Below are 55,505 nucleotides of genomic sequence, written 5' to 3' on the forward strand. Positions count from 1 at the left end.
CCAGCGCGCCGCCACGCATGCGACGCAGCCGGACACGTTCGGACTCCGTCAGCGGGTAGATCTCGCTGATGGGCGGCAGGCCGCCCCGACGCTCGGTGACGCCGGGCCGCTTGCCGACCTCCGGCGGAGCGTCGTAGGCACGGATGCGGGCGGCACGGTTGGAGCGCGACACCTCCGCGAAGCGGTAGTCGACGTCCTCGACCATCACGTTGGGCAGGTAGGCCTGGAGCTCGTTCTCGCCGAACTCCAGCTCACGGATGGTGGCGGTCAGGACATCGAGGGGGACCAGGTTGGTGACGAGGTTCACGGCGGATCAGCTCCTGTTGGCAGGGGGGTTGGTGGTTGGGGTTCCGCCGGGTCAGCGGTAGAGGACCTCGGACAGCTGCCGCTTGGCGGCGGCGTCCAGGCCGTGCCCGTCGGGCAGACGGGCCTCGTGGACGACGTAGGGGCCACGGATGACGACCGCGGGGATGTGCTTGCCGGCGGTCAGCCCGATGACGGTGGTCAGCAGGTGCCCGCGGGCGAGGTTGGTGTCGTCGTCGACGTCGGTGCCGCCGTCGGTGACCGCGGCGAGGACGGTGCCGCCGGTGGCGTCGGTGTCGTCGATGACCAGGTCGGGCGCGTCGACGCCGGCGTAGGGGCCGGCAACGAAGGTGACGGTGAACGGGCCGCCGGCGTCTCCGGTGACGGTGACGTCGCCGGCGTCGACGTTGGACAGCGCCTCCAGGGCAGCCAGGACCTGTGCGGCGGTGGTGGCGGCCACGATCGACACGCCGGCGTTGGTCTCGCCGTCCAGGGTGATGTCGACGGTCCCACCGGTGGCGGTGCGGGTGATCACCACCACCTCGTTGGGGTTGCCGGCGTAGGGGCCACCGAGCTCACCGACTGCGGCACCGATGACAACCCCGGAGGGGACGTGGCCGTCGGTGAAGTCGGTGAACAGGTCACCGTCGAGGGTGATGGTCTCCCTGGCGCCGTACATCAGCAGCTGGGACGACGCCCAGCTGCGGTCTTCGTCGGCGTAGGTCGTCTCGGAGACGGCGAAGTCGTTGGGGTCGGTGGTGGTCATGACGATGCTCCCTTGCAGGTGGATCGGGTTCGGGTGAGCGGGTCGGGGCGCGGGTCAGCGCAGCCCGGTGGTCTGTTCGATGAGCGCCAGGCCTTCCTTGACCTGCTCGCCGATGGGTGTGCGACGGGTCCGTCGGGCGCCACGGTTGGGCTGGCCACGCCGCTCGCGTTCACGTCCACGACGGCGACCGCGGTCGTCCCCGTCGTCGTCGTTGTTGCCACCACCGGCGGAGTCGATGAACTCGGGCACGTCCTCTATGGCGTCCTCGATGGCCTCGGCAAGGGCGTCCTCGTCGATGTCGCCGTCGGCATCCATCAGGTCCTCGTCGTCGAGGTCGACGTGGCGAAGGAACTGCTCGACGCGATCACGACGCACATCCGACTCGAGGGCCAGCGCCTTGGCCTCCGCCCGCAGGGCCCGCCGGTTGGCTCGGGCGATCCTGGTCCGCGACGTGCGGCGCTCCTGCCGGCGGCGTTCGTCGCCGTCGTCCTCGTCGTCGTCGTCCTCGTCGTCGTCGTTGTCGCCCTCCTGGGCGCGACGTCGGGCCTTGCGGGCCTTGCGTTCGGCCCGGCGACGACGGGTGCGTTCCCTGGCGAGGTCGGCCTCGAGCTCGGCGACACGGTTGTCCTCGTCGTCCCCGTCCTCCTCGTCGTCGTCCTCGTCGTCCTCGTCGTCGTCCTCGTCGTCGGTGTCGCCGCCGTCGGTGTCGAACAGGGCGAGGGTGAGCAGCGGCAGCACCGCGGCGGCTGGGCCGAGCAGGCGGGCGAGCAGCGTGAGCAGCAGACGGGTCATCGGGTCTCCGTGGGGTCATGCGGCCGGCGGCGGCGCCGGTACCGGGGTGGTCGGGCCGCGGCGTGGCGGCGTGGGAAGGTCCAGCCCGTCCTGGCGGTCGTCGCCGGCGAGGAGGTGGGCGTTGAGCTCGACGGCGTGGCGGATGGCCCGCTCGCCGAATCCGGCGCGGCGCATGGCCTCGTCCAGGGGGACGCCGGCGGTGTGGAACTTGCTGAAGGCGTCGGCGTCCTGGGAGTCCGCGCGGGTCTCGGTGTCTGCCCACGCGGTCCGCAGCGGTGCCCTGGCCAGGTCGGGGGACTCGATGGTGAGGGCCAGCTGCTGGAGGCGGGCCCACTGTGGCCCGAGGGCGCGTTCCTCGGCGGCCATGGCACGGACCAACGGGCCCTCCAGCGCCTTGAGCATCTCCGCGCCGACACCGGAGGTGCCACCGAGGTCGAAGTAGTGGATGGGCACCCTGGACAGGCCGCGGACGCCGGTGAGGATCTCCGCGCGGGTCTTGATGATCTCACCGAGGTTGCCGGGCTGGAGAGTCCCGAACTTGGTGTCCTTGTCCGGCGACACCCAGTTGCGGTCCCCACGCTTGTCGAAGGGGCGTGTGGGGTTGCCGTCCTCGTCGACGGGGTTGCCGTCCTTGTCGACGCGGATGATGGCGCCAGCGATGGTGTGGATCGGGATCGCGGAGAAGTTGCCGGCGATGACCAACTGGGCCATCGTGACGTCGTAGGCGTCGTGCAGGGGGGCGATGTCGTACAGGTCGGACTGCGGGTCCTTCAGCAGTCGTGCCCGGGTGGTGAGCTCCACCACGGGCACCAGGCCACCGAAGGGGTTGCGGCCGTCACGGCCGTTGACGTCGGTGCCGGGGGCGGGCCGCCAGCCCGACGCGATGCGGACGCTGGAGGGAACCCACAGCTCGCCGGCGAGCCGCTTGCCCCCGACGAACCGGTGGATCCCGTCGGGCAGATACAGCTCGCAGAAGCGTGTGCCGTCCCAGTCGTCCTCCCACACCTTCATGGCGGCGACGACGTCGTAGGGCGGCCAGGGGCGCCGCTCGACGACCATCTGGGTGGCGTCCTCGATCGACACGGTGGCACGGTCGTCGTCGTCGGGCCACACGACACCGAAGCTGACCGCCTTGATGGCTCGCTCGAGGTGGGCGATGCCGGCCATTTCGTCGAGCTGGTTGCGACGCCAGATGGCTGCGGCGGTGCGGGCCACCCTGTTGGCGTCCACGGCGTCGGCACCGTCGTCGTCGTCGACGGCGAACCCGTCGATGGCGAGTCGTTCCACCCGGGCGTCGACGACGATGCGGGACAGGTTGACCCGGACGCTGTCGAGCAGGCCGTTGAAGATGTCCCGGAAGTCGCGTTCGACCAGCAGGAGCCGCCGGTCGCCGGAGTAGAAGCTGTCGTGCAGCTCGGCGTGCTCGGCCTGGTCCCTCAGTCGTGGTTCGAGCTTGCGGATCCAGTCCGTGGGGGAGCGGGCCAGCAGGTCGTCGTCGTCCACCTGCGGGCCTCCTGCTCGTCGGTCGGTCAGTACGTGATCAGCACCGGGGCGTCGGCGCGGTTGCGGCCCCACGACTTCGGCGGCTTGGTGAGCGCCACCGCGCGGGCGGCGCGGGCGATGGCGGTGGACACCGCGGCGGTGTGCGGCTGGGCCCGGCCGGCGCGGACGAGGGTGGTGTAGCCCGACGCGGTGGACTTGCGGGCGTTGCCGATGTGGCGGGCGTGACGCTCGTCGACGTCGGCGGCGAACGTGACGCCGCGGAGCTCCTCCAGGAAGGCGTCGACGTGGGGGCCGAACTGGGCTGGCTTCTGGGTCTGCACCGCCAGGACCGGTCCGTCGCGGTAGGGCTTCCACCGTCTGGTCCAGCGCAGCAGCATCGACCGCCAGTGCGGCGGATCAACGGCGAGGATCGCCACCCGGTAGATCTCCATGGCGGCGCTGACGGCCCGGTCGACGACGTCCTCGCCGATCTCCCAGTCCTCTCCCGCCGATCCCTCGGGTCGTTCCCACAGGTTCTGCAGCCGGACCTTGCCGTCGTGCAATCGGCACACGACCAGTGCGGCAGCGTCGTCGCGGCGGCCGTGCCATCCCAGCACGACCTTGTCGCCGGCGCTGACGGGGTCTGCCTTGCGTTCGAACACGGCCGTCCAGCGGTCCTTGGTGCAGGGCTGGTCGGCCGATTCCGCCCACAGGCCGGTGTACCAGCGGATCCATTCCGCCAGGTCCACCGTCGGGTCATCGGCGTCGTCCAGAAGGCCCTCGACGTCGATCCAGTCGGCATCACCGCGGGCCTGCAGCAGCGCGTCGCGGCGGCCGCGGCGAGTGGACACGTCGTGGGTGCCGTCGGAGGCGCGGACGTCGACCAGGGCGGTGGGGGAGGGCTTGCGGGCCTCCTCTGCGACCGACCCGCCGCCGGGGGATCCGGCGTTGGCCAGGTCCAGCCGCAGCCCGGAGCGCTTGGCGGCCTGTCGGGTGGCCTCCTCGGCCAGCTTGGTCAGGTCGTGGGTGGTCCACGACTCGGTCTGGTCGAGCATGACCAGGTCGGCGCCGTCACCGATCTTGGACTTCATGCGGGAGGACTGGGGGCTGAACTCCCCCGACCCGTCAGCGGTGGCGATGCGGTCCATCGTCACGTCGAAGCGGCTGGCGATGTCGGATCCCAGGGCCATGCCGCGGGCCGGCTTGAACATGAAATCGGCCTGATCCTCCGACACCGCGTAGGCCAGCACACGCGCCGAGCGGATCGGGACGCCGACGGGGTCGCCGTAGCTGTCCAGCCCGTCGTACCGCCACGGCCCGGCGAGGGCGGCCAGACCCAGGGCGCCGGCCAGCGGGCTCTTCATCCACTGCTTGATCCGCTCCAGGTGTGCGCGGCGCCACCGCCACCGCACGCCGACACCCCACGGTCCCGGGTCGCCGTCGGGCAGGACCTGCAGCTCCAGGAGTCGGCAGACGAACGCCCGATGCTCCACCGGAAGGACGAACGGGTCACCCTCGATCGGGCCCGGTCCGTGGACCAGGTGGTCCTCCATCCAGTCGATGACGACCGGGCCCAGGGTGGGCGGCAGCTCCTCCTCGCTCACGTCCTGCCACCCTCGATCGGTCGCAACCGGCGGGGATCGTCACCGCGCTGGCGGGACCGGCCGGCCGCCTCGGCCCGGCGGGCCTCGTCCGGCCCGCGCTCATCACCCGTGTCGGGCATCGCCCACCGCAGCGTCCGCCGCGACTTGGGGGTCAGGCCGTAGTGCTGCATCCAGTGGCGGAGCTCCTTGAGGCTGTCCAGGTCCCCCCGGAGCCAGTCGTCAAGCAGCACCGCGATCGACACCAGCTGGTAGTAGTCCGAGGCGTCCCACTCGTGCGCCATCGGCGATCGCCACCAGCGCGCCCACGCGTCCCGGGTGGCCTTCAACCAGCCACGCCCGTTGGGGCGGGGCAGCGTCGGCACCTCATCGGTCCCGCGTGGCAGATCCACCCATGCCGACTCGCGATTGCGCCGCACCGGGTTGCGTTTGCCCTCCGGTCCAGGCACGTCCACCTCCTCAGATTGGCGACAGGTCCCCCAGCCGCCGAAGCCGGCTGGTTCACGGACGATCCGGGCCCCCCAAGCAGGCTTCGGCGGACTCCCGAACCCGTACAACCTCCCGATGGTCTGGCGAGTCACTCCCCAGACGAGGACCCGCTCCCCCCACCCCCCCGTCTGCGGCGATGCTGTGTCGCGCGGCGGTGACAGGTCGAGCAGAGGTGCTGGAGGTTGGCCCAGTCGTGGCCGTGCGGGCCGAGCGGACCGAGGCCGTCGACGTGGTCGACCTCGCGCGGCTGCACCGTGCAGCTGCCGGCCGGATGGTCGCAGCGGTCATAGCCTCCGCACTCGCAGTCCGGGTGGGCAGCGGCGTAGGCGTTGCGCGTCCGCGTCCAGTGGTGGTCATACCCCAGCTCGGTGGCGGTGGGGCCGGTGTTGCGCCGGCGTCGCCGACGCGGGCAGACCTCGTCGGCCTGGTGGACGTCACCGCAGCCGCAGAGACGAGGCAGCTGCATCAGGGGACGCTGTCGATGACCTCGTCGACGGTGAACCGTGTGCCGAGCCAGCCCTCGAGACCTTCGCGAAACCCGGCAGTCGGCAGCTCGAGTGTGGGGGCGATGATGCCAGCCAGGCGGTCGACCATTGCTTCGACCTGCGTGCGGATCACCTCGCGCATCGGTGCGGATCCATGCGCGTCCAGAAGCTCGTCGACGTAGCTGGTCAGGGGGTGGTGGAGGATGTGCAGCAGCTCGTGGACCAGCGTGTTGCGCTGGGCCTCGGCGGTGTAGTCCGACCAGTCCGCCGCGATGTGCAGCTCGGCGTACCAGGTGGCGTAGGTGACATCGATATGGGCAGTGGCGCCGTCCCTCGCCGCCGCAGGCCGGACGTCAATCGTCCACCGCTCCAACCCGAGCTCCTGCATCAGGTAAGGCAGGTAGGTCCGCAGCACCTGCTGCGCATCGGGTTGCAGGTGACGCATGGCTCGGTACTCCTCAGGTGACCATCGGCCACAGCGTTTGAAGGCTGACCGCGGCCAGGACCACGAGAAGGGCCAGGACAGCGGTCAGCCGGTGCTCCAGCAGCAGGCGTCGTGTGCGCCGCTGGGTCCGCACCTCTTGATGCAGGCGGGTCATTCGGTGGGGCCGACGTAGCTGAGGACCAGCTGCTCGTTCTCCACTCGGGCTGCTTCGATCTGCTCCTCGGTCAGGTAGCCGAGCTCGAGTGCCTTGGTCTGGCTGAAGCGTCGGGCCGAGCGTCGCGCGCAGGCGATGGTGCGCCGGTACAGGGCGGTGCCCTTCTTCTGGAAGCGCCGTCGGAGCACGCGCTTTGCGTCCTCGAACTCCTTCACGCGCGCGGGCAGCTGCTCGCGGTGGAACCGTTCGAAGATGTCTGCGGCTTCAGCGTCGGTCATGGCCCCTCCGGGGGAAGACGAGGGGATGGGCTACCCAACCGAGTATGCGGGAGGCATACGACATCACGATGTCGCTGCTGCCGCAGGGGTGGTGCCGGTGGGCCTGGGCGGTCGAGTGGCCACACTGACAATCTGCACTCTGCCGCGGTCGGACACGGGCTGCAACAATTCGGGTTCCAGCCCTGTTGGTATCCGTCGAGCAGGAATAGCGTGCGTCGCATGAAGTCGACGGTGCGTCTGCACCTTCAGGTGGTTCGCTTTCCGGGCGGCGACCGGGGCCCGACGCTGCTGTGTGATTTGCTGGTTGACGGGTTCCCTCGCGAGACGGCCTTCTGCGTTTCTGTCTCCCGTGAGCCGGTCGGGTTCGGCCACAGTCTTCATGGGTTGCTGTCCGGAACGAACCCCACGTTCCGTTTTCCCCAGGACTGGCACCCCTCCGACGCCCTGAAGGCTGGCCGCTATACCGTCCGCGGCACCGTCCATGCCCCGCACGGCGTGCTGGAGTCCAGCCAGTCCATCCTGATCGATGAGTCAGACCTTGACTGATCCGGACTGGAGGAAGGCGGGAACTCAGCGGTCATCGCTGAGAAATCGTCGGCGTTGCAGCTCGATCAGGTCCATCGGGCGTGGCCGTCCTTCGTGGGTGCGTTCGTACTCGCGGCAGGTGTCGCAGACCTGCCCGACGCGCACCTCCTTGACGTCGCAGTGTGTGCACCACATGTCTACCGCGCACCGGCCGTAGAACGACTCGCCGTCCGCCGGACGGGTGCATCCGCGGGTCCTGCAGGTCATCCGTCATCTCCGCGTCGGGCGAACTCCTCGGCCCGGGCCCGGGCCCGGTCGTTGAGACGGGCGGTCTTGACCGCGCTCGCAACGCTGGACTTGCCCCAACGTGCGGCGCGGCCGGCGGTGGGGATGCCATCGGCGTTGAGCGCGTCGGCGATCGCCTGGTAGGACCGGCCGGCGCCGCGCAGCCCCACGATGCGGGCGAGGACGTCATCTGGGATGGCCGATGGGCGACCCAGCCGGTGACCCTCGGCGGCCTTGCGTGCCAGGGCCGTGATTGTGCGGTCGGCGATCTGTCGACGTTCCCACTGGGCAAGCGCGGCCATGATCGTGGCGAGCAGCTCGCCGGCGGGTGTGGAGGTGTCGATGCCGACGTCGAGGGCGACCAGATGCCAGCCCTGTCTACGGGACTGCTCCATCAGTCCCGCGAAGTCAACGACCGAGCGGGTCAGCCGGTCGAGCTTGCACACCACCAGCGTCCCGGTGCCGGCGGCCTCCAACTCCGTCAGGGCCTCGGCGATCGCCGGACGCTTGAGCGTCTTTCCCGAATGGCCCTGGTCGACCCGGATCTGAAGGTCATCGATGCCGCGGCTGACAGCCCACGCGTGCAGACGGTCGCGCTGCGCGTCGATCGAGATCTCCTGCTCGTCCGTGGACACACGGGCATACCCCAATCGTGGACGAGGGGGGGCGTCCAACATCTACCCGTCCACGATCGCTGTGAGGATGATGTAGCCGCCTTCTCGCGGGCCGCTGGAAGCTCGCAGACGCTCGTCCAGCCACTCGTCGATCAGCTGTGGATCCGCGCCGATCTCTCGAAGCCGGGCGACCTCGGAATTGCACACCGCGATCCACTCTCGGCGGGTCCCGACACGGGCGTCGATGTGCACCGTCGGGCTGTCGTCCACGAAAGGTGCGTCCGGGGTACGGGATCCGGTCGAATCACGCACGCTGCAGCGCCTCTGGAGATACCGCACGACCGTCCACGAAGTAGGCCAGGACCGGCAGGTGCTGCAGCGCCGCCACGGTGGCCGCCACGACGTCGTCATCGACGAGGCGGGCCAGCCCGTCGGGCGGATGGGCGGCGACGGCAAGCGTCACGCCCAGGTCGCGCAGCTGGGCGACCCTGCACAGGCCGGCGACATCGGCGGGGGAGACCAGCCGACGGGACCCCGATCCCTCTGCGGGGACGGTGAGGGTGATCAGGCCGGTCGTGGCCCAGTGGTCCAGCTGCCGGTAGGTGACGCCGGCCAGGCCGGCCGCTGCACGCGCCGCGTACAGCGGCACCGGCTCCCGGTCAGGTTCGTTCATGACGGGTCGTCCTTCGATGGGTGGGGCTGCGGCCTGGGGAAGGGAGGTCGCAACCCGATGACGGGGCCGCCGGCACGTTCGGCCGGCGTGGGGAAGTAGCCCAGATGGGCCCACTCCAGGAACTCGGGAGACACCAGCCGGTGATGCCGGGCGATGCGGACGGCCTTCTGGTAGTTCCGCATGCCCAGCGGAGCCAGCCGGCGGCGGCACGGTGGCGGTTGACGACGTCGAGCACCTGCTGGCGGGTCACGCGAGCCTCCTGAGCCGGGCGCGGACGTGGGAGCGGATCTGGCTGCCACGGGAGGGCGTGATGCCGTGACGTCGGCTGGCTTCGTCCAGCGTCTCGTCGCGCCAGACGGCCAACAGCAGGTCACGCTCGCGTGACGTCAGGCCGGCCAGGCTGTCGGCCAGCTCGCCGGCGTCCTCGTCGGCCACGACCTGCTGCTCCGGGCCCGCCCCCGTCGACACGACGTCGCGGGTGAGCTCGACGGCCTGGAGGCGCCGTGGGTCGTCGGGCTGTCGTCCGGTGATGGATCGGCTGACGTCGATGATCCGGCGTCGGCCGATGGTCACCTGCAGTGCGACATCGGTGGCGCCGCTGCGCCAGATGGCCACGGCGGCCTCCTGCGCCAGGTCCTCCGGGTCGACCCCCGGCAGCCGACGGGCCATCCGGTGGGCGAGCGCCCACACCGCGCCGGGCAGCATCACGGGTCACCCGCCGTCAGGTACTGCATCTCGCGGACACGATGGGCGATCCATACCTCTCGTCGATGGCGGATGGAGACCAGGTCGCAGACCTCCTTGCACTCGCCGCGGTCGTGGGCGCGCAGGTGCAGGGTGTGCACGGCGATGCGCTTGTCGATCTCCACGATCCGCGCGCGGATCTGCCGTCCGACGTTCATCGCTGACCACCCCGACGTGCAGGCCGTGTCGGCGATCGTCTCGTGCCGCGGCCGCCGGTCGGCGGGTGGGGGGCGGCCCGCAGCAGCCGGGCATGGGCGAGGCCCGCCTGGGTGCAGGCCTCGCCGAGCTGGGCGAGCACGTCGCGGGTCACTTCCGGATCGGCGATCGCCGGTCGCAGGTCCACCAGCTCGCGCAGGCACCAGCGTGCCGTGCGGACCAGCGCCGCAGGAGACCGTTCGACTCCGGCGACGTCGTCGAGGAGGACCTTGGCCTTCGCCCACCGCCACCGCTCGCCGGCGGCGCAGGCGATCAGGGCCACCTCGCATCGTTGCAGGTGTCCCGTTGCCATCCGGTAGTTGTCCAGCGCGCCGGACTCGCCGACGGCCAGCGACGGGCTGGCCGTCGGCTGGGTCTTGCTGGACGGCTCGGCCGACGTGCCCCGGTAGGGCCACCAGGCGTTCTCGTGTGCCCGACCGGCAAGGCCGTCGGCGATCTCCGCGAGAAGACGCAGCGCATCGGCGACCCTGACGTCCAGGACGACGTCGGGCCCCGGCACGGTCAACCGGCCCGGTCGATGGCCTGCCGCCGCGCGGCCGCGGTCAACGCCGCGCTGGACCCCGCCGGCAGGTTCTCCCAGCCCGACGCTGCCGGACGGGGTGGCAGACGACGTCGTCCACCCGACGCGTGGTACGCACGGTTCATCAGTAGGTAGGTGCGGACCAGCCGGGTCAGGATCTCCTGCATGACGGGGGCGGCGCGGCGCAGGTCATGACGGCGGCTGCGGGCCACCACCGTGCGCAGCCCCTCACAGATCCGCTCCAGGCCGAGGCGGACCCCATCACCCTTGGGATAGCGGCCGCCAGCACCGAACCGCTTGTAGGCGCCGTCCCACGAGCCGATCAGCTCCGCCAGCAACCGATCGACGGTGAGCAGATCATCACACACCCGCATCCACCGCTCACGGCCCCCCGGCGACGTGTCGTGGGAGGCCCAGATGGCCAACCGACCCATCTCGCACTGCGTCCCGAAGGCAGAAGCGCGGTCGAGGCGATCGACCAGCCGACTGAGGTCGTCTCTGCTGATCGGCGTGGTCTCGACATCCGTCGGGGCCACGCCAGCTCCCTAACTCACCGGGCTCCGCACACCAGACAGACTACACGTCCGTAACTCCCGGGACGTCGAATCCGGGGCGACTCGCCGGGCAGGCGGCGGCGGAGACAGGGGCAAGCCAACGGCCTCCTCGATCAGTCGAGGAGGCCGTGGCCGAGGTGATTCTGAGGTTGGCTCTCCAGTTGGCTCCCGTGGGCCGGTCACCAACGCGCTGACCAGCCAATTCTCCTCAAATGTCGTAGTACAGCTCGAACTCGTGCGGGGTGGGGCGCAGCCGGTTCGGGGTGACCTCGGCCCGCATCTTGAAGTCGATGTGGGTCTCGATGAGGTCCTCGGTGAAGACGCCGCCCTCGAGCAGGAACTCGTGGTCGTCCTCCAGCGCAGCCAGGGCCTGGTCGAGGCTGGCGGGCACCGACGGCAGGTCCGCAAGGGCCTCCGGGCCGAGCTCGTAGATGTCCTTGTCCACCGGGTCCGGCGGCTCGATCTTGTTCTTGACCCCGTCGAGGCCAGCCATCAGCAGCGCCGAGAACGCCAGGTAGGGGTTGCACGACGGGTCGGGCACGCGGAACTCCACGCGCTTGGCCTTCGGGCTCTTGGAGATCAGCGGGATGCGGCAGGCCGCCGAACGGTTCCGCTGGCTGTACACGAGGTTGATCGGGGCCTCGTAGCCGGGGACCAGCCGCTTGTAGCTGTTGGTCGTCGGGTTGGTGAAGGCCAGCACCGCCGGGGCGTGGTGCAGCAGGCCGCCGATGTAGTGGCGGGCCATCTCCGACAGGCCGGCGTAGCCGGTCTCGTCGTAGAACAGCGGCTCCCCGTCCTTCCAGAGCGACATGTGGGTGTGCATGCCCGAGCCGTTGTCCATGAAGATCGGCTTGGGCATGAACGTCGCGGTCTTGCCGTTGCGCAGGGCCACGTTCTTGACGATGTACTTGAACAGCATGACCTGGTCGGCGCACTGCGCGAGCGGCGCGAACCGGAAGTCGATCTCGGCCTGCCCGGCGGTGCCCACCTCGTGGTGCTGCAGCTCGACCTCGATGCCGGCCCGCTCCAGCTCCACGACCATCTCCGAGCGGAGGTCGGTCATGTGGTCCATCGGGGGCAGCGGGAAGTAACCCTGCTTGTGGCGGATCTTGTGGCCCAGGTTCGGGCCCTCGTCCTTGCCGGTGTTCCACGCGGCCTCGACGGAGTCGATGGCGTAGAACGATCCCTTGGGTTCGGAGATGAAGCGGATGTCGTCGAAGACGAAGAACTCCGCCTCGGGGCCGACGTAGCAGGTGTCGGCGATCCCGGTCGACTGCAGGTAGGCCTCGGCCTTCTGCGCGATGTAGCGGGGGTCACGGCTGTAGCTCTCGCCGGTGAGCGGGTCGCGCACGAAGCAGTTGAGGATCAGCGTGGGGTGCTGGCGGAAGGTGTCGACGACCGCCGTGCTGGGGTCGGGCACCAGCAGCATGTCGGATTCCTGGATCTCCTGGAATCCGCGGACCGAGGAGCCGTCGAAGCCGAGGCCGTCCTCGAACACCTCGCGGGTTACCTGGTGCGCCGGCGTCGTGTAGTGCTGCATCAGACCGGGCAGGTCGATGAAGCGGAAGTCGACGAACTGGATGCCCTCGTCGTTGATCTTGTTCAGGACGTCTTCTGGACTACCCAACGGTGGTCTCCCTTGCTCGGTCAGCTCTGGGTGGGGGGTGGTGCTCGCTCAACACGCGTTGACACCCCGAGCGGCGAACCTATCGAACCCGGGGTCACGGTCGCATGACCTGTTCGTTTCTACCGTGTTACGCGCGTCCGTTGCGACTCGACGGCAACGGGCGGGTGGCACTTACCCGACGCCCGGGACACGGAAACGCCCCGGCCGGAGCCGGGGCGTTGGGGAGTTCTGGGGGATACCGGGTCGGTCAGACGCGGTGCTCGGTGTGGACGACCTGACCACCATCGGCGGTGCGGTGGACCTCCTGGAGGGTCTCCCGGCGACGGCTGGGACGGTTGCTGGCCCACATCGCCAGGCCGATCAGCCCACCTATCACGCCGGCGGCCATGAGGATCTGGCCGATGACGACCAGGTCGAGCCCGGCGACGTCGACCTCGACGCCGAACGCCAGGATCGCACCGATGACGAACAGGACGATTGCGCTTCCGATGGCCATGACACTTGCCTCCTTGCCGGGCCGATGCCCGGGACGGTGATATGGAGGAAGGCATGCCCCGCGTGACGTACTTCAACCCCGTCCGGCGGAACTAGTCGCCCGGCGCCGGGGGAACGGGGTCCTCCGGCGGTGAGGTGTCCACGGGGTGGGCGGCCGCGGGTTCCATGGCGGCAGCGGGCACACCGGCCGCCGGCACGTCCTGCTTGATCCAGATCGTGCGCTGGGGGAACGGGATCTCGATGCCGGCGTCGTCGAAGGCCGTCTTCAGGCGACGACGGAACTCGCGGTTGACCTTCCACTGCGAGGCCGGACGGGTCTTCATGACAAGGCGCAGGACGACCTCGTTGGGGCCGAACTGCTGGACACCCCACAGCTCCGGCTCCTCGAGGATCTCCGAGGCCCATTCGTCGTCGACGGCCATGCCGTGGGCGACCTCGGTGAGCACCGCCGAGGCGTGGTCCAGGTCGGTGTCGTAGGAGACACCGATGTCCAGCAACGACCGAGACCACAGCTGCGACATGTTGCCGACCCGGCTGATCTCGCCGTTGGGGACGTGCCACACGGTGCCCTCGACGTCGCGCAGGCGCGTGACGCGCAGGCTGATGGCCTCCACGACACCGGTTGCCTCACCGACGTTGACGACGTCGCCGATGCCGTACTGGTCCTCCAGCAGCATGAAGGTGCCGGAGAGGAAGTCCTTGACCAGCGACTGGGCACCGAAGCCCAGCGCCACGCCGACCACACCGGCACCGGCGACGAGCGGCCCGATGTTGATGTCCAGCTGCCCGAGGATGATGAAGACCGCGATCATCCAGACCACGAAGGCCACGATCGATCCGACCACGCCGCCGATGGTGTCGGCCCGCTGTCGCGACCGTTCCTCGGTGACCTTGCGTTCCTCCACGGTCAGGCCATCGACCATCCCCGGGGCGCGCTTGGCGATGCGCCCGATGGCCTCCTGGCTCTCGTTGGCCGTGCGTCGCACCGCCCCGGCGATCAACCGCCGAGCCACCCGCGCGGTGATGGCGGCCGCGATCAGGATCAGGAGGATCGACAGGAGCACGGGGATGACTTGGCCGAGCAGGTTCGCGAGCGTGTCGTTCCCCGTTGCGTCGAGGACCCACTTGCAGATCACGTTGTCCTCACCACAACGGAAGTTGTCCGCGACCGTCTCGAGGTCGACCGGTGTGGGGGTGGGCGATGGCGTCTGGGCCAGCCACGGGAAGAACAGGGCAGGGATGGGGGAAAGGAAGCTCATCTCGTTCCGACTCTTGCACGCTGGGTGGCCCGCAAACGTCAGGACCCGTCCGATCGTGACATTCCCTGCCGATCAGCAGGCATCCTGCGCGCCGACCGGGACGGCTCCGCCTTCGCGGCCCCGACCTTTCGTATCCTGCGCCCCAATCCAGCTTCCTTCCCCAGGGGGATCCCCGTGCGTCTCGTGACCCGTCCACTCGTCCTTCTGCTCGCGTTGCTGCTCGGCATCCCGTTCGCCGCCGCACAGGAAGGAGGAGGAGAGGCGCCAGAGGACGCCGGGGACATCGTGATCGCCGGCCCCGACGGGGTACAGGCTGCCGCCCAGCTGAGCCAGGCAACCTCCAGCGAGGCGACGACCCGGGTGATGCTGGCCTCCGACGCGACCTTCGCCGACGCGCTCGCGTCGGCGATCCTCCAGCAGGACGGCCCCCTCCTGCTCGTCCCGCCGACCCTGCCCCTCCCGGGTGAGGTCATCGGCGAGCTCGAACGCCTCGCGCCCGCCGAGGTGACCCTGCTCGGCGGCGAGTCGGCCATCGGCCAGGACGTGGAGGAGGAGCTGCAGCGCATCGGCTTCGCGACCAACCGCATCGCCGGCGCAACCCGATTCGAGACCGCCACGGCGATCGCCCGCACCCGCCCCAACGCCGTGACGGCGCTGCTGGTCCGCGCGTTCGACGCCGCCGGTGGTGACGGCACCGGCGCCTGGGCCGACAGCGTCGCCGCCGGCGCCCTGTCAACCCAGCTCGGCCTCCCCATCCTCCTGACCGCCAGCGACGAGCTCAGCGGCCCGACCGCGGACTACCTGAACAGCAGCGGCATCCAGACGGTGATCATCATCGGCGGGACCAGCGCGGTGTCCACGGGCATCGAGCAGCAGCTGCGGGCGGCGGACTTCATCGTCAGCCGTGCCGCCGGGGAAACCCGGTTCGAGACCGCGCTCGACATCGCTCGCGTCCGCCGCCTGGCCCCCAGCCGAGCCGTGCTGATCGACGGCGTCGGCGAGGACGGCTGGCAGGGTGGGCTGGCCGCGGCCCGCCACGCCGCGCTCGAGGGCGCCCCGATCCTTCCCGTGACCGACGAGGCGATCCCCGCCACGATCCAGGCCTACCTCGACCAGGTCCAGCCGTCCACGCTGACGTGCGTGGAGGTGCAGCTGGACCTCTGCCGCGGCGGTGGCGAGGGGGAGGGCGGCGGTTCGGCCGTCGTCACCTTCAACCCCCCGACCGGCTCGGCGATCCGTGCCGGTGAGCCGATCGTCGTCGGCGTCGACGACCCCGAACGTTCCCTGGACGGGACCGTGTCGGTGTCCTCCAACTGCACGGTCGTCGGTTTCCCGAGCCCCCCGCAGTTCGTGACCGAGGGCAGCGTGAACTTCGGCCTGACGGTGGCCCCGGAGGAACCGGGCGGCGATCAGCCCCGACCCAGCGGCGCCGTGCCGGTGCAGCCGAGCGCCGGGAACCCCCAGCCCCAGCCCGGTGCGACGGCCCAGCCCGTCGAGGAGAACGAGCCGACGCCGGTGGACTACCCGCTGTCCTGCGAGGTCACGACGACCCTCGGGACCGCCGATGGCGGCGAGCAGGTCGACCGCAGCGTCTACACCGTCGTCGACCTCCGGCCGCGGATCCGCGTGTCCTCCTTCCCCCTCGTGGAAGGTGCCACCGTCGCCTTCACCGATGTCACCGGTGGCCCCGTCGACACGTGGTCGTGGGACTTCGCCGACGGGGGGACCAGCAGCGAGCAGCATCCCGACCACGTCTTCGACGACATGGGGTGCTACCCCGTCGAGCTCGGGGTGACGTCCTCGCTGCAGCACTGGTTCGACGGCTCGAGGTTCGCCGAGACCGAGACGCGCCTGATCGGCATCGCACCCGCCGACGCCGACCTGGCCCACGTCGAGATGTACGTCGTCGAGGGCTTCGTCCCCGTCCCCGGTGCAGTGGTGCGCATGTTCGACCTCGACGGCAACGAGGTGGCCTCGGCCACCGCCGGCAGCGATGCCGTGGCGGTCTTCAACGACGGTGGTGCCTCGAGCCTCTCCGGCGTCGACTACGGGACGTACGTCTTCACCGTCGACGGTGAGGACGGGGTGACCGTGCAGACCGTGGCGCCCGGCCAGACGGTGTGTCCGGGCATCCAGATCGGCGAGATCGGCGACCTGACCGTCAACGCCCAGACCGACTCCGCCGACCCGGCCCCGATCCCCGGCGCCACCGTCGAGATCACGCGGGACGGCTTCACCTTCGGTGGCACGACCGACGACAACGGCAGCTTCACCCTGACCGACCTGCCGGTCGGCACCTACACCGTCGAGGTGCGCGCCCAGGGCTTCGTGACCGAGACCCTGACCGCCCTCGTCGAAGCCGACGCAAGCACGACGCTCGAGGTGGCGATGACCCGCAACTGACCGGCACGGACTGCCCGGTCAGCGTTGCCCGGGCAGGCGTTGCCCGGGCGGTGGGCGTCAGGCGGTCGGACGGCTCCAGGCGCCGGCGTTGATCGCCTGGTCGCCGGCCATGAAGCTGGACCGCACCAGCGGGCCCGCCTCGACGTGGTCGAAGCCGAGCTCGCGGCCGTACTCGCGGTAGCGGTCGTACTCGTCGGGGGCGGCGTAGCGCTGCAGGGCGAGGTGCTTGTGGGTGGGCTGCAGGTACTGGCCGATGGTCAGGATCTGGCAGCCGGCGTCGGCGAGGTCACGCATGGCCTCGCGAACCTCCTCCTCCGTCTCACCCATGCCGAGGATGAGGTTGGACTTGCGGGCGATCTCCGGGGCCCAGTCACGGGTCCTGCGCAGGACGTCCAGCGACCCCTCGTAGGTGAACGCGGGGCGGGTGTGGCGGAAGACCCGGCGCACCGTCTCCAGGTTGTGGGCCAGGACCTCCGGACGGGCGGAGATGACCTCGCGGAGCGCCGCCTCGTCTCCCCGGAAGTCCGGGATCAGCAGCTCGACGCCGCACCCGGGCACCTGCTGGTGGATCTGGCGGGCGGTCTCGGCGTACAGCCACGCACCGCCGTCGGGCAGGTCGTCGCGGGCCACGCCGGTGACGACCGCGAAGTGCAGCCCCATCTCGGCGACGGTCTCGGCCACCCGGCGGGGTTCGTCGCGGTCGTAGCCCTTGGGCTTGCCCGTCGCGATCTGGCAGAAGCCGCAGCGGCGGGTGCAGTCCTCACCACCGATGAGGAACGACGCCTCGCGCTGCTCCCAGCACTGGTGGATGTTGGGGCAGGCCGCTTCCTCGCAGACGGTGTTCAGGGACGCGCCCCGCATCGTCTTCTTCAGCTCCCGGTAGTTGGGGCCGGCGAGGGGGATGTGGCGCTTCATCCACTCGGGCTTGCGCTGGGCCACGGACGGCGCGCCGACGATCGTCAGCCGTCGCGCATCGGCCGGGATGGATGTGGCGGACTGGGGCGAGGTGTCGATGGTGCTCACGGAGCATCGAGTGTAGGCGTCGCGTCCACGGTTGCGTGCAGTCCGAGCTCAGCCGGCCGGACTGCCCGGGGTGTGCGTCGGAGGTGGTGCGCCAGCGCGGCGGTGAGGTCCCGCGCGACGTCCTCGGTGGATGCCTGCACGCCGAGGGCCGAGAGGGACGTGACGCCGCCGTCGGTGATGCCGCACGGCACGATGCCTGCGAAGTCGGCGAGGTCGGGCTCGACGTTCAGCGCGACCCCGTGCTTGGTCACCCGGTTGGTCACCCGCACGCCCACGGCCGCGATCTTGTCGGTCCCCACCCACACACCCGGGTAGCCCTCCCGGCGATCCGCCCGGATCCCGTGCACGCCGACGGTGTCGACGATGGCGTCCTCCAGGGAGGTGACGTAGCGGCGGGCCCCCAGCGCCTGGTCCAGCCGCACGATCGGGTAGGCCACCACCTGACCGGGGCCGTGGTACGTCACGTCGCCGCCGCGGTCGATGCGGACCACCGGGATCCCCGGGCGAAGGCCCGTCACGTGGGCCTCCACGTCCGCATGGCGACCGGCGGTGTACACGGGTGGATGGCTCAGCATCAGCAGGACGTCGTCGATGAGCCCCTGACGGCGCGCGTCGACCAGCTGGTCCTGCCACCCGAGGGCCACGCGGTAGTCGACCTCTCCGGCCCACACCGTCAGCATCACCGCATCGTGCATGTCGCCCATGATGCCCGGGTCCGCAACCGCCCCGGATCCCGCAGGAACACGCGGCCCTTGGTCAATCGGAGGCATCGCCGGATGGTCCGGGATGACTACGTACGCTGCGCGGCGGATGCGTCGGATCCCCCGAAAGCTCAACCCTGCGGCGGATGGTTGGATGCGTGGCACGGCCGCACGGTTGTTCCATGCCCACGACGAGCCCCGCGCCGACCGCCGCCCACGACGAGCTGATCACGACCTACCTGCCCCTCGTCGGGTACGCGGTCAACAGCCTGGCGTCCCGGATTCCCCGGCACGTGCCGCGCGAGGACCTGATGTCGGCCGGCATGCTGGGGCTGACCCAGGCGGCGCAGGCCTACGACGCCTCGACCGGTGTGCCCTTCGACCGCTTCGCCCGCGTCCGCATCAAGGGTGCCCTGCTGGACGAGCTGCGCTCCCGGGACTGGGCGTCCCGTTCCGTGCGTCGCAACGCCCGACGGATGCAGGCTGCCAAGGACGTCGTCATCGCCCGCGAGGGTCGTGCGCCGAGCCTGGAGGAGACCGCCGCGGAGATGGGCGTCAGCATGGACGAGGCACGCCGCCTGGTCGACGACGTGCATCGCGGGACCGTCCTCAACTACGAGTCGTTGACCGTCGACGGCGTCGACGAGGTCCTGCCGGCCCACGAGGCCACCCCTGAGCACCAGGTGCTCGACCGCGAGCGCCAGGCGATCCTCCTCGACGCGATCGCCGAGCTGCCGGACCGCCTCCAGACCGTCATCAACGCCTACTTCTTCGAGGAGCGGCCCATGGCCGACATCGCCGACGATCTGGGCGTGACGGAGTCGCGGATCAGCCAGATGCGTGGCGAGGCCTTCGAGATGATCCGGGTCGCCATGACCATGACGCTGGACAGCACCCCCGCCCCGGAGGAGGACCGCCCCAACGGTCGCGCCGCCCGCCGTCGCGCCGGCTACTACGCCGCGGTCGCCACCGCCTCGACCGTCGGCCAGCGGCTGGACCGCGTGCCGGCCATGGCCGCCTAGACCCACCCACCCGCGGCCCACTGGGCCGGGACCAGACCCCCCGACGCGACGCCGCCCCCTGCGAGGGGGGCGGCGTCGTGATGTGTGCGGCGTGGTGGTCGGAGGGCGCCCGAGCTACCCGCCGATCTCCTGCGTCCAGTCGGTCTCCTCGAGGACCCGCTTGACGTCGGTGACGAAGCGTGCGGCGTCGGCACCGTCGAGCAGGCGGTGGTCGTAGGTCAGCGACATGTACATCATCTGCCGGATGCCGATGGACTCGGTGCCGTCGGGACCGGTGACGACGGCCGGGCGCTTGGCGATGGCGCCGACACCCAGGATCGCGACCTCGGGGTAGTTCAGGATCGGTGTGTCGATCAGCACCCCACGGCTGCCCGTGTTGGTCAGCGTGAACGTGCCGCCCTCGATGTCGGCGAAGTCGATCCGCTTGCCGTTCTCGCCACGCGCCTTCTGCGCCGCCTCGTTGATGCCGCGGGCGAGGCCGGCCACGGTGAGGGAGTCGGCACCCTTGACGTTGGGGACCAGCAGGCCCTTGGGGGTGTCCACGGCGATGCCGAGGTTCACGTAGTCCCGCAGGTACAGCTTGCCGTTGTCCCAGTCGGCGTAGGCGTTGACCATCGGGTGGTCACGGACGGCGATGATGGCCGCGCGGGCAACCATGGCGAACGGCGACAGCGACACGCCCTCGCGGGCCCTGAAGCCGTCCTTCGCCTTGGCACGGGCGTTCATCAGCGCGGTGACGTCGGCTTCCTGGACCGTGGTCAGCTGCGCTGCCTTGGCCTGGGACTCCAGCATCTTCTCCGCGATCCGCTGGCGGATGCGCGACAGGTCCTCGACGCGCTCGCGTTCGCCGGCGGCCCGAGCGGGCTGGGTCGGGGCGGGGGCGGGCTTGGACGCCGGGGCGCTGGGCGCGGGCTCGGGGGCGCTGGCCGCCGGTGCGGGGCTGCTCGCCGCCTGGGGTGCCGATCCGCCGCCGGAGCCGATGGCCGCCTCCACGTCCTCGCGGGTCACGCGGCCGCCCTGGCCGGAACCGCTGAGGGAGGACAGGTCGACGTCGTTGTCGGCGGCGAGGCGACGCACCAGCGGCGAGGCGAGCGTGTCCGGACCGGCGGGTGTGCCGCTGTTGCTGGACGGGGCGGCCGCAGCCGGCTCGCTGGAGGAGGACTCGGTGCTGGCCGGCGCGGACTGCGCGGGCTCAGCGGACGCGCTGCTGCCGCCGCCGCTGCCACCCAGGCGGGCCACGACGGTGCCGACGTCCACGGTCTCGTCGACGTCCACCAGGATCTCGGTGATGGTGCCGGCCGCAGGGGAGGGGACCTCGGTGTCGATCTTGTCGCTGGACAGCTCGAACAGCGGCTGGTCGACCTCGACGGTGTCGCCGACGGACACGAGCCAGCCGGTGATGGTGCCCTCGGTCACGGACTCGCCGAGCTCGGGCAGGATGACGTCGGTCGCCGGGCCGGCGTCGCTGGCGGCGTCGGACGCACGGGCGCCTGCGTCGCCCTCCGCGACGGGCTCCGGCTCCTGTGCGGGGGCCTCGGCCTCGGGCTCCGGTTCGGGTTCGGCCTGCGCGGCCGGCGCGTCGTCCCCAGAACCTGCGCCGCCGCCTGCGGCTTCGCTCTCCTCACCGATGCGGGCCACGACCGTGCCGACCTCGACGGTTTCGTCGACCTCGACCAGGATCTCGGTCACGGTGCCCGCCGTGGGGGAGGGGACCTCGGTGTCGATCTTGTCGCTGGACAGCTCGAACAGCGGCTGGTCCGCCTCGACGGTGTCGCCGACCGACACCAGCCACGCCGTGATCGTGCCTTCGGTGACGGACTCTCCGAGCTGCGGCAGCTCGACATCAGTGGCCATCGTGTGTGCCTCTCAGTTCTTCGGTGGGGATGTGCTGGAGTATGGGGTGTGGCGTGGAGACGTGGGTGGCTCAGCCGTGAAGGGCCCGGCCGGCGAGCGCCATGTGGGCTTCGCCAACGGCCTCCGACAGCGTGGGGTGCGGGTGGATGAACTCGGCGACGTCGGTCGGCAGGGCCTCCCAGTTGTAGATCATCTGCCCCTCGGCGATCAGGTCGGTGGCGTGGGGGCCGACGATGTGGACGCCGAGCACCTTCCCGCCACCCTTGGCGGCGAGCACCTTCACGTGTCCGGAGCCACCCTGCATCATCGCGCGCGCGTTGTGGCTGAAGGGGAACTTCTTGGCGTCGAACTCGATGCCCTCCTCCTTCAGCTCCTGCTCGGTGTAGCCGACCGCGCCGATCTCGGGCGTGCAGTAGTAGACCTTGGGCACGCCGCGATAGTCGATGGGCGTGACCGGTTCGCCGGCGACCTGGTTGGCGACGAGCATCCCCTCCATGAAGCTGGCGTGGGCCAGGCCCAGGGTCGGGATGACGTCACCGATGGCGTACACGACGCCACCGTCACCGAAGGTCACGCCGGTCCGGCAGTACTCGTCGACGGTGATGAACCCACGGTCGAGGGTGACGCCGGTCGCCTCGATGTTCATGCCGTCGGTCACGGGGCCACGGCCGATGGCGAGCATCAGCAGGTCACCCTCGACGGTCTTGCCGGACTTGGTGGTCACCGTCACGGTGCCGTCGCCCTTCTCGACCTTCTCCACGAACTCGCCGGTCATCGCCGTGATGCCGTTCTTCTTCAGCTCGCGCTTGAGGGTCTTCTGGGTGTCGATGTCCTCCAGCGGCACGACGGCGTCCATCGCCTCGATGATGGTCACCTCGTCGGCGCCGTAGCCGTTCCAGACGGTGGCGAACTCCACGCCGACCGCCGAGGCCCCGAGGACGATCGGACGCGAGGGGACGCGCTCCATGTACATCGCCTCGTCGGAGGTGATGACCAGCTCGCCGTCGACCTCGGCGAAGGGGAGGGTCTTGGGACGCGATCCCGTGGCCAGGACGAAGGCCTTGGTGGCCTCGACGTCCACCGATCCGCCGTCGGTCTCCACGCTGATCGTGTTGGGGCCGGTCAGGGTGCCGTGCCCGTTGAAGGTGGTGACGCCACGCCCCTTGAGGGTGGCCTGCAGCCCCTTCCAGTTGGCGTCGACGATGCCGTTCTTGTAGCCGATGACCTTGTCGATGTCGACGCCGTCGAAGGCGGACTTCACACCCAGGTCCGGGCCGTGCTTGGCGTGCTCGGCGACCTCCGCGGCATGCAGGAACGCCTTGGTCGGGATGCAGCCCCAGTGCAGGCACGTCCCGCCGACCTTGGCCTTCTCCACCAGGGCAACCGACAGGCCCAGGCCCGCCGCCCGCAGGGCGCAGGAGTAGCCGCCGGTGCCGCCGCCGAGGACGACTACGTCAAACGTTTCAGCCATGAGAGGAACCGCTCACTTCGTGGGAGATGCAGACAGGAGGTCGACCGCGACCCGCGCGGTCGGGGCGGATCGTAGCGGTCGTCGGCCAGCGGTACAGTCCCGCCTGATGACGACCGATACCCCCACCGACGTCCAGACCCCCCTGCGCCGCTCGCCGCTGCACGACCGCCATGTCGCCGCCGGCGCACGCATGGCGGAGTTCGCCGGCTGGGAGATGCCGATCGACTACGGCTCGGTGGTCGCCGAGCACGAGGCCGTTCGGGGGGCGGGCGGCATGTTCGACCTGACCCACCTCGGCACGGTGGCCGTCACCGGTCCCGGTGCCGAGCAGGTGATCCAGCGGTCCTTCACCAACGACGTGACGGCCCTGGAACCCGGCCGGTCCCACTACACCCTCTGCCTCGATGCGGACGCGGGGATCATCGACGACCTGCTGGTGTACCGCCTCGAGGACTGGTTCCTCGTCGTCCCCAACGCCGCCAACACCGCCGCCGTGACCGCCCGCCTGCTGGACCAGTCGAGGGTCCACGACGACGACGTCACGATCACGGTCGCCTCGTTGGCCTGTGTCGCGGTCCAGGGGCCGAACGCCGTGGCCATGCTGGCGGCCGCCATGCCGGCCGCGTTCGGTGAAGGGGCCCCCGCCCCCGGCGACCTGGCCTACCTGGACTGCGTGTCCCTCGGTGAGGCGCAGGTCCTGTCGCGGTCCGGTTACACCGGCGAGGTCGGCTTCGAGGTGTTCTGCACCGGTGACCGGGCTGGGCTGCTGTGGGACGCGCTGGCCAACGGCGGGGTCACCCCCGCCGGGCTCGGCTGCCGTGACACCCTTCGCCTGGAGATGGGGTACCCCCTGCACGGCAACGACATCTCCACCGACCACACCCCCGTCGAGGCCCGGCTGAACTGGGCGGTCAAGCCCGGGACGGGCTTCGTCGGCGAGGACGCCTACGTGGCCGCCAAGGCGGCCGGTGCGACGCAGCGCCTGATGGGGTTGGTCGCCGAAGGACGTCGTCCCCCTCGCGCCGGTGACGCTGTGATGCTGGACGGCCAGCAGGTCGGCACCATGACCTCCGGCAGCTTCTCGCCAGTGAAGAAGGTCGGCATCGGCATGGCCTACCTCGACATCGACCTCGAACCCGGCACCGCGGTGGAGGTCGACGTGCGCGGCCGACCGGTTGCCGCCGAGGTCGTCCGGCCCCCGTTCGTGGAGGCACGCACCAAGTGAGCGCCCTTCCCGACGGCGAGGCCGTCCGCATCGGCGGGGCCGACGTCCCGCCCGGCGCCCGGGTGGACATCCGCCTGAGCGTCAGCGAGAGCTACACGGGCGATCGGCTGTCCATCCCGATCACGGTGATCAACGGCGAGCACCCCGGCCCGTCGATGTTCGTCACCGCGGCGGTGCACGGCGACGAGCTGAACGGCATCGGCGTGGTCCGTGAGCTGATGACGACGCTGGAACCCAACGAGATCAACGGGGTCCTGATCCTCGTGCCGGTCGTCAACGTGCTGGGCCTGCCGCTGCACTCCCGGTACCTGCCGGACCGTCGCGACCTGAACCGGGCCTTCCCCGGGTCCTCGGAGGGATCGATGGCCTCGCGGCTGGCCAACACCATCACCACCCAGGTGCTGGACGTCTGCGACATCGGGGTCGACCTGCACACCGCCGCGACCGGCCGGGCGAACCTGCCGCAGATCCGGGCCAACTTCGACACCGCGGAGTCCCTGGAGTACGCCCGGGCGTTCGCCCCGCCCATCCTCGTCGACGCGCCGCACCGGGTCGGGTCGCTGCGCTGGGCCGGCGCCGAACGCGGGGTCCCCGTCCTGACCTACGAGGCCGGCGAGGCGCTGCGCTTCGAGGAGTCCGCCATCGGCATCGGCGTGGCCGGTGTGCGCCGGCTGATGGCCCACCTCGGCATGCTGACATGGGACGAGGCGGACTCCGACGGCACGCCGCTGGAAGCCGACGAGACCCACTGGGTCCGTGCCGACCGCGGGGGCATCATGAACCTCGAGGTGGGTCTGGGTGACTCGGTGTCGGTGGGCCAGCCCCTGTGGACGGTGTCCTCGCCCTTCGGTCGGGACCGCAAGCCGATGGAGTCGCCGTGGGAAGGTGTCGTCATCGGCGCCAGCACCATCCCGCTGGTCAACCCCGGTGACGCCGTGGTGCACATCGCCGTGCCGGGCGGCGAGGGCGAGTTCGACGAGGACGTCGACGTCGAGTCGTTCCTGTAGGCGTTCCCCGCAACCCTTCGGGCTCCCCGCGGTCGCCCGGTCCGCGGTCCCCGAGGTTTTTCTTCGTCGTCGGCGTATCAGCGGCGCCGTCCACCCCTCTCCACTGTCGGACGCCACGACGGGCAGACCCCGGTGGCGTCGTCGGTCCCGCTGGAGCTGAGGGGGTCCAGCGGGGCCGCCCCCGAACCGACACCGCCGCACGCCGAACGGAGCCCCGATGCCCACCCTGGAGGCCGCACGGCCCGCGCTGCGGGTCACGGTCCCCGTCACGCGCGAGGCGTCGCCCTGCGCGGAGCGGGGGCGCCGGTGCCCTACATTGCGCGGGGTGGATCCTGCCCGTTCCGACGACCCGGTCGTGCTGCTCGAACGTGCCCGCGCCGGTGACCAGCCCGCGTGGGACCGCTTGGTGGACACCTACGCCGGGCTCGTGTGGTCGGTCCTGCGCTCCTACCGGCTGGGGGCGGCGTCCAACGACGACGTCTTCCAGACCGTGTGGCTGCGCCTGGTCGAGCACGTCGACCGCATCGCCCAGCCCGAACGGCTGGCCGGGTGGCTGGCGACGACCACGCGCAACGAGGCGCTGCGCGTCCTCCGGATGCAGCAGCGGACTCGTCCGAGCGACATCGTCGGGCAGGACGCCGACCGCACCGAGCTGCAGCCGCTGGAGGTGCTCGTGGAGTCCGACACCCACCGCGAGGTGCTGGCAGCGTTCGCCCAGCTGTCGGAGGACTGCCAGCGACTGCTCCGGCTGCTGACCACCGATCCGCCGCTGGAGTACGCCGAGGTTGCGGAGATGGTGGGCCGTCCGATCGGCTCGCTCGGGCCCACACGGGCGCGATGCCTGGCCAAGCTGCGGACGTTCCTGGGAGGTGACGAGGCATGAAGGACCTGACCGACGAGCAGCTGCTCGCCGTGCTCGGCGACGCCCTGCGCATGGCCGAACCCGTCCCCGAGGCGGTGCGGGACATGGCCCGCGGCGCCCTGACCTGGCGAACCGTCGACGCCGAGCTCGCGGCGATCACCAGCGACTCCGCCGTCGAGGGGCTCGTCGGGGTCCGCGGGACCGCCGTCGCGAGGACCGTCCTGTTCACCGCCGGGGAGGTGGAGGTCGAGCTGACCGTGGCGTCCACCACGACCGACGCGGGGGGACGCAGCCGGCTCGCGCTGGCGGGTCAGGTCGTCCCCGAGGCCCCCGCCGTCCGGGTGCGCATCCAGCACCGCGAGGGAGAGACCCTCGTGACCTCCGACGACTTCGGTGCCTTCGAGGCCACCGATGTTCCCCGAGGGCCCGCCCGCTTGCTGCTGGACCTGCCCGACGGCCCCGTCGTCACCGAGGCCGTGACGCTCTAGGCGGGTTCGCGCCGGCCCGGGACGGCCCTCCTAGTCCCGGTCGCTCCTGCCCGGCAGCGACAGCATGCGGTCCAGCGCAACCTTCGCCCAGTGGCGCGTGTCGGGGTCGACGCGGATCTCGTTGACCACACGACCCATGACCAGCTCCTCCAGCGTCCAGACGAGGTGGGGCAGGTCGATGCGGTTCATGGTCGCGCAGAAGCACACGTTGTCGTTGAGGAACATGATGTCCTGCTCGGGGTGCTCCTGGGCCAGGCGGCCGACAAGGTTCAGCTCCGTGCCGATCGCCCAGGCCGTCCCGGGCTCGGCGTTGCGGACCGCCTCGATGATGTAGCTGGTCGATCCGACCTCGTCGGCCTGCGTGACGACCTCGTAGCGGCACTCGGGGTGGACCAGCAGCTTGACGTCGGGGTTCTTCGCCCGGGCCAGCGCCACGTGCGCCGGCGTGAACGTGCCGTGGACCGAGCAGTGGCCCTTCCACAGCACCACCTTCGCGTCGCGCAGCTGCTCGGCGGTCAGGCCGCCCAGCGGCTGGTGCGGGTTGTAGACGACGCAGTCGTCCAGCGAGAGGCCCATGTCCAGCACCGCGGTGTTGCGGCCGAGGTGCTCGTCGGGGAGGAACAGGATCTGCTCGCCCTGCTCGAAGGCCCATTCCATCGCCCGCTCGGCGTTGGACGACGTGCACACCACCCCGCCGTTGCGGCCGGTGAAGCTCTTGATGGCCGCGGTCGAGTTCATGTAGGTCATCGGCACGGTGTGACCCGGGCCGACGCCAGCCGCCCGGAGGTCCTCCCATGCCCGTTCGACCTGCGCGATGTCAGCCATGTCGGCCATCGAGCAGCCGGCGGCCAGGTCCGGCAGGATCACCCGCGTCGACTCGTCGGTCAGGATGTCGGCGGTCTCGGCCATGAAGTGCACACCGCAGAAGACGATGGTGTCCGCCCCGTTGGCCGCCGCCTCCTGGGCCAGCTTGAAGGAGTCGCCCCGCGCATCGGCGAACTCGATGACCTCGTCGCGCTGGTAGTGGTGGCCGAGCACGAACACCGAGTCACCGAGGGCGTCCTTGGCGGCGCGAGCGCGTGCGACGAGCGAGGGGTCGGACGCGTCGGGTACCTCGCCCGGGCACACGGTCCCGCGTTCGGACGTCGGGTCGGCGCCCCGCCCGAGGATCAGCAGCTGGGTGCGGTCGGCGGCGGAGGCCAGGGAGCTCGTCGGCATGGCGGTCGGTCCTGTCCGTCCCTCGTGCGGTGCTGGTCGGGCCCCGAGGAGGTACTTAGTGTCAAACGTACACTTACTGTGCGGAGGCCGAGGATACCAGCGGGGGAGGGGGCGGACAGCGCCACCCGCTACGCTGCGCGGCCATGCGTGTCCTCATCGCCCCGGACTCCTTCTCCGGCACGCTCACCGCCCTGCGGGCCGCCGAGGCCATCGCCGAGGGATGGCGTCGTGCCCGTCCCGACGACGAGGTCGTGCTGGTGCCGATGTCCGACGGCGGCGAGGGGCTCGTCGACGTCGTCGGCCACGCCCAGCCGGCCGCCACCTGGCACGCGGTCGAGGTCGCCGACGCCCGCGGGCTGGCCACGGACGCGGGGTGGCTGGAGCTGCCCGACGGGACGGCCGTGGTCGAGACGGCCCGGGCCTGCGGGCTCCACACGCTGCCCGCCGACGCTCGGGACCCGCTGCGGGCGACCACGTACGGGGTCGGCCAGCTGCTGGCGGATGTCGCAGGGCGGGGATGCCGTCGGGTGATCATCGGGCTCGGCGGGTCGGCGACGGTGGACTGCGGCGCGGGGATGGTCTCGGCCCTGACCGGACACGCGCTGCGCCGGGCCGACGGCAACGGCGTGAAGGTCGGCGGACGCTGGGTCAGGGAAGCCACGACGCTGCGCCCGCATGCCCCCCTCGACCTGGGTGACGTGGTGATCGCCAGCGACGTGACCAACCCGCTGCTGGGCCCCGAGGGCGCCGCCGCGGTGTTCGGACCGCAGAAGGGCGCCGACCCCGACGGTGTCGTCGAGCTGGAGCAGTCGCTCGCGGCCTGCGCCGACGTGCTGGAACGCGACCTGCCGGGTGGCCCCTGGAGGGACCGGCCCGGGGCCGGGGCGGCCGGCGGGCTGGGGTTCGCGCTGATGGCGCTGACGGGGGCGACCCCGCGGTCGGGCGCCGAGGTCGTCGCCGAGCTGGTCGGCCTGGACGTGCAGCGCGCCGACGTGGTGGTGACCGGCGAGGGCAGCATCGACGCCCAGACCTCCAGCGGGAAGGCCCCGGCCGTCGTCGCAGCGGCAGCCAGGGCGGCGGGCGCGATGACGGTCGGCATCGGCGGCCGGGTGCACCCGGCGGGGACGTCGGGGTTCGACCGGATCGGTGAGCTGGGGGAGGACGGGTTGACCCGGCCCGCGCATCGCCTGGCCGAGGTGGCTGCCGAGGTCGCCGCCTCGCTCGACTAGCTGGCTGGTCCTTCGCGTCCGGGAACCGGGAGGCCGGCGTTCGGGCGGGTCAGGACTCCAGCATGCGGCCGGCGGCGACCCGCCAGGCGTCGCGGACCGAGTCGAGCTCCGGGGTGGCGGCGAAGCCGACCCCGACGGGGCTGCCGTCGGCTCGGCGGATCGGCCCGAGGCGTTCGCGGACCGCCGCGGCGATCTGCTCGGCCGTGGACAGGCTCGCGCCACGGAGCAGCAGGCCGAACTCGGCCACGCCGACGCGGGCCACGAGGTCGGTGTCGGTGGCCTGTCGCTGCAGGACGGCGCCGACGATCTGCAGCAGCCGGTCGGGTGCCTCGACGTTGCCGAGCCCGACCGCCACGACGGCGCCGGAGTCGGTTGCATCCAGCGCGTCGGCCCACGCGCGGTGGTCCGGCAGGCCCGTGACCGGGTCGCGACGGAGCAGCCAGCGCACCCGCTCGACGTGGCGGTCAAGGGTCGAGGAGGTGTCGGCGGCGGCAAGGGCGACCGAGGCGGTCTCGGCCAGCAGCGTGCCGACGTCGAGGTCCAGGCTGGTGAACCCACGCGGCCGGCCCGACGCGTGGGCGGCCAGCAGGAAACCCTCGGAGGTCAGCGGCATGATCATGGCGCTGCGCAGCCCGTCCTCGGGTGACAGGGGCGGCGGCAGCGGGGCGTCGCGGACGTCCTGGATGACCAGCACCTCCTGCGGGAGCGCGCTGACGACGAGGTCTGCTGCCGCGCGCAGGCCGCCGGGGTCGTTGGGTGCCCAGCCGGGCCGGGCCACGGCCAGGTCCGCGCCGGGTTCGGGCAGCAGCAGCACGAAGTCGGCTTCGAGCACGTCGGCGGCCTGCTGCACCAGGTGGTGGGCGGTGCGGCTGCGGTCACCGACGGGCTGCAGCAGCTCGCGAAGACGGGTGTAGACGTCCAGCTCGTGGCTGAGGTCACGGGTCGGTTCGGTGCCGGCCAGCGCCGCGGCGGCCTCCTCGGCGGCGGCCGTCAGCGTCGCCTCGTCGACGGCGGACAACCAGTCGTGGCCGCCGCCGATCACGACGACCAGGCCCTCGACGGGCACCAGCGCGGCGCTCGAGGCGTAGTACGGGCCGACGATGCGGACGGGTTCGTCCTGCTGGATCCGCAGCGTCTGGCCCTCGGTGGCCGCGACGAAGCGTGGTTCGTCGCGCTCCTCGACCGCGACCGTGCCGGCCCACGTCTCGCCGAGGCCGACGCCGCCGATGAGCAGGTGGGACCGCCCGTGGGTGTGGGCGAACACGAGCACGTCGTTTGCGCCCAACCGGGCCGCGGCGACCGCCGCCGCGGACGTGTCGGTGGCCCGCTGGCCGTCGGAAGGTCTGGTGTCGGACGAGATGAAGGTCTCCATCGCTACCTCGTCGGCGCTGCAACGCCGTCCATTAGCGGCCGTAGTCTATTCGTGATCGGCGCGTGCCGATTGAGGCAGCGCCGAGCGAGCGGCCTGTCGGGAACCATCGACGAAGGGGCAGGGGAGTGCAGGAGACGAAGCCAGCGACCGCACGGGTCATCGCCGCCGCCGCGGCAGAGGGGCTCGACATCGCGGTCACGACGTTCCCGGAGGGCACCCGAACCGCGGCTGATGCGGCCGCGGCGATCGGGTGCGACGTGGCCGCCATCGTCAAGAGCATCGTCATGCACGACGACGTCGGCCCGCTGCTCGTCCTCGTGTCCGGCCGGCACCGCGTGGACGCCGGGAAGGTCGAGGCCGAGCTCGGCGGCGGCGTCGTCCGTCGGGCGACGGCCGACGAGGCCCGCGCCGCCACGGGCTACGCGATCGGTGGGACCGCGCCCTTCGGCCACCCGGCCCCCCTTCGCATGCTCCTCGACCGTGACCTGCTGCAGTTCGAGGAGGTGTGGGCGGCCGCGGGGACACCCGACACGGTGTTCCCGCTCACCCCCCAGCAGCTGATGGCCGCCACCGGGGTCGAACCCGCCGACGTGGCCGAATGAGGCGCGGCTGCCTGTGCATCGGGCGACACGAGGCATACACTCGGGGACACCTATGAGCGACGTCACCACTGCCCCTGCCGCATCCGAGACCGTCGACGGTCCGGTGTCCCTGACCGACTCGGCGGCCGAGAAGGTCCGTGAGCTGATGGCTCGCGAGGAAGACACCGACGCCATCTCCCTTCGCATCGCGGTCCAGCCCGGTGGCTGCGCCGGCATGCGCTACGCCCTCTACTTCGACGACCGCCAGCTCGACAACGACGTGCTGGTCGACGTCAAGGGTGTCCCGATCCGCGTGGACAAGATGTCCAGCCCGTACCTGCGTGGCACGACCATCGACTGGGTCGACAGCCTCCAGGGTGCTGGGTTCTCCATCGACAACCCCAACGCCCAGTCCTCCTGCGCCTGCGGCGACTCCTTCCAGTAGGGGTTCGCGCGACGCGAGACCGACGGCGGCCTTCGGGCCGCCGTTTCGCGTTGCCGGCTGGTCCTCGATTCGCTCGTCGGGTTCCGGTCCGGTAGCCGAGGTCGGTGGGTGCTCGGGGTGTGGAGGCGGCCTCCCGTGGGGTCGTGCATCGCACACGGGGTCGGGGTCCGTGTGCCCCGGGCGCCCTGGGGTGGGGGCCAACGCACACGTCGCGCGGGGGTGTGTGCGATGGGCCGCCTTGGGGGTGGTGCAACGCACCCACGGTGGGGCGAAGGCCGCCGTGGTTGGTGCAGCGGGGCGTGGTCGGCCGGGTGGAACAGGCGGTCAGCGCACACGCATGACCAGGTAGGCGCGGTGGTCGCCCTCGTCGGTGACCTCCCGCAGCTCCTGACCACGCATCCGACACCACGCTGGGATGTCGACGTCGGCGCCGAGGTCATCCGACAGCACCCGCACCCCCTCGCCGACCTCGACGGCGGTCATCGCCTTCGCCAGGTCGATCACGGGGAGGGGACAGGGGCGACCGCGCGAGTCGACGATGGTGACGGCTGACACGACGGCCACGCTAGCGGGACCCGGCTGGCCAGCCGAGCCCACCGGGTTCGATGCCCAGTCTGGCCCGCTGCTCGCTGACGACGCGGGCGAGGTCCTCCACGAACGCGTCGGCGTGGTCGGTGCCGAAGCGGTGGTCGAAGGAGACCCGGACGTGGCCGTGCGTCAGGGCGCCCATGGCCACGAGGACGTGGGACGGCTCGCCGCTGGTCGTGGCGCACGACGACCCGCTGTGCACGGCCCATCCCGCGGCGTCGAGCGCGGTGACCAGCGCCTGCCCCTCCACGTACAGCGCGGAGCAGGCCACGAGGTGGGAGAGGGTGTCGTCGTCGGGACCGTGGACCTCCAGGTCGGGCACGGAATCGGCCAGGCGTCGACGGAGGTGTCGTCGCACGGCGTCGGCGCGGCTGACCTCGCCGCCGGCCTCGCCCGCGGGGTTGCGCGGACGGAGGGTGGCCAGCACCTCCGCCATCGCGGCGATCCCCGGCAGGTTCTGCAGGCCCGCACGCCGGCGACGTTCGCGTTCGTCGCCGGTCAGGATCCCCTGCACGCGCGCCCGAGGGGAGGTGAGCAGGGCGCCCACGCCGCGTCCCCCACCGAACTTGGCAGCGCTGACCGACAGGTAGTCGACGTCGAGGCGCTCCAGCGAGACGGGCAGGCGACCGGCGGTCTGCGCTGCGTCGACATGCAGCAGCGCGTCGGCCTCGCGGCACAGGCGCACCACGTCGGCGAGGGGCTGCACCGTGCCGACCTCGTGGTTGGCGTGCTGCACGTTGACCAAAACCGCGCCGTCGCCGAGCACCTCCTCCAGCTCGTCCAGCCGGATGCGTCCGTCGGCATCGACGCCGACCCGGATGTGCTCGTGGCTTCCCGTCGCGGCCACCGCGTCGGCGGCGGACAGGACCGCGGAGTGCTCGACCGCACACGACACGATGCGCCGGGGCCGTGTGGCGTCGGCGGCGGCGGTGCCACGGATCGCCAGGTGGATCGCCTCGGTCGCGCCGCTCGTGAACGTCACCGCGTCGGGCCGCCCGCCGAGCTCCTCGGCCACCGCCCCGCGGGCGCGCTCGAGCAGGTCGCTGGCGTCACGGCCGGCTCGGTGCAGCCTGGTCGGATCGGCGGGGAACCCCTCCGCCACCTGCGTCAGGGCGACCAGTGCACGGGGATGCCAGGGCGCTGCGGAGGCGATGTCGAGGTGTGGGCGCGGACCTGCCGGTGGAGGGGACATGACCGGAAGGCTCGCACGACCAGCGCGGACCGGCCGCACCTGTCGAATCGTCCTCCTTCGGCCGCACCTTCGCCAGAGCCCCACCGGTGACAGGGATGCGGACTAGGATGCCCGCCACAGAGGGCGGTCGAGGAGCCGAAACGACCACCCGCGTCCCCCCGAAGGGACGTCGCCACGACGCTGGAGGCATCACGCCGGTGACAGACACGAAGGACGTCGAGCACGCGACCGAGAAGCCAGTCGAACGACTTGGCACGGTCACGATCCGCTTCGCGGGGGACTCCGGTGATGGCATGCAGCTCACCGGGACGCGGTTCACATCCGCAACAGCGGACGCCCACAACGACCTGGCCACGCTGCCGGACTTCCCGGCGGAGATCCGGGCCCCAGCAGGATCGTTGCCCGGCGTGTCCGGCTTCCAGCTGCACTTCGCCGACCACGACATCCTGACCCCCGGCGACGCGCCGGACGTCCTCGTCGCGATGAACCCCGCGGCGCTGAAGACCAACCTCAAGGACCTCGTGTCGGGCGGCACGCTGATCGTCAACACCGACGCGTTCACGCGCGGCAACCTCAAGAAGGCCGGCTACGACGAGAACCCGCTCGACGGCACCTCCCTCGAGGGCTACCGGGTGTTCCAGGTCCCCATCACCACCATGACGGTGGGGGCGCTGGAGGACTTCGACATCTCCAAGAAGGACAAGCAGCGCTCGAAGAACATGTTCGCGCTCGGGCTGATGTCGTTCATGTTCTCGCGTCCGACCCAGGGCACCGAGGAGTGGCTGCGGAGCAAGTTCGCCAAGGCCCCCGACGTGGCCGAGGCCAACATCAAGGCGTTCCGGTCGGGTTGGGCGTTCGGCGAGACGACCGAGGTGTTCAGCCACCGCTACGAGGTCGCGCCGGCCAAGCTGCCCGCCGGCACGTACCGGCAGATCACCGGCAACACCGCGTTGTCCTACGGCCTGATCGCCGCTGGCACCCAGTCGGGCCTGCCGTTCTTCCTCGGTGGCTACCCGATCACGCCGGCGTCGGATGTGCTCCACGAGCTGTCCCGCCACAAGCACTTCAACGTCAAGACGGTGCAGGCCGAGGACGAGATCGCCGGCATCGGTGCCTCCCTCGGGGCCGCCTTCGCCGGGTCGCTGGCGGCCACGGTCACCTCGGGACCGGGCATCGCGCTGAAGGCCGAGACGATCGGCCTGGCGCTGTCGGTCGAGCTGCCCCTCATCGTCATCAACGTCCAGCGCGGTGGACCGTCCACCGGGCTGCCGACCAAGACCGAGCAGTCCGACCTGCTGCAGGCCATGTACGGCCGCAACGGTGACTCCTCGGTGCCGATCGTGGCGGCGGCAACTCCCGGCGACTGCTTCTACGCCGCGATCGAGGCGGCGCGGCTGGCGCTGAAGTACCGGACCCCCGTCTTCCTGCTCTCCGACGGCTACCTCGCCAACGGCGCCGAACCGTGGCGCATCCCCGACGTGGCGTCCCTGCCCGACCTGCGGCCGTTCGTCGACTTCGCCAGCGGGCCCAACGCGGGGGAGGAGTTCTGGCCGTTCAAGCGGGACGAGGGCACGCTCGCCCGGCCCTGGGCCATCCCCGGCACCCCCGGACTGGAGCACCGCATCGGCGGCCTCGAGAAGGCCGACGGCCTGGGCAACATCTCCTACGACCCCGACAACCACCATCGGATGACGGTGCTGCGGCAGCAGAAGATCGCCGGCATCGCCGCGGACATCCCGCAGCTGGAGGTCGACGGCGACGTCGACGCCGAGGTCCTCGTGGCCGGCTGGGGCTCGACGTACGGCCCCATCCGTCAGGCGGTCCGCAAGGTCCGGCGAGACGGGCGACGGGTCGCCCGGGTGCACTTCCGGCACCTCAACCCCTTCCCGGCAAACACCGCGGAGGTGCTCGGCCGCTACAAGCGGATCGTGGTGCCCGAGATGAACACCGGACAGCTGTCCATGCTGCTCCGGGCGCAGTACCTGGTGGACGCCCGCGGCTACAACCGCGTGCGCGGCCTGCCGTTCACCACCCAGGAGCTGCAAGCCGAGCTGGAAGCCCACATCGACGAGGTGACCGAGTGACCACGAGCACAATGAACGAGCTGCCGCAGTACTCCAGGAAGGCTCTGTCCCCCGCTCCGCTCGGGCCGTTCTCTGCCACGGAGGCCACACGATGACCACTGCCGAACTGCCCCAGTACTCCAAGAAGGACTTCACCTCCGACCAGGAGGTGCGCTGGTGTCCGGGCTGCGGGGACTACTCGATCCTCGCCAACGTCCAGGCGACGATGCCCGACCTCGGCGCGCGCAAGGAGGACGTCGTGTTCATCTCGGGGATCGGCTGCTCCAGCCGCTTCCCGTACTACATGGACACCTACGGCTTCCACTCCATCCACGGGCGTGCGCCGGCGATCGCGACCGGGGTGGCGACCGCCAACCCCAACCTGAAGGTCTTCGTCGTGACCGGTGACGGCGACGGCCTGTCGATCGGCGGCAACCACCTGATCCATGCGCTGCGCCGAAACGCCAACCTGACGATCATCATGTTCAACAACCAGATCTACGGGTTGACGAAGGGCCAGTACTCCCCGACGTCGGAGATCGGCAAGATCACCAAGTCGACGCCCTTCGGGTCACTCGATCACCCGTTCAACCCGGTGTCGGTCGCGATCGGGGCCGAGGCGACGTTCGTGGCGCGCTCCATCGACACCGAACGCGAGCACCTGCGGGAGATGATCGAGGCCGCCGCGGCCCACGAGGGAGCGGCGTTCATCGAGGTCTACCAGAACTGCAACATCTTCAACGACGGCGCGTTCGAGGTGCTCAAGGAGCATCCGGAGGAGAACCAGATCAGGCTGGTCCACGGCGAGCCGATCCGGTTCGGCAAGGACATGGAGCGCGGCATCACGATGTCGGCGAAGGCGCGCCCGGAGATCGTGGACGTCGCGGCGGTGGGGGAGGACAACATCATCGTCCACGACGCCCACCGCGAGGACTCCTCCTTCGCGTTCATGCTGTCACGGGTGGCGCACGGACCGACGACGCCGACGCCGATCGGGATCTTCCGACAGGTGCAGCGGCCGGTCTACGACGCCCAGGTGCAGGCCCAGGTCGACGCCGACGTCGCGCGGCGCGGCGAGGGCGACCTGGCGTCGCTGCTGGCCGGCAACGAGACCTGGACCGTCACCGAGTAGGCAGGCGTTCCTCGCAGGGTCGGCCCGGATCGCAGGTCCGGGTCGGCCTCCGCGTTGTCGGTCGACCTGCTCGTCGGCACGCCTCGTCGGTCAGGACGACAGCAGTCGGCGGATGTCCTCGTCGGTCACGACGCCGGGGACTGACGACGCCGTGTCCTCGTGTGCGTCCACCGCGCCGTCGTGGTCCTCGTCGGGCCCGTGCAGGCCGTCACCGCCGGCGGCCGAGGCATCGGGTCGGGGTTGACGGTCTCCACCCAGGGCGTTGGCGACTCCCTCCAGCCGGGCCGCCGCCGCGCCTGCCTCGGCTGCGCGGGCCGAGGTGCGGACGCTGGTCGCGGCGAGCTCCTCGATGCTGGTGGAGATGGCGGTGGTCGCCCGTGACGCGTTGCCCATCGACTGGCTGATCGCCTCGGTGGCGGCGGTCTGCTCCTCCACCGTTGCGGCGATGGCGGTGGACAGCCCGGCCAGGTGGCTGATCACGTCCTGGATGCGGGTGATGCTCGTGGCCGCGGCGTCGCTGTCGGCCTGGATCGCGGTGATGCTTGCCCCGATCTCCCTCGTGGCGGCTGCGGTCTTCTGCGACAGGTCCTTGACCTCGTTGGCGACCACGACGAACCCGCGGCCCGCCTCACCGGCCCGGGCAGCCTCGATGGTGGCGTTGAGGGCCAGCATGTTGGTCTGCCCGGCGATGGCGGTGATGGTGTCGAGCACGGTGCCGATGCGAGTGCTGGAGTTGTCGAGGCGGGCGACCGATTCGGTGGTCTCCTCGGCCGTGGCCACCGCGGACTCGGCGGCGGCGAGGGCATCCTGGGCACGACGGGCGACGTCGTGGATGGATCCGTTCAGCTGCTCGATGGCGACGGCGACGGACCGCACGCTGGCGTCCACGTCGTGGGAAGCGGCGTTGGCAGCCGCAGCGCGGTCGGTGACCTGGGCAGCCTCGGTCCCCATCAGGTGGCTCAGGTCGACCAGCTCGGTGGAGGACGCGCCGAGCGCCGCGACGCTGCCGTCGACCTGGCGGGCAACGTTCTTGCTGAGCAGCCAGCCGCCGATCACGGCGAGCACGCCGGCGACGAGGGTGCCCAGGGTGATGGCCCGGGCCCTCGCAGCGGCAGCGTCGAACTGGGCATCCGCCTCGGCGACGGCAGCGGTGGTGGCCTCGGTGACGGCGGCCAGCGCCTCCTCGAACTCCAGGCGCTGCGCCAGCGGGTTGATGAACGCCATCATCTGGGCGCTGAACGGGTCACGGGTGTAGAGGTCGAACTCCTCCTCGAGGCTGTCGGTCCACGCGACGAACGCCTCGTTGACGGGCGTCAGCAGCCCGACGGCGTCGGGGTTGACCCCGGCAGCGGCATCGAGGTGGTCACGGACGGCCGGGAGATGCTCCACCCGGACCTCCTCGACGAACCGCGAGTTGCCGGCCAGCAGGTAGCCCCGCTCGGCGGTCGCGGCACGGCTGGCGTCCAGCGCCGCACCCTCGACATGGGTCAGGATCGCGAACTGCTCGTCGACGAACTCGCGATGCAGGGTGCTCAGCGACCGGACCTGCACGAGGGACAGGGTGGAGGCGACGACCATGACGATGGCGAGCAGGCCCACGCCGATCAGGACCTTGTGGCGAACGCTGAACCCTGGCATGCGACCTCTTTCGTGACCGTGGTGATGACGGCTGCGTCCCCGGACTGATCGGCGAGGGTGCCGGGGATGTGAGCTGCGGTTCGGCGGCAGCGGAAGGGCGTGGCATGATCGCGTGGCGATGAAGATCCTCATGGTGGCCGACCACGCGTCGGTGGCAGCCCAGGTCCGTACGGCCGTGGAGGGCTGGGATGCCTCAACGGTGTTCCAGGTCTCGACGCCCCAGCGGGCGATCGCCCTGCTCGACGAGGGCGAGTCCTACGACGTCGTCGTCGCTGACAACGACACCCACCCCACCGGTGGGCTGGCGCTGACCCGGGAGGTGAAGGCCCGCGGGCAGATGGGACAGGACATGCCGCCCGTCGTGCTGCTGATCGCCCGTGCCCAGGACAAGTGGCTGGCCAACTGGGCGCAGGCCGACGCCTACGTGCAGAAGCCCGCCGACCCCTTCGACCTGCGCGAGACCCTGCAGGCCGTCGTCGCCGGTGACCCGATCCCCGCCCTCCCCGGCGTGGGTGGTGAGCCCAAGCCGTCGTTGCTGGACCCAGCTCCCGAGCGCGAGCTCGCGGTCCAGACCGGTGTGGCCGGCCGCTCCGACGAGGGTCCGGCAGACGAGCTGCCCGAGGGTGCCACCGGTGACGCCGCCGTTGCGGCGGGCCCCGGCGCCGCCACCGGTCTGTAGCCCCCGTGCGCGACGAGGTCCGGTTCCCCGACGTCCTCTCGGCCCTGCTGGCCGGCAACGACCTCGACGACGCCACCACGTCGTCGGTCATGGAACAGATCATGGACGGCAACGCCACGCCGGCCCAGGTCGCCGGCCTGCTGATGGCGTTGCGCATGAAGGGCGAGACCGGTGAGGAGATCGCTGGCCTCGTGCGGTCCATGCGGGCCTACGCGCTGCCCGTGAGGGTCGACGGCCCGCTGGTCGACACGTGCGGAACCGGTGGGGACCGGGCCGGGACGTTCAACGTGTCCACGGTCTCGGCCATCGTCGTGGCCGGCGCAGGGGCGCGGGTCGCCAAGCACGGCAACCGCGCGGCCAGCGGCAAGTGCGGCTCCGCTGACCTGCTCGAGGCGTGGGGTGTCGTCATCGACCTGCCGCCGGAGGGTGTGGAGGCGTGCATCGAGGAGGTCGGGATCGGCTTCTGCTTCGCCCCGAAGTTCCACCCGGCGATGCGCCACGTGGCCCCGGCGCGACGTGAGCTGGGCGTGCCGACGGTGTTCAACTTCCTCGGGCCGTTGAGCAACCCGGCGGGTGCCTCGCACCAGTCGATCGGCGTGTCGGACAAGGCGATGGCGCCCAGGATGGCCGACGTGCTGGCCCGCTTGGGATCCAGCCACGCGCTGGTCTTCCACGGCCACGACGGACTGGACGAGCTCACGACGACGGGCCCCTCGACGATCTGGGAGATCCGCGAGGGTGAGGTCGAGCAGTACCAGTTCGACCCGGCCGACCACGGGATACCCCGCGCCACGCTGGAGGACCTGCGCGGCGGCGAGGTCGACGTCAACCTGAGGATCGCCAACGAGATCCTCGACGGCGTGGAGGGTGCGCCGCGCGACATCGTCGTCGTCGGTGCGGCAGCGGCCCTGCGCGCAGCCGACCGCGCCGACACCTGGGACGCCGCCATCGCCGCGGCCAAGGAGTCAATCGACTCCGGCGCCGCCAAGCGCATCCGCGACAGCTGGGTCAAGCTCTCGCAGTCCCTCGCCACCTGACCCCCACCGGGGCCGCCGCGCGGCGGTCGCTGGTTGCTGCGTCCCGCGGGCCGCGGTTGGCGCGATCGGGGCCTTCGTCGTCCCCGGACGATGATCGGCACGATCGGGTGGGCCGGTCTGCGCCTTGGTTGGCGCGATCGGGGCCTTCGTCGTCCCCGGACGATGATCGGCACGATTGGGTGGGCCGGTCTGCGCCTTGGTTGGCGCGATCGGGGCCTGCGTCGTCCCTGCACGATGATCGGCACGATCGTGATGTGTTCGCCGCCGAACCCGAGGGAGGCGGCTGTGGACAAGTCGCTGGACTGACTGCCGGGGTCAGCTCGACCCTTGGGGCATGCACCACCTCCACGGAGTCGCGACGCTCGCCCAGCTGGCCGCGGCTGGCATCACCAAGGACCGCCTGATCCGGATGCCGGAGTACGAGCGCTTGGCCAAGGGCCACTACGCGCTCCCCGGTGCCCGACGTGACTTCTGGTTCCATGCGGCGCTCGCCCAGTCAGTCGCCGGTGAGGACTCCCGGCTGACCTCTGACTGCGCCCTTCACGCGTATCGGGTGCTCAAGGATCCGCCGGCCCGGCTCCGGGTTGTGGTCCCGGAGGGAAAGGGCAGCCGCAAGCGGAGGGGGTTCGACGTCCGCCGTTCCAGCCACCTCCCCGAGGGAGTCGTGGTACGGCACGGCGTCCGGTTGGTACCCGTCGCATACGCCATCACCGACTACGCCCGAGACGCCTCGGACCGTGGGGTGGCCTTCGCGATCAGCCAAGCGCTCGCACTCCGCCTGACGACCCTCAACGAGATCGGCGCCTTGGTGCAGGAACGAGGCCAGTTCCCCGGCTCCGCCCGCATGCGCCGCGTCCTGGCCGACTTCGCTGATGCTGAGTCCCACTCTCGCCGGGAACGGTCGTTGCGTCGCGAGCTCCTGCGCCTGGGCGTCCCGATCGTCGACGGAAGCCATGACATCCGGGACGAACACGGCAGGACGGTCGCCCAAGCAGACGTGGCGATCCCCCTCGTCCGGCTCAACGCCGAGATCGACGGACCGCACCACTTCGACCCCGCTCAGCAGGACCGGGATCGTCGACGCGACCGCACCCTGAAGGCCCTCGACTGGGACGTCGTCCGCTACCTCTACTACGAGATCGACGAGGACGTCGAACGGGTCGCCCGGGAGATTGCCGACCTCTACCACCGGCGTCTTCGGGCCCTCGAGAAGGCCGCCTGACATCCATGGGGGAGGACGATCGCGCCTGTCGTCGGCCATGGACGATGGAGGCCCCGATCGCGCCGGCCGGGGCGCGGACCGGCCCACCCGATCGTGCCGATCATCGTGCAGGGACGACGCAGGCCCCGATCGCGCCGACCGGGGCCCGGACTACCCCTGACGCGACGCCGCTGCCCACGTCGCCGGGAGGGCTCCCGTTCAGCGGGGCCCCGGGGGTCCACTGCCGGGGGAGGGGCTACAGGCCCTCTGCGTCCTCGAAGCCGATGCCCCAGAGGCGGTCGAGGTCTTCCGAGGCGTAGGCGCGGAAGGCGATCATCGTGTGGGTGGCGGTGACGCCCTCGACCTTGGCGATCTCGCCCGTCACGACGTCGGCGATCTCCTCGTGGGACCGCACCCGCACCATGACCACCAGCTCCCAGTCGCCGGTGACGGAGTAGACCTCGCTGACCCGCTCGATGTTGGCGAGGGCGGTCGCCGTCTCCGGGATCAGGTGGACGTCGACATGCAGCAACACGATGGCGGTGATCACGACCTGTACGATACCGGCCCGTAGGTACCGCCTGCAGTCCGGCCCACGGTGAATCGCCTGCGCGCTTGACTCCTGGGGGTAGTCTGCTCTCTTGTGCTACTACGGTCGTAGGACCGATCCTTCTGAAAGGAACACTAGATGACCACGTCCAACCTGCGAAGGCTGCTTGCCGCCCTCGCCCTGAGCGCGCTGGTACTTGCCGGCTGCTCCAGCTCCGACGAGGGTGACACCGCCGAGGACACCACCGAGGACACGGGCGCCGAGGCGACCGACGAGGAGGCCACCGACGAGGAGGCCACCGACGAGGAAGAGCCCTCCGACGAGGAGGCCACCGACGAGGAAGAGCCCTCCGACGAGGGTGACGAGGCTGCCTCCGGCGACCGCGTCTCCACCTACATCGGCCAGCCCGAGAGCCTGACCACCACCAACAACACCGAGTCCGAGGGCAACGCCGTCCTCTCGGCGCTCTACACGATGCTCATCGACTACGACTCGGAGAACAACTACGAGCCGGTCATGGCGAACGCCGAGTCGATCGAGACCGAGGACAACCAGACCTACGTCGTCACCCTCAAGGACGGCTGGACCTTCCACGACGGCACCCCCGTCACCGCTGAGTCCTACGTCAACGCCTGGAACTACGCGGCCTACGGCCCCAACGCCCAGTCCGTCTCCGGTTTCTTCCTGCCGATCGCCGGCTACGAGGACCTGCAGTGCGGCACGACCACCGACGCCGACGGCGAAGAGGTCTCCGACTGTGACGCGTCGCCGCCCGCCGCCGAGGCCATGTCCGGCCTGACCGTGGACTCCGACACGCAGTTCACCATCACGCTGACCGAGGCCGAGCCGTTCTTCGTCACCCGTCTGGGTTACCCGGCCTACGCGCCGCTGCCCGAGGCCTTCTACGACGACCCCGCCGCCTTCGACCGCGCCCCCATCGGCAACGGTCCCTTCATGATGGCCGGTGAGTGGGAGGACGACGTCGTCATCAACACCGACGCGTTCCCGGACTACCAGGGCGAGCCCGCCCAGATCCCCGGCATCGAGTTCCGCATCTACGCCGACGTCAACACCGCCGTGACCGACCTGGTCGCCGGCAACCTCGACATCGTCGACGCCGTGCCGCCGGAACAGTGGGAGAGCACCATCAGCCAGGTCCCGAACAGCGACCTGTCCCCGTCCTCCTCCATCAACTACATCGGCTTCCCGAACTACGCCCCGCCGTTCGACGACGCGACGCTCCGCGCCGCGCTGTCCATGGCGATCGACCGTGAGGCCATCACCGAGGGCATCTTCGGCGGTCTGCGTCAGCCGGCCAACAACATCCTCGCGCCGGTGATCCCGGGCTACGAGGACGTCGTCTGCGACGAGTGGACCTTCAACCCGGAGCTTGCTGCCGAGAAGTTCGAGGAGTTCGGTGGCGTCGACGCCCTGGGCGACTCGATCGAGATCTGGTTCAACGAGGGTGGCGGCCACGACCTGTGGATGGACGCCGTCATCACCCAGTGGGAGCAGAACCTGGGCATCCCCGCGTCCAGCGTGAACTTCCAGCAGCTGCCGTTCGCGGAGTACCTGGAGCTCGCTGACACCCAGCAGTTCACCGGTCCGTTCCGCCTCGGCTGGGGCATGGACTACCCGCACCCGCAGAACTACCTGCAGATCCTGCTGGAGCTCACCGCTCCCGAGGGCGGCAACAACGCCACCTTCTGGACCAACGACGAGTACTCCAGCCTGATCGCCGAGGCGCTGGCCGTCCCGGACGTCGAGGAGTCCCTCCCGACGTGGCAGGAGGCCAACGCGGTCGCCTGTTCCGAGGCCCCTGTTGCCCCGATGTTCTACGGGCAGAACAGCTACGCCTGGAACGACGGTGTCAGCGGCGTGTCCGTCGACGCCTTCTCCAACCTGGACTACACGGCCCTGACCCTGGGCTAGTCCTGCAGTGCTGAGCACGGCCCCGGTGTGCGCGTACGCGCGTGCACCGGGGCCGTCTCTCGTAGGGTGGTGCGAATCACCTGCCGACGTACCTCGCCGTGGGTACGTTTTGTCGGTCCGAATCAATGTGGAAGGTTGATACGTGGGTCGTTACATGATCCGGCGGATCCTTCAGTTCATACCCGTGCTGCTCGGCGCGACGTTCCTGATCTTCGCCTCCGTCTTCTCCCTCGCGGGTGACCCGATCCGCGCACTCTCCGGTGACAGACCGGTGCCACAGAGCGTCGTGGACCAGCTCCGCGACGAGTTCAACCTCAACGACCCGCTGCTGGTCCAGTACGGCAAGTACATGGGCGTCATCGCCCAGGACGACAGCGGTGAGCGCGAGGGACTCCTGACGGGCGACTTCGGGACCACGTTCCGCGGCCGGCCGGTCTCGGAGATCATGAAGGACAAGCTCCCCGTCTCGATCAGGCTGGGTCTGAGCGCCTTCGTGATCGAAGCGATCATCGGCGTCATCGCCGGTGTGCTCGCCGCGCTCCGCAAGGACGGCTTCATCGACACCCTGGTGAAGGTGTCGACGGTGGCCGTGATCTCGATCCCCATCTTCGTCCTCGCGTTGTACGCCCAGTACGGGTTCGCCGTGAACCTCGGCCTCCTGCCCGTCGCGGGTATCCAGGCAGGCTGGCAGAGCTACGTCATGCCGGCGTTCGTGCTCGCCTCGGTCTCGTTGGCCTACGTCTCGCGCCTGACCCGGACGAGCGTGATCGAGAACCTGCGAGCCGACTACGTGCGGACCGCCAAGTCCAAGGGCATGAACAACCGCCGGGTCGTGGGCATCCACACCCTGCGCAACTCGATGATCCCGGTGCTGACCTACCTGGGCATCGACCTCGGTGCGCTGCTGAGCGGCGCCATCATCACCGAGACCGTCTTCAACCTGCCTGGCATCGGCCGCGAGGTGTTCAACGCGGTCAAGAGCCAGGACGGCGCCGTCGTCGTGGGGATCGTCACCTTCCTGATCCTCGTCTACATGGCCGCCAACCTCCTCGTCGACTTCCTCTACGCCGTCCTCGACCCCCGGATCCGTTATGAGTAGCAGCGCCCCCTCCGAGACCTACGAGCGCGTCCCGCTGGAGGTCGGCAAGTCCAGGGCCGGGACGGACACCGAGGGGGTCGGACGCGAGGCCTCCCTGTGGAAGGACGCCGGACGCCAGCTCGTCCGCAACCCCGCCTTCGTCATCGCGTCGATCCTCATCCTGATCTACGTCTTCATGGCGTTGTTCCCGCAGGTCATCGCCCCCAACGGGGTGACCCGTGAGCTGTGCAACACCCGCCTCGGCGCGCAGCCACCGTCCTCGGAGTTCATCTTCGGCCTCGACGACAAGGGTTGCCCGTACTTCGAGCGGGTCATCTACGGGGTGCGACCGTCGATGCTGATCGGCCCCTCGGTCACCGTGTTCGCGTTCTCGATCGCGCTGATCTTCGGCACCCTCGCCGGCTACTACGGCGGCATCATCGACACGATCATCGCCCGCCTGACCGACATCATCCTGGCCCTGCCGCTGATCCTCGGTGCGCTGGTCCTGATCACCGCCTTCCGCAACGCCTCGCCCGACGACCCCGAGGTGTCGCCGGTCATCCGGTTCCTGGCCGGGATCTTCCAGACCGTCGACGGGTTCGTGAACGTCAACGGCATCGGCATCGTCGTGTTCGTCCTCGTGATCCTCGGCTGGCCGTCGATGCTCCGGCTCGCACGCTCGTCGGTCATCGCCAACAAGAACAGCGACTACGTCGAGGCCGCACGGGCGCTCGGCGCCTCCGACCTGCGGATCATGACCCGCCACATCGTCCCGAACTCCCTCGCCCCGATCCTGGTGTACGCCACGATCACCATCGGCGCGGTCATCGTGGGTGAGGCGGCCCTGTCCTTCCTGGGTGTCGGCCTGCAGACGCCGGCCATCTCGTGGGGACTGCAGCTGTCCACCGCCCAGAACCGCATCCAGCAGGACCCGCACCTGATGTTGTTCCCCGGCGCCTTCCTGGCCGTCCTGGTCTTCAGCTTCATCCTGCTCGGCGACGCCCTCCGCGACGCACTGGACCCGAAGCTGCGATGACCGCCCGGAACCACGCCCCGCACACCCCGACAGGAGTGTCCCGATGACCGAGAACACCGACAACGTTCCCGCGACCGGCGGCGCGACCGCTGTGGCGACCGCCAAGGAGGTCCTGCTCGAGGTCAGGGACCTCAACGTCGAGTTCCGCACCGACCGCGGCGTCGTCAACGCCGTCAACGGCGTGAACTACCAGGTCCGTGCCGGCGAGACCGTGGCGATCCTGGGTGAGTCCGGGTCGGGCAAGTCCGTCTCCGCCCAGGCGATCATGGGCATCATCGACAGTCCCCCGGGCTTCATCACCTCCGGCGAGATCCTCTACCGGGGAGAGGACCTGCTGACCATGGAGGAGGAGCACCGACGCGCCATCCGCGGGGCGAAGATCTCCATGGTCTTCCAGGACGCCCTCAGCTCGCTCAACCCGGTGTTCACCATCGGGTGGCAGCTCAGCGAGATGTTCCGCATCCACCAGGGCGCGAGCCGGGCGGAGGCCAAGGAACGCAGCATCGACCTGCTCGAGCGGGTCGGCATCCCGTCCCCGGAGAAGCGCGTCGACGCGTTCCCGCACGAGTTCTCCGGCGGCATGCGCCAGCGAGCCATGATCGCCATGGCGATCGCGCTGGACCCCGAGGTGCTCATCGCCGACGAGCCGACCACCGCCCTCGACGTCACGGTGCAGGCCCAGATCATGGAGCTGCTGGCCGGCCTGCAGGAGCAGTACGGCATGTCGATGGTCCTGATCACCCACGACCTCGGCGTCGTCGCGGAGGTTGCCGACCGCGTCAACGTCATGTACGCCGGCCGCATCGTCGAGCACGGCTCGGGCCTCGAGGTCTTCACCAACCCGGCCCACCCCTACACCGTGGGCCTCATGGAGTCGATCCCGCGCGCCGACCTGAAGGGCACCCAGCTGACGCCGATCGTGGGGTCCCCCCCAGACCTCGCGCACCTGCCGAGCGGCTGCTCGTTCCACCCCCGGTGCCGGTTCCGCCGCACCAACTGCTTCGACGTCGAGCCGCCCGTCGTCGAGGTCCCCGGTGACAACCGGTACGCCGCCTGCCACTACACCGATGAGGTCCTCGAAGCCGATGTCCGTGTCTGAAGCCACACAGTCCGCACCGGGACCGTCCTACGACAGCACGCCGCTGCTTCGTGTCGAGGGCCTGGTCAAGCACTTCCCGATCAAGCAGGGGATCGTGTTCAAGCGCACGATCGGCCACGTCCAGGCCGTCGACGGGGTGTCCTTCGACCTCTATCCCGGCGAGACCCTCGGCCTGGTCGGCGAGTCCGGCTCGGGCAAGTCGACCGTCGCCCGCACCCTCCTGCGCCTCCACGAGCCCACCGCCGGCAAGGCGATGTACGAGGGCGAGGACCTGTTCCAGATGTCCACCGGCGACATGCGAAAGCGTCGTCGTGACATCCAGATGATCTTCCAGGACCCCTATGCGTCGCTGAACCCGCGCATGACCGTCCGCGACATCGTGACCGAGGGCTGGAAGATCCACACCGGCCTGGTCGCCAAGAAGGACTGGGAGCAGCGCGCCGGCGACCTGCTGGAGCGGGTGGGGCTCAACCCCGACCACATCAACCGGTATCCCCATCAGTTCTCCGGCGGCCAGCGGCAGCGCATCGGTGTGGCCCGGGCCCTGGCGCTCGAGCCCAAGATCATCGTGGCCGACGAGCCCGTCTCGGCGCTCGACGTGTCGGTGCAGGCCCAGGTCATCAACCTGCTCGAGGAGATCCAGGACGAGTTCAACCTGTCCTACATCTTCATCGCCCACGATCTGTCGGTGGTCCGCCACATCGCCGACCGCGTGGCGGTCATGTACCTCGGGCGGGTCGTGGAGATCGGCACCGAGGACGAGATCTACGAGCGTCCCACCCATCCCTACACCCAGGCGTTGCTGTCGGCCACGCCGATCGCCGACCCGGTGCTCGCCCGCGAGCGTCCCGAACGGATCCTGCTGCAGGGTGACCTGCCGTCACCGTCGGACCCGCCGTCCGGCTGTCGGTTCCGGACGCGCTGCTGGAAGGTCCGGGACGAGTGCGCCAACGAGGACCCGGCGCTGGTCGACCGGTTCGGCCACGGCCACCCATCGGCCTGCCTGTTCGCCGAGGAGCAGAAGGTCCTGCACAAGTAGGTCCTCCGCTCGAGGCCACTCGGGGGTGCCCCGTCCGTCAGCCGGTCGGGGTCCCCGCACCTGCCGGCGTTCGGGTCCGTCGCTTGTCGGCGAGCGCTGCTTCCGGCCGGCCCGCGCGACGGCGACGTGCAGCCAGTGCGACGGCCTCGGCCTCGAGCGTCGCCCCGCTGGCGACCGGCCAGCCGTACGGCGCATCGCTGTGCTCGAGGCGGGCGCCCGGGCCGTGCACCCACGAGCCGATGATCGCCACCTCCTCCGGTGGTGGGACCTCGCTGGGGGAGGGGCGACCGGCCAGGTCGGCCACTGCACGGTCGACGTCCTCGGGTGCGACGACGACGGTGCCGAGCAGCCAGCCGGCCCGTGCGACGAGGACTTCCCGACGCGACGGCATCCGGGCTGGCCGTGACACCGCGAGGGTGCCGGCGGCGCGCAGGGCCTGGTCCCGGCGTGTGCGGGTGACCCACGACACGATGGCGTCCATGCGGTCGCGGTAGTCCGCGGCCTCCTCGTACCGCGCCTGCTCCGCACGTGCGGACATGCGTTCCCGCAGGACCCGGATCGCCGGTTCGACGTCGCCGGACAGGACCTGCTCGGCGGCGCTGGCGGCCTCGGCATAGCCATCCACGTCGACCCGGCCGATGCAGGGGGCCGCACACCGGCCCATCTCGGCCAGCGCACAGGCCGCGAAGCGGGTGTCAGCGGCCATCTTCGTGGTGCAGCGACGGATGGGGATGGCGTCGTGGATGGCATCGACGACGAGGTCGGCGACCCGACGGGAGGGGAGGGGGCCGAGCACCACCGCACCGTCGGACCCGGGGGAGCGGACGATCGACAGGCGGGGGTAGGCCTCGCGTGTGACCTTGACCCAGACGGGTGTGCGGACCTTCTTGCCGCGCTTGTTGAACCGGGGACGGTGCTCGCGGATCTCCCGCGCCTCGCGGACCTCGGCCTCGACCGCTGTTGGCGTCACGGTGTGGTCGACGCGCTTGGCCTCCTTCACGAGCTCGGCGATGCGTCGTCGCCGGTCGGTGCCGAAGTACTGTCGGACCCGGGCGCGGAGGTCGGTGGCCTTGCCGACGTAGAGGATCTCCCCGGAGGCCGAGACGAAGCGGTAGATCCCAGGTGTGGTCGGCAGGTCGTCGGCCATCTTCCGGCGGGACGTGAACACCGGCATGTTGCGGACCTTGCTGAACTCCACGAGGTCGTCCATCGTCACCACGCCGTAGCTGCCGGCCCGCTCCAGCAGGCCGTGAAGGACGTCGACGGTTGCGCGGGCGTCGGCCAGGGCGCGGTGCACCGGCACGGTGGAGGAGCGGAAGTGCACCGCGAGGGAGGACAGCTTGTGGTTGCGGGTCTCGTCGCCGACCAGCCGGCGGGCCAGCTGTGCGGTGCAGACCACCGGGTGGTCCAGCCGTGGGTAGTCGAGGCGTTCCAGCGCGGCGTTGAGGAAGCCCACGTCGAACCGGGCGTTGTGGGCGACCAGCGTGCAGCCGCGGGCGAACTCCACGAACGACGGCAGCACGGCCGAGACGGGTGGCCGTCCGCTGACCGAGGCATCGGAGATGCCCGTCAGCGCCGTGATGGCCCGGGGGACCGAGACACCCGGGTCGACCAGGGTCGACAGCTCGCCGAGCAGCTCGCCCTGTCGCACCTTCACCGCGCCGATCTCGGTGATCCGATCGCGCTCCGGCGACCCGCCGGTTGTCTCCAGGTCGACGACGACGAACGTCGTGTCGACCAGCCGCTGGCCGAGGTCGCTGAGAGAGGGCTGGAACATCTGTTCGATGGTCGACGAACGAGTGTTCGATGTCAACACCGTCACGCCATTACGGATGTCGGAGCGGAACGCGGTCGTGCGTCGCCGGCAACGGGGGAGGAGTTCCGGCGCTCGGGAAGGAATCGGGGCCTGTCACGTCGAACCCTCGGGCCAACCCCGACTACCCAGGAGAACCCACTTGCGTCTCACCGCCCTGTCCCTCGCTGCCCTGCTCGTCCTGGGCATGCTCTCCGCAGTGCCGGCGTCGGCTGCGGCCGGCAGCAACATCGAGCACCGCGCCAACCTGCGGTTCCCGGACCTGACCTCCAAGGCCCAGGGCACCGATTCCGACTTCATCGAGATGGACATCGATCCCGACCCGGCCGTGGAGACCATCCGCACCATCGGTGTGTTCGGGTCGATCTACGGCGGCGCCCGGGTCATGGACGTCACCGACGGCCTGCCCGTCGAGCTCGGCTACTACCCGTGCGCGGTCGGCCAGGGCGACGTCCAAGTATTCCAGCGCGGCGAACGCGACGCCGACGGCAACATCATCGACCTCGGCGCGGCGAACACCTACTTCACGTTCACCGACGACGGCTACAGCAGTCGGGGCGGGATCTGCCAGACCGAGGGCAACGCCAACGGCTGGTTCTCCACGACCAAGCAGGGCACCTTCATCGTCGACATCACCAACCCGCGGACGCCGACGACGATCAACTTCGTCCCGTTCCCGCGTGGCTCGCACAACATGACGGTGCACCCGTCGACGAACTACCTCTACAACTCCAACTCCGAGCTGATCACGAACGCCGCGAACGCCGGCATCGAGTACTGGGACATCACCGACCTCGCGAACCCGGTCAACCTGGGCATCCTGCCGCTGCCGGTCCGTCCGGGGCTGGGCACCGACAGCCATGACCTGACCTTCAACGACGAGGGCACCCGCGCGTACTCCGCTGCCCTGTCCCAGACGGTCATCATCAACACCGAGGATCCGGCCAACCCCGAGATCATCAGCAGCTTCATGGACCCGGCCATCAACGTCGAGCACCAGGCCAACCAGGTCACCCTGACCGACCCGATCCTGGGCGAGCGCGACTTCCTCATCATCGAGGACGAGTTCGGCGGCGCGGCCGGTGCCGAGCAGACCTGCCCGTCCGGCGGCACGCACGTCTACGACATCACCGGCGACCTCGAGCGGACCCCCGTGAAGGTCGGCTCCTGGTACATCGACGACATCACGACCAACGCCACGGTCCTGGGCCGCTGCACGGCGCACGTCTTCGACATCCACGAGGACGCAGCGATCATGACGATGTCGTTCTACAACGCGGGAGTCCGCGTGATCGACCTCTCCGGCCTCGTCGGCGTGGCGCTCGGCGGCAACGGCGTGGGGATGCGCGAGATCGGCTTCCACCGCTTCGAGAGCGGCGACGCGGGCGGCAAGTCCGACTCCTGGTCGGTCAAGGCCGTCGAGGTCACCGAGTCCGAGGACGGCACGATCTCGGCGTGGCTGTACTCCAACGACGTGAACCGCGGCTTGGACACCTACTACTTCGAGGGCACCCGTGCGGGCCTGCCGTCGGCCAACGACGCCTGGTTCTCCGGCACCAGCTGGCTCGCGGCCAACGGTCCCGTGCAGCCGGCGGTCGGGTACACCCCGTTCTGCCTGCTCGGTGACCGTGACAGCAACGAGACCGCCCCGCTGGTGGGTCGTCTCATCTAGGGACCCGGCACGAACGACGAAGGGCCAGCGGCGCGAGCCGCTGGCCCCCGGTTCGTTCGATCAGGCCCGGTCGAGCAGGGCCATCTCCTCGGCGGTCAGCTCGAGGTCGGCCACGGCCAGCAGGTCGGGCAGCTGCTCGACGGTACGGGCCGACGCGATGGGGGAGGCGACGGTGGGTCGCTGCGCGAGCCAGGCAAGGGCGACGGTGGCCAGCGACGCCGACCGGGACTCGGCGACGGAGTCCATGGCGGCCAGCATCCGCTCCCCCCGGGCGTCGGCGTACTTCTCCACCCGTGAGACCCGGGCCGACCCCGCCGCATCGCCGTCGCGATGCTTGCCGGTCAGGAATCCGCTGGCCAACGAGAAGTAGGGGAACGTGGCCAGCCCGAGGTCCTGCGTGGCCGGGATGACCGACGTCTCGACGTCACGTTCCAGCAGGTTGTAGTGCGGCTGGTGGGCCACGTAGCGGGGCAGGCCCTCCTCCTCCGCGACCTCGATCGACTCGCGCAGGCGCGCCGCACTGAAGTTCGACGCGGCGACGTGGCGGACCTTGCCGGCCGCCACGAGCTCCCCGAACGCACCGAGGGTCTCGGCGACGGGGGTGTCGGCGTCGTCGGCGTGGGCGTAGTACAGGTCGATGTGGTCGACGCCGAGTCGCTGGAGCGACGCATCGGCCGCCTGCCGGATCGTGTCCGGCCGCAGGTCGTCGAGCCCGGCCTTCATGCCGACCTTCGTGGCCACCACCATGTCGTCACGGTTGCCCCGGGCGGCCATCCAACGGCCGATGATCACCTCGGACTCGCCGCCCTCGTTGCCGTCCACCCATGCGGAGTACACGTCGGCGGTGTCCACGAAGTTGCCCCCGGCAGCGGCGTAGGCGTCGAGCACGCGGAAGGACTCGCGTTCGTCGGCGCCCCAGCCGAAGACGTTGCCGCCGAGGCAGAGCGGGTGGACGGTCAGGTCGGTGGTGCCGATGCGCTTCATGCACGAAGGACTACCCGGCCACCCCGATCGTCGCAATTCGAATCATTCCGCGCGTGCCGCCATGTTCATTCCGCGCGTGCCGCGCCATCCCTACTCCGCGCGTGCCGCGCGAGCCTCCCTGCCGCGGTACTCGAAGAAGAACTGCGCAGCCGTCTCTCGGATCGCCAGCGACCACGACGGGTAGGCGTGGGTCATCTGGGCCAGGCGGCCCGTGATCACCTTCTGCTTCACCGCCAGGGCGACCTCGTGGATCATCTCGCCCGCAGGCGGCGCGACGATGGTCGCGCCGACCAGGTTGCCGCCGGCCAGGCCCCGCACGAGGGTGTGGGGGCCGGCGACGAGCTTGACGAAGCCGGCCGTCTCGCCGGTGACCTTCGCGCGGTCGGTCTCGGCGATCGGCATGCACGCCACCCGGGCGTGGTCGCCGTACTCGGCGAAGGCCTGCGCCTCCGACAGCCCCACCCGACCGATCTCCGGCTCGGTGTAGGTGACCCACGGGACCACCCGGTCGTCATAGGACATCGGGATCAGCCCCAGCGCGTTGTTCACGGCCAGCTGGCCCTGGTCGTAGCCCACGTGGGTGAACTGCAGCCCGCCGGTGATGTCGCCCACGGCGAACACGTCGTCGGCCGTCGTGCGCATCTTCTCGTCGACCTTCACGAACCCCCGGTCGGTCAGCTCCACCCCGGCCCTCTCGACCGCCAGGCCGTCGGTCACCGGTTGACGGCCCGTCGCGACCAGCACCTCGTCGGCGGCCACGACCCGCCCGTCCTCGGTGGTGATCGTCACGGCGTCCGGTCCCCGGACGACCGAGGCCACGAACGACCCCAGCTCGAACGCCACACCCTCACCGGCCAGCACCTCCTGGATGACCGCGGAGGCTTCCGGCTCCTCCTTGGTGGCCACGCGCGACTCGCCCTCGACGACGGTGACCTGCGTGCCCAGGCGCTGGAACGCCTGCCCCAGCTCCAGGCCGATCGGCCCACCGCCAAGGATGGCGAGCCGCTTCGGCTGCGTGGTCAGCTCGAAGACGGTGTCGTTGGTCAGCGGCCGGGCATCGGCAAGGCCGTCGACGGGCGGCAGCGCGGCCGTCGTCCCGGTCGCCAGCACGATCGCCTTCGACGCACGCACGGCCGTCCCGTCGACCGACAGCCGGCCGGGGCCGGTGAAGGAGGCCTCGCCGGTCAGCACCTCGATGCCCTGGCTGCGCAGCGTCGGTTCGTCCTCGTCGGTCGACACGTGGGCCCGCCGGTCGTGCACCGCGCCGATCACCCGATCCCACGGCACGTCCCCCTCGAACCCCAGGTCCCGTGCGGCCTTGACCTTCTTGGCCTCCGTGATCAGCGCCTTGGACGGCACGCAACCCGTCCAGGTGCAGTCGCCGCCCAGCCGATGCCGCTCCACCAGGATCACCGAGTGCCCCTTCCTGGCCGCAGTCCACGCCGCGGCCAGGCCGGCCGCGCCGGCACCCACCACCACGAAGTCGGCCTCGCGAGAGGAGGAGGTGGTCGATGGAGGTGTCATGGTGGTCCCAACTGGCTAGAACAAGGAGTGGTGCTGCCCGTATACCCCGACCGGCCCGGTCGGGGAACCCCGGCACCGGAGGACTGCATGACCGACAACCCCACCGCATCCACCACCGTTCCCGACCGCGACCGCAACGCCGAGGGTCGGCCCGAGAACGCACGTCCCAGGGACCGCTTCGGCGCGCCCCTCCCCCGGGACGCACGCAACGAGCTGGTGGACCGCGTCGAGCCCGAGGACGTCTGCACCAGCGTCGAGCAGGCCCACGACACCGCCGCCGACCTGTTCGACCAGCGCCGGTTCTTCGAGGCCCACGAGTTCTTCGAGTGGGCGTGGAAGGGCCCCGTCACCCCCGACGAGGAACGGACGTTCTACAAGGGGATGGCACAGCTGGCGGTCGGCTACACCCACACCCAGCGCGGCAACGCCAGGGGGGCCGCCTCGCTGCTGCAACGGGGGATCGACCACGTCGCGCCGTTCGCCCCCACCCACGCCGGCGTCGACGTCGAACGGGCGATCGAGGACGCTCGTCGGTTCGCCGCGCTCGTGAAGGCCGAGGGCCCGTCCGCGGACCTGGCGTTCCCGTCGTTCCCGCGCGCATGAACGAGCCCGGTGGTCCCGGCGCAGAGTAGTCTCGGGACCACCATGGCTGATCCCGCTCGCCCGATCCGTGTCCTGCTGGTCGAGGACTCACCGTCCGACGTGGCGTTGACCCAGGTGGTGTTCGGGCAGGCGAAGACCGACATCGACCTGGACGTCGCCAACGACGGGGTCGAGGCGCTGGAGTACCTGGAGCGGTGCGGCGACGCGGTCGCCTCGATGCCCGATCTCATCCTCCTCGACCTCAACATGCCGCGGATGGGGGGCCACGAGGTGCTCGACCGGCTGAAGGCGCACGAGCTGTGGCGACGGATCCCCGTCATCGTGCTCACCACCTCCAGGGCCGAGGCCGACATCCTCGGGGTCTACGACCGGCACGCGAACTCCTACATCGCCAAGCCAGTGGACCTTCCCGAGTTCATCGAGGTCGTCAGCCGCATCGAGAGCTACTGGTTGTCGGTCGTCCAGCTGCCCACGCGAACCGGCTCGTGAGCCGCGTCGTCCGGCGCCTGCTCCTCGTCGAGGACTCGCCGAGTGATGCCGCCCTGATCACGTCCCTGGTCGAGGAACGCAGCGCCTGGGACGTCGTGCACGTCAGCAGCAACACCGCGGCGGCCGCCGAGCTGGAGAACGGGTCGTTCGACGCCGTCCTGCTGGACCTGGGGCTTCCCGACGGCGAGGGACTGGCCTCCGTCCGCAGCATGCGCGACTCCTTCGACGTGCCGATCATCGTGCTGACCGCACGTCCCGAGGCGACGTGGGGCACCGAGGTCCTCCGTAGCGGAGCCCAGGACTTCATCTCCAAGGACGAGGTCGATGCGGCAGGCCTCGAACGGGCGCTGCGGTACGCCGTCCAGCGTCACGCCCAGGTCCAGCAGCTCGGACGCGCCCAGCAACGCCTGCAGCGCTACGCCCGCGCCGTCGCCCACGACGTCCGTACCCCGATCGCAACGATCCGTGGGTTCGCGGAGATGATCCTGGTGGAGGAGCAGACGCGCGGCGCCGGCGGCAGCCGGACAGAGGACTACGCCGGCCGGATCGTGTCGCAGTCCAAGCGGCTGCTGGACATGGCCGCCGACCTGCTGGAGGACGCCACCGACGACACCGAGGCCGTCGTCGACATGACCGCCGGCGCGCGCTGGGTCGAGGAGCTGCTGGGCAGCAGGATGGATGCGCTCGGTGCGCAGATGACCATCACTCGGCTGCCACGCCTCCACGGCAAGCGGACGGTGCTGCGCCAGGTCCTGCTGAACCTCAGCGCCAACGTGCTGGACCACGCCAAGGGCACCGACCTGGAGATGCGCTGGTCGTCGATGCGTCGAAGCGACGGGGGCTGGGACGTGATCCTGGAGGACAACGGCGACGACGTGCCGGACGCCCTCATCTCCCTCGGCCAGCCACTGCCCGTGCTTCCCGTGGAGGCCAGCGCCTCCGGGC

General features: G+C 70.5%; 58 protein-coding genes (2 of these 58 running past the window's edge). 24 read left to right on the forward strand and 34 right to left on the reverse strand.

Annotation, left to right across the window (positions count from 1 at the left end; genetic code table 11):
• The 10 genes in view from CUC05_RS05880 to CUC05_RS05915 are tightly spaced (at most 54 nt apart) and all read right to left on the reverse strand, a layout consistent with a single transcriptional unit that may run on beyond the window.
• Positions 1-307 carry the beginning of a major capsid protein gene (locus CUC05_RS05880; RefSeq protein WP_108665154.1) on the reverse strand. 737 nt of this gene lie to the left of the window's left edge, so the window shows 307 of its 1,044 coding nt (coding positions 1-307); the start codon lies at positions 305-307; its stop codon lies beyond the left edge, outside the window.
• Between the two features lie 51 nt (positions 308-358).
• Complete coding sequence (locus tag CUC05_RS05885) at positions 359-1,069, reverse strand: hypothetical protein (protein ID WP_108665155.1); 711 nt, start codon at positions 1,067-1,069, stop codon at positions 359-361.
• 54 nt (positions 1,070-1,123) lie between these two features.
• A complete protein-coding gene (locus CUC05_RS05890) occupies positions 1,124-1,861 on the reverse strand; it encodes a hypothetical protein (protein WP_108665156.1) in 738 nt (245 codons plus the stop codon).
• Between the two features lie 15 nt (positions 1,862-1,876).
• Positions 1,877-3,364, reverse strand: coding sequence for a phage portal protein (locus tag CUC05_RS05895; RefSeq protein WP_157965266.1), 1,488 nt, complete (start codon positions 3,362-3,364; stop codon positions 1,877-1,879).
• Positions 3,365-3,390: 26 nt separating this feature from the next.
• Positions 3,391-4,947: a hypothetical protein gene (locus tag CUC05_RS24520; protein WP_157965267.1), complete on the reverse strand. Its 1,557-nt coding sequence runs from the start codon at positions 4,945-4,947 to the stop codon at positions 3,391-3,393.
• Complete coding sequence (locus tag CUC05_RS05900; protein ID WP_476702724.1) at positions 4,944-5,525, reverse strand: phage terminase small subunit; 582 nt, start codon at positions 5,523-5,525, stop codon at positions 4,944-4,946. Before CUC05_RS05900 ends, CUC05_RS24520 begins: the two co-directional genes overlap by 4 nt.
• A complete protein-coding gene (locus CUC05_RS05905) occupies positions 5,522-5,899 on the reverse strand; it encodes a hypothetical protein (protein ID WP_108665159.1) in 378 nt (125 codons plus the stop codon). Before CUC05_RS05905 ends, CUC05_RS05900 begins: the two co-directional genes overlap by 4 nt.
• Positions 5,899-6,363: a hypothetical protein gene (locus tag CUC05_RS05910; protein ID WP_108665160.1), complete on the reverse strand. Its 465-nt coding sequence runs from the start codon at positions 6,361-6,363 to the stop codon at positions 5,899-5,901. Before CUC05_RS05910 ends, CUC05_RS05905 begins: the two co-directional genes overlap by 1 nt.
• Positions 6,364-6,376: 13 nt before the next feature.
• Positions 6,377-6,517 (reverse strand): hypothetical protein, encoded by a 141-nt coding sequence (locus CUC05_RS24525; RefSeq protein WP_157965269.1) that lies wholly within the window; start codon positions 6,515-6,517, stop codon positions 6,377-6,379.
• Entirely contained in the window at positions 6,514-6,795 is a 282-nt protein-coding gene (locus tag CUC05_RS05915) for a hypothetical protein (protein ID WP_108665161.1), read from the reverse strand. The genes CUC05_RS24525 and CUC05_RS05915 overlap by 4 nt, the downstream gene beginning before the upstream one ends.
• Positions 6,796-7,014: 219 nt before the next feature.
• Between CUC05_RS05915 and CUC05_RS05920 the strand changes: the two genes are divergently transcribed.
• Entirely contained in the window at positions 7,015-7,341 is a 327-nt protein-coding gene (locus CUC05_RS05920) for a hypothetical protein (RefSeq protein ID WP_108665162.1), read from the forward strand.
• A 242-nt stretch (positions 7,342-7,583) separates the two neighbouring features.
• Here CUC05_RS05920 and CUC05_RS05930 read toward each other — a convergent pair whose 3' ends face one another.
• The 11 genes from CUC05_RS05930 to CUC05_RS25090 all read right to left on the reverse strand — a co-directional run bounded on the left by CUC05_RS05930 (position 7,584) and on the right by CUC05_RS25090 (position 14,307).
• The gene (locus CUC05_RS05930) at positions 7,584-8,282 is read right to left on the reverse strand and encodes a recombinase family protein (RefSeq protein WP_108665164.1); all 699 of its coding nucleotides are present in this window, start codon (positions 8,280-8,282) and stop codon (positions 7,584-7,586) included.
• Positions 8,283-8,489 (reverse strand): hypothetical protein, encoded by a 207-nt coding sequence (locus CUC05_RS05935; RefSeq protein ID WP_108665165.1) that lies wholly within the window; start codon positions 8,487-8,489, stop codon positions 8,283-8,285.
• Positions 8,490-8,523: 34 nt separating this feature from the next.
• On the reverse strand, positions 8,524-8,892 hold the full coding sequence (locus CUC05_RS25820; RefSeq protein ID WP_108665166.1) for a MerR family transcriptional regulator: 369 nt from the start codon (positions 8,890-8,892) through the stop codon (positions 8,524-8,526).
• Positions 8,889-9,074 carry a hypothetical protein gene (locus CUC05_RS05945; RefSeq protein ID WP_108665167.1) on the reverse strand — a complete coding sequence of 62 codons (186 nt, stop codon included), beginning with the start codon at positions 9,072-9,074 and terminating at the stop codon, positions 8,889-8,891. The genes CUC05_RS25820 and CUC05_RS05945 overlap by 4 nt, the downstream gene beginning before the upstream one ends.
• A gap of 64 nt (positions 9,075-9,138) precedes the next feature.
• A complete protein-coding gene (locus tag CUC05_RS05950) occupies positions 9,139-9,600 on the reverse strand; it encodes a sigma-70 family RNA polymerase sigma factor (protein WP_108665168.1) in 462 nt (153 codons plus the stop codon).
• The gene (locus tag CUC05_RS05955; protein ID WP_108665169.1) at positions 9,597-9,794 is read right to left on the reverse strand and encodes a hypothetical protein; all 198 of its coding nucleotides are present in this window, start codon (positions 9,792-9,794) and stop codon (positions 9,597-9,599) included. Before CUC05_RS05955 ends, CUC05_RS05950 begins: the two co-directional genes overlap by 4 nt.
• Positions 9,791-10,357 (reverse strand): hypothetical protein, encoded by a 567-nt coding sequence (locus CUC05_RS05960; protein ID WP_157965271.1) that lies wholly within the window; start codon positions 10,355-10,357, stop codon positions 9,791-9,793. Before CUC05_RS05960 ends, CUC05_RS05955 begins: the two co-directional genes overlap by 4 nt.
• Positions 10,354-10,908: a hypothetical protein gene (locus CUC05_RS05965; protein WP_108665171.1), complete on the reverse strand. Its 555-nt coding sequence runs from the start codon at positions 10,906-10,908 to the stop codon at positions 10,354-10,356. The genes CUC05_RS05960 and CUC05_RS05965 overlap by 4 nt, the downstream gene beginning before the upstream one ends.
• A gap of 226 nt (positions 10,909-11,134) precedes the next feature.
• Positions 11,135-12,553, reverse strand: a complete 1,419-nt coding sequence (glnA, locus tag CUC05_RS05970; protein ID WP_108665172.1) for a type I glutamate--ammonia ligase — start codon at positions 12,551-12,553, stop codon at positions 11,135-11,137.
• 247 nt (positions 12,554-12,800) lie between these two features.
• Positions 12,801-13,049 carry a DUF6458 family protein gene (locus tag CUC05_RS05975; protein WP_108665173.1) on the reverse strand — a complete coding sequence of 83 codons (249 nt, stop codon included), beginning with the start codon at positions 13,047-13,049 and terminating at the stop codon, positions 12,801-12,803.
• A gap of 91 nt (positions 13,050-13,140) precedes the next feature.
• On the reverse strand, positions 13,141-14,307 hold the full coding sequence (locus tag CUC05_RS25090) for a mechanosensitive ion channel family protein (protein ID WP_108665401.1): 1,167 nt from the start codon (positions 14,305-14,307) through the stop codon (positions 13,141-13,143).
• Between the two features lie 183 nt (positions 14,308-14,490).
• On the opposite strand from CUC05_RS25090, the gene CUC05_RS05985 reads away from it, so the two are divergent.
• Positions 14,491-16,710, forward strand: coding sequence for a cell wall-binding repeat-containing protein (locus tag CUC05_RS05985; RefSeq protein ID WP_170127929.1), 2,220 nt, complete (start codon positions 14,491-14,493; stop codon positions 16,708-16,710).
• A 57-nt stretch (positions 16,711-16,767) separates the two neighbouring features.
• Here the strand turns inward: CUC05_RS05985 and lipA are convergent, their stop codons facing one another.
• Positions 16,768-17,724, reverse strand: coding sequence for a lipoyl synthase (lipA, locus tag CUC05_RS05990; RefSeq protein ID WP_108665402.1), 957 nt, complete (start codon positions 17,722-17,724; stop codon positions 16,768-16,770).
• A gap of 5 nt (positions 17,725-17,729) precedes the next feature.
• Positions 17,730-18,428, reverse strand: coding sequence for a lipoyl(octanoyl) transferase LipB (gene lipB / locus CUC05_RS05995; protein WP_157965273.1), 699 nt, complete (start codon positions 18,426-18,428; stop codon positions 17,730-17,732).
• A gap of 188 nt (positions 18,429-18,616) precedes the next feature.
• Here lipB and CUC05_RS06000 point away from each other — a divergent pair, with 188 nt between their 5' ends.
• Positions 18,617-19,456 carry a sigma-70 family RNA polymerase sigma factor gene (locus CUC05_RS06000; RefSeq protein WP_157965274.1) on the forward strand — a complete coding sequence of 280 codons (840 nt, stop codon included), beginning with the start codon at positions 18,617-18,619 and terminating at the stop codon, positions 19,454-19,456.
• Positions 19,457-19,570: 114 nt separating this feature from the next.
• On the opposite strand, the gene sucB is transcribed toward CUC05_RS06000, so the two are convergent.
• Both sucB and lpdA read right to left on the reverse strand, forming a co-directional pair.
• Complete coding sequence (gene sucB, locus CUC05_RS06005) at positions 19,571-21,310, reverse strand: 2-oxoglutarate dehydrogenase, E2 component, dihydrolipoamide succinyltransferase (protein WP_108665177.1); 1,740 nt, start codon at positions 21,308-21,310, stop codon at positions 19,571-19,573.
• Positions 21,311-21,380: 70 nt separating this feature from the next.
• Positions 21,381-22,781: a dihydrolipoyl dehydrogenase gene (lpdA, locus tag CUC05_RS06010; protein ID WP_108665178.1), complete on the reverse strand. Its 1,401-nt coding sequence runs from the start codon at positions 22,779-22,781 to the stop codon at positions 21,381-21,383.
• A 106-nt stretch (positions 22,782-22,887) separates the two neighbouring features.
• On the opposite strand from lpdA, the gene gcvT reads away from it, so the two are divergent.
• The 4 genes from gcvT (at position 22,888) to CUC05_RS06030 (ending at position 26,363) form a co-directional block, all read left to right on the forward strand.
• A complete protein-coding gene (gene gcvT / locus CUC05_RS06015; RefSeq protein WP_108665179.1) occupies positions 22,888-24,006 on the forward strand; it encodes a glycine cleavage system aminomethyltransferase GcvT in 1,119 nt (372 codons plus the stop codon).
• A complete protein-coding gene (locus tag CUC05_RS06020) occupies positions 24,003-25,013 on the forward strand; it encodes a succinylglutamate desuccinylase/aspartoacylase family protein (protein WP_205712149.1) in 1,011 nt (336 codons plus the stop codon). The genes gcvT and CUC05_RS06020 overlap by 4 nt, the downstream gene beginning before the upstream one ends.
• Before the next feature lie 325 nt (positions 25,014-25,338).
• A complete protein-coding gene (locus tag CUC05_RS06025) occupies positions 25,339-25,896 on the forward strand; it encodes an RNA polymerase sigma factor (protein WP_205712150.1) in 558 nt (185 codons plus the stop codon).
• Entirely contained in the window at positions 25,893-26,363 is a 471-nt protein-coding gene (locus CUC05_RS06030; RefSeq protein WP_108665181.1) for a hypothetical protein, read from the forward strand. Before CUC05_RS06025 ends, CUC05_RS06030 begins: the two co-directional genes overlap by 4 nt.
• 30 nt (positions 26,364-26,393) lie before the next feature.
• Here the strand turns inward: CUC05_RS06030 and nadA are convergent, their stop codons facing one another.
• Positions 26,394-27,581: a quinolinate synthase NadA gene (gene nadA / locus CUC05_RS06035; RefSeq protein ID WP_108665182.1), complete on the reverse strand. Its 1,188-nt coding sequence runs from the start codon at positions 27,579-27,581 to the stop codon at positions 26,394-26,396.
• A gap of 143 nt (positions 27,582-27,724) precedes the next feature.
• Here nadA and CUC05_RS06040 point away from each other — a divergent pair, with 143 nt between their 5' ends.
• Positions 27,725-28,810, forward strand: coding sequence for a glycerate kinase (locus tag CUC05_RS06040; protein ID WP_108665183.1), 1,086 nt, complete (start codon positions 27,725-27,727; stop codon positions 28,808-28,810).
• 49 nt (positions 28,811-28,859) lie between these two features.
• Here the strand turns inward: CUC05_RS06040 and CUC05_RS06045 are convergent, their stop codons facing one another.
• On the reverse strand, positions 28,860-30,182 hold the full coding sequence (locus CUC05_RS06045) for a GGDEF domain-containing protein (protein ID WP_108665184.1): 1,323 nt from the start codon (positions 30,180-30,182) through the stop codon (positions 28,860-28,862).
• Positions 30,183-30,307: 125 nt separating this feature from the next.
• On the opposite strand from CUC05_RS06045, the gene CUC05_RS06050 reads away from it, so the two are divergent.
• The gene (locus tag CUC05_RS06050) at positions 30,308-30,784 is read left to right on the forward strand and encodes a YbaK/EbsC family protein (RefSeq protein ID WP_108665185.1); all 477 of its coding nucleotides are present in this window, start codon (positions 30,308-30,310) and stop codon (positions 30,782-30,784) included.
• 52 nt (positions 30,785-30,836) lie between these two features.
• Entirely contained in the window at positions 30,837-31,208 is a 372-nt protein-coding gene (locus CUC05_RS06055; RefSeq protein WP_108665186.1) for a HesB/IscA family protein, read from the forward strand.
• A 324-nt stretch (positions 31,209-31,532) separates the two neighbouring features.
• Here CUC05_RS06055 and CUC05_RS06060 read toward each other — a convergent pair whose 3' ends face one another.
• Complete coding sequence (locus tag CUC05_RS06060) at positions 31,533-31,763, reverse strand: sulfurtransferase TusA family protein (RefSeq protein ID WP_157965275.1); 231 nt, start codon at positions 31,761-31,763, stop codon at positions 31,533-31,535.
• Between the two features lie 10 nt (positions 31,764-31,773).
• Positions 31,774-32,988 (reverse strand): cysteine desulfurase family protein, encoded by a 1,215-nt coding sequence (locus CUC05_RS06065; RefSeq protein WP_108665188.1) that lies wholly within the window; start codon positions 32,986-32,988, stop codon positions 31,774-31,776.
• Between the two features lie 107 nt (positions 32,989-33,095).
• Here CUC05_RS06065 and CUC05_RS06070 point away from each other — a divergent pair, with 107 nt between their 5' ends.
• Positions 33,096-35,072 carry a 2-oxoacid:acceptor oxidoreductase subunit alpha gene (locus tag CUC05_RS06070; RefSeq protein ID WP_108665189.1) on the forward strand — a complete coding sequence of 659 codons (1,977 nt, stop codon included), beginning with the start codon at positions 33,096-33,098 and terminating at the stop codon, positions 35,070-35,072.
• Positions 35,073-35,163: 91 nt separating this feature from the next.
• Complete coding sequence (locus CUC05_RS06075; protein WP_108665190.1) at positions 35,164-36,183, forward strand: 2-oxoacid:ferredoxin oxidoreductase subunit beta; 1,020 nt, start codon at positions 35,164-35,166, stop codon at positions 36,181-36,183.
• A gap of 90 nt (positions 36,184-36,273) precedes the next feature.
• Here CUC05_RS06075 and CUC05_RS06080 read toward each other — a convergent pair whose 3' ends face one another.
• Entirely contained in the window at positions 36,274-37,821 is a 1,548-nt protein-coding gene (locus CUC05_RS06080; protein ID WP_170127930.1) for a methyl-accepting chemotaxis protein, read from the reverse strand.
• A 118-nt stretch (positions 37,822-37,939) separates the two neighbouring features.
• On the opposite strand from CUC05_RS06080, the gene CUC05_RS06085 reads away from it, so the two are divergent.
• From CUC05_RS06085 to CUC05_RS06095, 3 genes are all read left to right on the forward strand, one after another.
• Entirely contained in the window at positions 37,940-38,500 is a 561-nt protein-coding gene (locus CUC05_RS06085) for a response regulator (RefSeq protein ID WP_108665192.1), read from the forward strand.
• Positions 38,501-38,505: 5 nt separating this feature from the next.
• Entirely contained in the window at positions 38,506-39,537 is a 1,032-nt protein-coding gene (gene trpD, locus CUC05_RS06090) for an anthranilate phosphoribosyltransferase (RefSeq protein ID WP_108665193.1), read from the forward strand.
• Between the two features lie 334 nt (positions 39,538-39,871).
• Positions 39,872-40,759 (forward strand): DUF559 domain-containing protein, encoded by an 888-nt coding sequence (locus CUC05_RS06095; RefSeq protein ID WP_108665194.1) that lies wholly within the window; start codon positions 39,872-39,874, stop codon positions 40,757-40,759.
• A gap of 235 nt (positions 40,760-40,994) precedes the next feature.
• On the opposite strand, the gene CUC05_RS06100 is transcribed toward CUC05_RS06095, so the two are convergent.
• Positions 40,995-41,288 (reverse strand): Lrp/AsnC family transcriptional regulator, encoded by a 294-nt coding sequence (locus CUC05_RS06100; protein ID WP_108665195.1) that lies wholly within the window; start codon positions 41,286-41,288, stop codon positions 40,995-40,997.
• A gap of 138 nt (positions 41,289-41,426) precedes the next feature.
• Between CUC05_RS06100 and CUC05_RS06105 the strand changes: the two genes are divergently transcribed.
• The 5 genes from CUC05_RS06105 to CUC05_RS06125 all read left to right on the forward strand — a co-directional run bounded on the left by CUC05_RS06105 (position 41,427) and on the right by CUC05_RS06125 (position 47,475).
• Positions 41,427-43,220 (forward strand): peptide ABC transporter substrate-binding protein, encoded by a 1,794-nt coding sequence (locus CUC05_RS06105; protein ID WP_108665196.1) that lies wholly within the window; start codon positions 41,427-41,429, stop codon positions 43,218-43,220.
• A gap of 142 nt (positions 43,221-43,362) precedes the next feature.
• The gene (locus tag CUC05_RS06110; RefSeq protein ID WP_108665197.1) at positions 43,363-44,319 is read left to right on the forward strand and encodes an ABC transporter permease; all 957 of its coding nucleotides are present in this window, start codon (positions 43,363-43,365) and stop codon (positions 44,317-44,319) included.
• Positions 44,312-45,337 (forward strand): ABC transporter permease, encoded by a 1,026-nt coding sequence (locus tag CUC05_RS06115; protein ID WP_108665198.1) that lies wholly within the window; start codon positions 44,312-44,314, stop codon positions 45,335-45,337. The genes CUC05_RS06110 and CUC05_RS06115 overlap by 8 nt, the downstream gene beginning before the upstream one ends.
• Before the next feature lie 43 nt (positions 45,338-45,380).
• Positions 45,381-46,436 carry an ABC transporter ATP-binding protein gene (locus tag CUC05_RS06120; protein ID WP_108665199.1) on the forward strand — a complete coding sequence of 352 codons (1,056 nt, stop codon included), beginning with the start codon at positions 45,381-45,383 and terminating at the stop codon, positions 46,434-46,436.
• Positions 46,423-47,475, forward strand: a complete 1,053-nt coding sequence (locus tag CUC05_RS06125) for an ABC transporter ATP-binding protein (protein WP_108665200.1) — start codon at positions 46,423-46,425, stop codon at positions 47,473-47,475. The genes CUC05_RS06120 and CUC05_RS06125 overlap by 14 nt, the downstream gene beginning before the upstream one ends.
• 37 nt (positions 47,476-47,512) lie before the next feature.
• Here the strand turns inward: CUC05_RS06125 and CUC05_RS06130 are convergent, their stop codons facing one another.
• Positions 47,513-49,297: a DEDD exonuclease domain-containing protein gene (locus tag CUC05_RS06130; protein WP_108665201.1), complete on the reverse strand. Its 1,785-nt coding sequence runs from the start codon at positions 49,295-49,297 to the stop codon at positions 47,513-47,515.
• Positions 49,298-49,430: 133 nt separating this feature from the next.
• On the opposite strand from CUC05_RS06130, the gene CUC05_RS06135 reads away from it, so the two are divergent.
• Positions 49,431-50,960, forward strand: coding sequence for an LVIVD repeat-containing protein (locus CUC05_RS06135; protein ID WP_108665202.1), 1,530 nt, complete (start codon positions 49,431-49,433; stop codon positions 50,958-50,960).
• 60 nt (positions 50,961-51,020) lie between these two features.
• Here the strand turns inward: CUC05_RS06135 and CUC05_RS06140 are convergent, their stop codons facing one another.
• Positions 51,021-51,944, reverse strand: coding sequence for an aldo/keto reductase (locus CUC05_RS06140; RefSeq protein WP_108665203.1), 924 nt, complete (start codon positions 51,942-51,944; stop codon positions 51,021-51,023).
• Positions 51,945-52,034: 90 nt separating this feature from the next.
• Positions 52,035-53,468, reverse strand: coding sequence for a dihydrolipoyl dehydrogenase family protein (locus tag CUC05_RS06145; RefSeq protein WP_108665204.1), 1,434 nt, complete (start codon positions 53,466-53,468; stop codon positions 52,035-52,037).
• An 87-nt stretch (positions 53,469-53,555) separates the two neighbouring features.
• Here CUC05_RS06145 and CUC05_RS06150 point away from each other — a divergent pair, with 87 nt between their 5' ends.
• The 3 genes in view from CUC05_RS06150 to CUC05_RS06160 are tightly spaced (at most 42 nt apart) and all read left to right on the forward strand, a layout consistent with a single transcriptional unit that may run on beyond the window.
• Positions 53,556-54,071: a DUF309 domain-containing protein gene (locus tag CUC05_RS06150; RefSeq protein WP_157965277.1), complete on the forward strand. Its 516-nt coding sequence runs from the start codon at positions 53,556-53,558 to the stop codon at positions 54,069-54,071.
• Positions 54,072-54,113: 42 nt separating this feature from the next.
• Positions 54,114-54,560, forward strand: coding sequence for a response regulator (locus tag CUC05_RS06155; protein WP_108665205.1), 447 nt, complete (start codon positions 54,114-54,116; stop codon positions 54,558-54,560).
• Positions 54,557-55,505, forward strand: the 5' portion of a protein-coding gene (locus CUC05_RS06160; protein ID WP_170127931.1) for an ATP-binding response regulator. Its footprint extends 140 nt past the window's final position; the window shows 949 of its 1,089 coding nt (coding positions 1-949); its start codon is at positions 54,557-54,559; its stop codon lies off the right edge, out of view. Before CUC05_RS06155 ends, CUC05_RS06160 begins: the two co-directional genes overlap by 4 nt.

It is taken from the genome of Euzebya rosea, assembly GCF_003073135.1.
In the GTDB taxonomy this organism is placed as follows: domain Bacteria; phylum Actinomycetota; class Nitriliruptoria; order Euzebyales; family Euzebyaceae; genus Euzebya; species Euzebya rosea.

What these genes read in the sequence shown, in the direction of transcription:
- CUC05_RS05975 (WP_108665173.1), bottom strand. Translation starts at nt 13,049, where the DNA reads ATGGCCATCGGAAGCGCAATCGTCCTGTTCGTCATCGGTGCGATCCTG.
- CUC05_RS25820 (WP_108665166.1), bottom strand. Translation starts at nt 8,892, where the DNA reads ATGAACGAACCTGACCGGGAGCCGGTGCCGCTGTACGCGGCGCGTGCA.
- CUC05_RS06140 (WP_108665203.1), bottom strand. Translation starts at nt 51,944, where the DNA reads ATGAAGCGCATCGGCACCACCGACCTGACCGTCCACCCGCTCTGCCTC.
- CUC05_RS06045 (WP_108665184.1), bottom strand. Translation starts at nt 30,182, where the DNA reads ATGGAGACCTTCATCTCGTCCGACACCAGACCTTCCGACGGCCAGCGG.
- CUC05_RS06040 (WP_108665183.1), top strand. Translation starts at nt 27,725, where the DNA reads ATGCGTGTCCTCATCGCCCCGGACTCCTTCTCCGGCACGCTCACCGCC.
- CUC05_RS06150 (WP_157965277.1), top strand. Translation starts at nt 53,556, where the DNA reads ATGACCGACAACCCCACCGCATCCACCACCGTTCCCGACCGCGACCGC.
- CUC05_RS06125 (WP_108665200.1), top strand. Translation starts at nt 46,423, where the DNA reads ATGTCCGTGTCTGAAGCCACACAGTCCGCACCGGGACCGTCCTACGAC.
- CUC05_RS05905 (WP_108665159.1), bottom strand. Translation starts at nt 5,899, where the DNA reads ATGCAGCTGCCTCGTCTCTGCGGCTGCGGTGACGTCCACCAGGCCGAC.
- CUC05_RS06065 (WP_108665188.1), bottom strand. Translation starts at nt 32,988, where the DNA reads ATGTCCCCTCCACCGGCAGGTCCGCGCCCACACCTCGACATCGCCTCC.
- CUC05_RS05885 (WP_108665155.1), bottom strand. Translation starts at nt 1,069, where the DNA reads ATGACCACCACCGACCCCAACGACTTCGCCGTCTCCGAGACGACCTAC.
- CUC05_RS06095 (WP_108665194.1), top strand. Translation starts at nt 39,872, where the DNA reads ATGCACCACCTCCACGGAGTCGCGACGCTCGCCCAGCTGGCCGCGGCT.
- gcvT (WP_108665179.1), top strand. Translation starts at nt 22,888, where the DNA reads ATGACGACCGATACCCCCACCGACGTCCAGACCCCCCTGCGCCGCTCG.
- CUC05_RS25090 (WP_108665401.1), bottom strand. Translation starts at nt 14,307, where the DNA reads ATGAGCTTCCTTTCCCCCATCCCTGCCCTGTTCTTCCCGTGGCTGGCC.
- CUC05_RS05890 (WP_108665156.1), bottom strand. Translation starts at nt 1,861, where the DNA reads ATGACCCGTCTGCTGCTCACGCTGCTCGCCCGCCTGCTCGGCCCAGCC.
- CUC05_RS06155 (WP_108665205.1), top strand. Translation starts at nt 54,114, where the DNA reads ATGGCTGATCCCGCTCGCCCGATCCGTGTCCTGCTGGTCGAGGACTCA.
- CUC05_RS06120 (WP_108665199.1), top strand. Translation starts at nt 45,381, where the DNA reads ATGACCGAGAACACCGACAACGTTCCCGCGACCGGCGGCGCGACCGCT.
- CUC05_RS06115 (WP_108665198.1), top strand. Translation starts at nt 44,312, where the DNA reads ATGAGTAGCAGCGCCCCCTCCGAGACCTACGAGCGCGTCCCGCTGGAG.
- lpdA (WP_108665178.1), bottom strand. Translation starts at nt 22,781, where the DNA reads ATGGCTGAAACGTTTGACGTAGTCGTCCTCGGCGGCGGCACCGGCGGC.
- CUC05_RS06000 (WP_157965274.1), top strand. Translation starts at nt 18,617, where the DNA reads ATGCCCACGACGAGCCCCGCGCCGACCGCCGCCCACGACGAGCTGATC.
- CUC05_RS06105 (WP_108665196.1), top strand. Translation starts at nt 41,427, where the DNA reads ATGACCACGTCCAACCTGCGAAGGCTGCTTGCCGCCCTCGCCCTGAGC.
- CUC05_RS06055 (WP_108665186.1), top strand. Translation starts at nt 30,837, where the DNA reads ATGAGCGACGTCACCACTGCCCCTGCCGCATCCGAGACCGTCGACGGT.
- CUC05_RS06070 (WP_108665189.1), top strand. Translation starts at nt 33,096, where the DNA reads ATGCCCGCCACAGAGGGCGGTCGAGGAGCCGAAACGACCACCCGCGTC.
- CUC05_RS06145 (WP_108665204.1), bottom strand. Translation starts at nt 53,468, where the DNA reads ATGACACCTCCATCGACCACCTCCTCCTCTCGCGAGGCCGACTTCGTG.
- nadA (WP_108665182.1), bottom strand. Translation starts at nt 27,581, where the DNA reads ATGCCGACGAGCTCCCTGGCCTCCGCCGCCGACCGCACCCAGCTGCTG.
- CUC05_RS05930 (WP_108665164.1), bottom strand. Translation starts at nt 8,282, where the DNA reads ATGTTGGACGCCCCCCCTCGTCCACGATTGGGGTATGCCCGTGTGTCC.
- CUC05_RS06085 (WP_108665192.1), top strand. Translation starts at nt 37,940, where the DNA reads ATGAAGATCCTCATGGTGGCCGACCACGCGTCGGTGGCAGCCCAGGTC.
- CUC05_RS06080 (WP_170127930.1), bottom strand. Translation starts at nt 37,821, where the DNA reads ATGCCAGGGTTCAGCGTTCGCCACAAGGTCCTGATCGGCGTGGGCCTG.
- CUC05_RS05910 (WP_108665160.1), bottom strand. Translation starts at nt 6,363, where the DNA reads ATGCGTCACCTGCAACCCGATGCGCAGCAGGTGCTGCGGACCTACCTG.
- CUC05_RS05955 (WP_108665169.1), bottom strand. Translation starts at nt 9,794, where the DNA reads ATGAACGTCGGACGGCAGATCCGCGCGCGGATCGTGGAGATCGACAAG.
- CUC05_RS06030 (WP_108665181.1), top strand. Translation starts at nt 25,893, where the DNA reads ATGAAGGACCTGACCGACGAGCAGCTGCTCGCCGTGCTCGGCGACGCC.
- CUC05_RS05945 (WP_108665167.1), bottom strand. Translation starts at nt 9,074, where the DNA reads ATGCGGAACTACCAGAAGGCCGTCCGCATCGCCCGGCATCACCGGCTG.
- lipB (WP_157965273.1), bottom strand. Translation starts at nt 18,428, where the DNA reads ATGCACGATGCGGTGATGCTGACGGTGTGGGCCGGAGAGGTCGACTAC.
- CUC05_RS05920 (WP_108665162.1), top strand. Translation starts at nt 7,015, where the DNA reads ATGAAGTCGACGGTGCGTCTGCACCTTCAGGTGGTTCGCTTTCCGGGC.
- CUC05_RS05915 (WP_108665161.1), bottom strand. Translation starts at nt 6,795, where the DNA reads ATGACCGACGCTGAAGCCGCAGACATCTTCGAACGGTTCCACCGCGAG.
- sucB (WP_108665177.1), bottom strand. Translation starts at nt 21,310, where the DNA reads ATGGCCACTGATGTCGAGCTGCCGCAGCTCGGAGAGTCCGTCACCGAA.
- CUC05_RS24525 (WP_157965269.1), bottom strand. Translation starts at nt 6,517, where the DNA reads ATGACCCGCCTGCATCAAGAGGTGCGGACCCAGCGGCGCACACGACGC.
- CUC05_RS06075 (WP_108665190.1), top strand. Translation starts at nt 35,164, where the DNA reads ATGACCACTGCCGAACTGCCCCAGTACTCCAAGAAGGACTTCACCTCC.